The 57,671-nt window shown below is 33.6% G+C and carries 58 protein-coding genes, 1 tRNA gene and 3 pseudogenes (2 of these 62 running past the window's edge); 34 read left to right on the top strand and 28 right to left on the bottom strand.

Annotated elements, in window-relative coordinates:
• A protein-coding gene (purC, locus tag ONG78_RS01640) for a phosphoribosylaminoimidazolesuccinocarboxamide synthase (protein WP_264377528.1) crosses the window boundary here: on the top strand, positions 1-211 show its end. Its footprint begins 512 nt before the window's first position; the window shows 211 of its 723 coding nt (coding positions 513-723); its start codon lies beyond the left edge, outside the window; it ends in the stop codon at positions 209-211.
• Here purC and purM read toward each other — a convergent pair.
• The gene (purM, locus tag ONG78_RS01635; RefSeq protein WP_006014063.1) at positions 208-1,245 is read right to left on the bottom strand and encodes a phosphoribosylformylglycinamidine cyclo-ligase; all 1,038 of its coding nucleotides are present in this window, start codon (positions 1,243-1,245) and stop codon (positions 208-210) included. The genes purC and purM overlap by 4 nt on opposite strands.
• 137 nt (positions 1,246-1,382) lie before the next feature.
• On the opposite strand from purM, the gene ONG78_RS01630 reads away from it, so the two are divergent.
• The 3 genes from ONG78_RS01630 (at position 1,383) to virB9 (ending at position 3,122) form a co-directional block, all read left to right on the top strand.
• Entirely contained in the window at positions 1,383-1,658 is a 276-nt protein-coding gene (locus tag ONG78_RS01630; RefSeq protein WP_012481935.1) for a hypothetical protein, read from the top strand.
• Positions 1,643-2,008, top strand: a complete 366-nt coding sequence (locus ONG78_RS01625; RefSeq protein WP_125855783.1) for a histidine phosphotransferase family protein — start codon at positions 1,643-1,645, stop codon at positions 2,006-2,008. Before ONG78_RS01630 ends, ONG78_RS01625 begins: the two co-directional genes overlap by 16 nt.
• Before the next feature lie 328 nt (positions 2,009-2,336).
• Positions 2,337-3,122 (top strand): P-type conjugative transfer protein VirB9, encoded by a 786-nt coding sequence (gene virB9 / locus ONG78_RS01620; protein ID WP_007302273.1) that lies wholly within the window; start codon positions 2,337-2,339, stop codon positions 3,120-3,122.
• A 7-nt stretch (positions 3,123-3,129) separates the two neighbouring features.
• Here virB9 and ONG78_RS01615 read toward each other — a convergent pair whose 3' ends face one another.
• Both ONG78_RS01615 and mraY read right to left on the bottom strand, forming a co-directional pair.
• Positions 3,130-3,723, bottom strand: a complete 594-nt coding sequence (locus tag ONG78_RS01615; protein WP_007302272.1) for a ribonuclease HII — start codon at positions 3,721-3,723, stop codon at positions 3,130-3,132.
• A 5-nt stretch (positions 3,724-3,728) separates the two neighbouring features.
• Positions 3,729-4,709, bottom strand: coding sequence for a phospho-N-acetylmuramoyl-pentapeptide-transferase (gene mraY, locus ONG78_RS01610; protein WP_007302271.1), 981 nt, complete (start codon positions 4,707-4,709; stop codon positions 3,729-3,731).
• Between the two features lie 157 nt (positions 4,710-4,866).
• On the opposite strand from mraY, the gene ONG78_RS01605 reads away from it, so the two are divergent.
• The 4 genes and pseudogenes from ONG78_RS01605 to ONG78_RS01590 all read left to right on the top strand — a co-directional run.
• Entirely contained in the window at positions 4,867-5,844 is a 978-nt protein-coding gene (locus tag ONG78_RS01605; RefSeq protein WP_264377527.1) for a hypothetical protein, read from the top strand.
• Between the two features lie 68 nt (positions 5,845-5,912).
• On the top strand, positions 5,913-6,476 hold the full coding sequence (locus ONG78_RS01600; RefSeq protein ID WP_214303133.1) for a DNA-3-methyladenine glycosylase: 564 nt from the start codon (positions 5,913-5,915) through the stop codon (positions 6,474-6,476).
• A gap of 308 nt (positions 6,477-6,784) precedes the next feature.
• Positions 6,785-7,804, top strand: coding sequence for an IS110 family RNA-guided transposase (locus ONG78_RS01595; protein WP_264377526.1), 1,020 nt, complete (start codon positions 6,785-6,787; stop codon positions 7,802-7,804).
• A gap of 27 nt (positions 7,805-7,831) precedes the next feature.
• Positions 7,832-8,113, top strand: a pseudogene (locus ONG78_RS01590) (transposase); the annotation flags it as partial.
• Between the two features lie 239 nt (positions 8,114-8,352).
• Here ONG78_RS01590 and ONG78_RS01585 read toward each other — a convergent pair.
• Complete coding sequence (locus ONG78_RS01585) at positions 8,353-9,171, bottom strand: transporter associated domain-containing protein (protein ID WP_010403535.1); 819 nt, start codon at positions 9,169-9,171, stop codon at positions 8,353-8,355.
• Between the two features lie 404 nt (positions 9,172-9,575).
• On the opposite strand from ONG78_RS01585, the gene hemE reads away from it, so the two are divergent.
• The 3 genes from hemE (at position 9,576) to ONG78_RS01570 (ending at position 12,573) form a co-directional block, all read left to right on the top strand.
• Positions 9,576-10,592, top strand: a complete 1,017-nt coding sequence (gene hemE, locus ONG78_RS01580) for a uroporphyrinogen decarboxylase (RefSeq protein ID WP_264375167.1) — start codon at positions 9,576-9,578, stop codon at positions 10,590-10,592.
• Between the two features lie 421 nt (positions 10,593-11,013).
• On the top strand, positions 11,014-12,207 hold the full coding sequence (locus ONG78_RS01575) for a pyridoxal phosphate-dependent aminotransferase (protein ID WP_264377525.1): 1,194 nt from the start codon (positions 11,014-11,016) through the stop codon (positions 12,205-12,207).
• A gap of 48 nt (positions 12,208-12,255) precedes the next feature.
• Complete coding sequence (locus ONG78_RS01570) at positions 12,256-12,573, top strand: DMT family transporter (RefSeq protein WP_010403511.1); 318 nt, start codon at positions 12,256-12,258, stop codon at positions 12,571-12,573.
• 16 nt (positions 12,574-12,589) lie between these two features.
• Here the strand turns inward: ONG78_RS01570 and ONG78_RS01565 are convergent, their stop codons facing one another.
• Positions 12,590-13,102, bottom strand: coding sequence for a hypothetical protein (locus tag ONG78_RS01565; RefSeq protein ID WP_264377524.1), 513 nt, complete (start codon positions 13,100-13,102; stop codon positions 12,590-12,592).
• Positions 13,103-13,475: 373 nt separating this feature from the next.
• On the opposite strand from ONG78_RS01565, the gene ONG78_RS01560 reads away from it, so the two are divergent.
• The 6 genes from ONG78_RS01560 to rpe all read left to right on the top strand — a co-directional run bounded on the left by ONG78_RS01560 (position 13,476) and on the right by rpe (position 20,489).
• Positions 13,476-14,711, top strand: a complete 1,236-nt coding sequence (locus ONG78_RS01560) for an MFS transporter (protein ID WP_264377523.1) — start codon at positions 13,476-13,478, stop codon at positions 14,709-14,711.
• Positions 14,683-15,960: a serine hydroxymethyltransferase gene (gene glyA / locus ONG78_RS01555; RefSeq protein ID WP_264377522.1), complete on the top strand. Its 1,278-nt coding sequence runs from the start codon at positions 14,683-14,685 to the stop codon at positions 15,958-15,960. Before ONG78_RS01560 ends, glyA begins: the two co-directional genes overlap by 29 nt.
• An 88-nt stretch (positions 15,961-16,048) precedes the next feature.
• Positions 16,049-17,236: a phosphoglycerate kinase gene (locus tag ONG78_RS01550; protein WP_264377552.1), complete on the top strand. Its 1,188-nt coding sequence runs from the start codon at positions 16,049-16,051 to the stop codon at positions 17,234-17,236.
• A gap of 49 nt (positions 17,237-17,285) precedes the next feature.
• Positions 17,286-18,113: an EndoU domain-containing protein gene (locus tag ONG78_RS01545; protein WP_264377521.1), complete on the top strand. Its 828-nt coding sequence runs from the start codon at positions 17,286-17,288 to the stop codon at positions 18,111-18,113.
• A gap of 74 nt (positions 18,114-18,187) precedes the next feature.
• Entirely contained in the window at positions 18,188-19,654 is a 1,467-nt protein-coding gene (locus tag ONG78_RS01540; protein WP_264377520.1) for an N-acetylmuramoyl-L-alanine amidase, read from the top strand.
• 154 nt (positions 19,655-19,808) lie between these two features.
• Positions 19,809-20,489 (top strand): ribulose-phosphate 3-epimerase, encoded by a 681-nt coding sequence (rpe, locus tag ONG78_RS01535; RefSeq protein ID WP_264377519.1) that lies wholly within the window; start codon positions 19,809-19,811, stop codon positions 20,487-20,489.
• Positions 20,490-20,589: 100 nt separating this feature from the next.
• On the opposite strand, the gene pnp is transcribed toward rpe, so the two are convergent.
• From pnp to truB, 3 genes are read right to left on the bottom strand one after another with little or no spacing between them, the layout of a single operon-like run.
• Complete coding sequence (pnp, locus tag ONG78_RS01530) at positions 20,590-22,866, bottom strand: polyribonucleotide nucleotidyltransferase (protein ID WP_264377518.1); 2,277 nt, start codon at positions 22,864-22,866, stop codon at positions 20,590-20,592.
• Between the two features lie 14 nt (positions 22,867-22,880).
• Positions 22,881-23,153, bottom strand: a complete 273-nt coding sequence (gene rpsO / locus ONG78_RS01525) for a 30S ribosomal protein S15 (protein WP_007302237.1) — start codon at positions 23,151-23,153, stop codon at positions 22,881-22,883.
• A gap of 7 nt (positions 23,154-23,160) precedes the next feature.
• A complete protein-coding gene (gene truB / locus ONG78_RS01520) occupies positions 23,161-24,222 on the bottom strand; it encodes a tRNA pseudouridine(55) synthase TruB (protein ID WP_264377517.1) in 1,062 nt (353 codons plus the stop codon).
• A gap of 132 nt (positions 24,223-24,354) precedes the next feature.
• Here truB and ONG78_RS01515 point away from each other — a divergent pair, with 132 nt between their 5' ends.
• Positions 24,355-24,804: a collagen-like triple helix repeat-containing protein gene (locus ONG78_RS01515; RefSeq protein WP_264377516.1), complete on the top strand. Its 450-nt coding sequence runs from the start codon at positions 24,355-24,357 to the stop codon at positions 24,802-24,804.
• A gap of 61 nt (positions 24,805-24,865) precedes the next feature.
• Here the strand turns inward: ONG78_RS01515 and ribD are convergent, their stop codons facing one another.
• Both ribD and ONG78_RS01505 read right to left on the bottom strand, forming a co-directional pair.
• Positions 24,866-26,107 carry a bifunctional diaminohydroxyphosphoribosylaminopyrimidine deaminase/5-amino-6-(5-phosphoribosylamino)uracil reductase RibD gene (gene ribD, locus ONG78_RS01510; protein WP_264377515.1) on the bottom strand — a complete coding sequence of 414 codons (1,242 nt, stop codon included), beginning with the start codon at positions 26,105-26,107 and terminating at the stop codon, positions 24,866-24,868.
• Positions 26,107-27,288 carry a deoxyguanosinetriphosphate triphosphohydrolase gene (locus ONG78_RS01505; RefSeq protein WP_264377514.1) on the bottom strand — a complete coding sequence of 394 codons (1,182 nt, stop codon included), beginning with the start codon at positions 27,286-27,288 and terminating at the stop codon, positions 26,107-26,109. Before ONG78_RS01505 ends, ribD begins: the two co-directional genes overlap by 1 nt.
• Positions 27,289-27,335: 47 nt before the next feature.
• Between ONG78_RS01505 and ONG78_RS01500 the strand changes: the two genes are divergently transcribed.
• Both ONG78_RS01500 and ONG78_RS01495 read left to right on the top strand, forming a co-directional pair.
• The gene (locus tag ONG78_RS01500; RefSeq protein WP_007302232.1) at positions 27,336-27,782 is read left to right on the top strand and encodes a HesB/IscA family protein; all 447 of its coding nucleotides are present in this window, start codon (positions 27,336-27,338) and stop codon (positions 27,780-27,782) included.
• A gap of 26 nt (positions 27,783-27,808) precedes the next feature.
• Complete coding sequence (locus tag ONG78_RS01495; RefSeq protein ID WP_264375154.1) at positions 27,809-28,483, top strand: ABC transporter ATP-binding protein; 675 nt, start codon at positions 27,809-27,811, stop codon at positions 28,481-28,483.
• A 247-nt stretch (positions 28,484-28,730) separates the two neighbouring features.
• Here the strand turns inward: ONG78_RS01495 and ONG78_RS01490 are convergent, their stop codons facing one another.
• Positions 28,731-29,429 carry an alpha/beta hydrolase gene (locus tag ONG78_RS01490; RefSeq protein WP_010407025.1) on the bottom strand — a complete coding sequence of 233 codons (699 nt, stop codon included), beginning with the start codon at positions 29,427-29,429 and terminating at the stop codon, positions 28,731-28,733.
• Between the two features lie 134 nt (positions 29,430-29,563).
• Here ONG78_RS01490 and ONG78_RS01485 point away from each other — a divergent pair, with 134 nt between their 5' ends.
• From ONG78_RS01485 to ONG78_RS01475, 3 genes are all read left to right on the top strand, one after another.
• The gene (locus ONG78_RS01485; RefSeq protein WP_250120184.1) at positions 29,564-30,751 is read left to right on the top strand and encodes a cysteine desulfurase family protein; all 1,188 of its coding nucleotides are present in this window, start codon (positions 29,564-29,566) and stop codon (positions 30,749-30,751) included.
• 201 nt (positions 30,752-30,952) lie between these two features.
• Positions 30,953-31,675 carry a Bax inhibitor-1/YccA family protein gene (locus ONG78_RS01480; protein ID WP_264377513.1) on the top strand — a complete coding sequence of 241 codons (723 nt, stop codon included), beginning with the start codon at positions 30,953-30,955 and terminating at the stop codon, positions 31,673-31,675.
• Positions 31,676-32,212, top strand: a complete 537-nt coding sequence (locus tag ONG78_RS01475; protein ID WP_010407017.1) for a cytochrome c oxidase assembly protein — start codon at positions 31,676-31,678, stop codon at positions 32,210-32,212.
• A 46-nt stretch (positions 32,213-32,258) separates the two neighbouring features.
• Here ONG78_RS01475 and ONG78_RS01470 read toward each other — a convergent pair whose 3' ends face one another.
• Entirely contained in the window at positions 32,259-32,960 is a 702-nt protein-coding gene (locus ONG78_RS01470; RefSeq protein WP_214303448.1) for an ankyrin repeat domain-containing protein, read from the bottom strand.
• Between the two features lie 119 nt (positions 32,961-33,079).
• Here ONG78_RS01470 and ONG78_RS01465 point away from each other — a divergent pair, with 119 nt between their 5' ends.
• The 3 genes from ONG78_RS01465 (at position 33,080) to ONG78_RS01455 (ending at position 36,272) form a co-directional block, all read left to right on the top strand.
• Positions 33,080-34,057 carry a quinone oxidoreductase family protein gene (locus ONG78_RS01465; RefSeq protein WP_264377512.1) on the top strand — a complete coding sequence of 326 codons (978 nt, stop codon included), beginning with the start codon at positions 33,080-33,082 and terminating at the stop codon, positions 34,055-34,057.
• A gap of 286 nt (positions 34,058-34,343) precedes the next feature.
• Positions 34,344-35,216: an IS982 family transposase gene (locus tag ONG78_RS01460; RefSeq protein WP_019236992.1), complete on the top strand. Its 873-nt coding sequence runs from the start codon at positions 34,344-34,346 to the stop codon at positions 35,214-35,216.
• Between the two features lie 408 nt (positions 35,217-35,624).
• Positions 35,625-36,272 (top strand): hypothetical protein, encoded by a 648-nt coding sequence (locus ONG78_RS01455; protein WP_264377511.1) that lies wholly within the window; start codon positions 35,625-35,627, stop codon positions 36,270-36,272.
• Positions 36,273-36,351: 79 nt separating this feature from the next.
• Here the strand turns inward: ONG78_RS01455 and dapA are convergent, their stop codons facing one another.
• From dapA to elbB, 9 genes and pseudogenes are all read right to left on the bottom strand, one after another.
• Complete coding sequence (dapA, locus tag ONG78_RS01450) at positions 36,352-37,239, bottom strand: 4-hydroxy-tetrahydrodipicolinate synthase (RefSeq protein ID WP_264377510.1); 888 nt, start codon at positions 37,237-37,239, stop codon at positions 36,352-36,354.
• Positions 37,240-37,248: 9 nt separating this feature from the next.
• On the bottom strand, positions 37,249-37,731 hold the full coding sequence (ssb, locus tag ONG78_RS01445; RefSeq protein WP_006014313.1) for a single-stranded DNA-binding protein: 483 nt from the start codon (positions 37,729-37,731) through the stop codon (positions 37,249-37,251).
• Positions 37,732-37,799: 68 nt separating this feature from the next.
• Positions 37,800-37,873, bottom strand: a tRNA-Arg gene (locus ONG78_RS01440).
• 12 nt (positions 37,874-37,885) lie between these two features.
• On the bottom strand, positions 37,886-38,674 hold the full coding sequence (locus ONG78_RS01435; protein ID WP_264377509.1) for a hypothetical protein: 789 nt from the start codon (positions 38,672-38,674) through the stop codon (positions 37,886-37,888).
• Positions 38,671-39,279 carry a hypothetical protein gene (locus ONG78_RS01430; RefSeq protein WP_010406999.1) on the bottom strand — a complete coding sequence of 203 codons (609 nt, stop codon included), beginning with the start codon at positions 39,277-39,279 and terminating at the stop codon, positions 38,671-38,673. Before ONG78_RS01430 ends, ONG78_RS01435 begins: the two co-directional genes overlap by 4 nt.
• A gap of 4 nt (positions 39,280-39,283) precedes the next feature.
• Positions 39,284-40,722, bottom strand: a pseudogene (locus tag ONG78_RS07940) (hypothetical protein).
• 270 nt (positions 40,723-40,992) lie between these two features.
• The gene (ispH, locus tag ONG78_RS01415) at positions 40,993-41,919 is read right to left on the bottom strand and encodes a 4-hydroxy-3-methylbut-2-enyl diphosphate reductase (protein ID WP_213863831.1); all 927 of its coding nucleotides are present in this window, start codon (positions 41,917-41,919) and stop codon (positions 40,993-40,995) included.
• Positions 41,920-41,977: 58 nt separating this feature from the next.
• Positions 41,978-42,286, bottom strand: a complete 309-nt coding sequence (locus ONG78_RS01410; RefSeq protein WP_264377506.1) for a hypothetical protein — start codon at positions 42,284-42,286, stop codon at positions 41,978-41,980.
• A 138-nt stretch (positions 42,287-42,424) separates the two neighbouring features.
• Complete coding sequence (gene elbB / locus ONG78_RS01405; protein ID WP_264375145.1) at positions 42,425-43,123, bottom strand: isoprenoid biosynthesis glyoxalase ElbB; 699 nt, start codon at positions 43,121-43,123, stop codon at positions 42,425-42,427.
• Between the two features lie 141 nt (positions 43,124-43,264).
• Between elbB and ONG78_RS01400 the strand changes: the two genes are divergently transcribed.
• The 5 genes and pseudogenes from ONG78_RS01400 (at position 43,265) to ONG78_RS01375 (ending at position 48,192) form a co-directional block, all read left to right on the top strand.
• Complete coding sequence (locus tag ONG78_RS01400) at positions 43,265-43,657, top strand: hypothetical protein (protein ID WP_264377505.1); 393 nt, start codon at positions 43,265-43,267, stop codon at positions 43,655-43,657.
• Between the two features lie 58 nt (positions 43,658-43,715).
• Entirely contained in the window at positions 43,716-44,588 is an 873-nt protein-coding gene (locus ONG78_RS01395; protein WP_019236992.1) for an IS982 family transposase, read from the top strand.
• A gap of 52 nt (positions 44,589-44,640) precedes the next feature.
• Positions 44,641-45,231, top strand: a complete 591-nt coding sequence (locus ONG78_RS01390; RefSeq protein WP_264377504.1) for a hypothetical protein — start codon at positions 44,641-44,643, stop codon at positions 45,229-45,231.
• A 498-nt stretch (positions 45,232-45,729) separates the two neighbouring features.
• A pseudogene (locus tag ONG78_RS08080) lies at positions 45,730-46,646 on the top strand (IS5 family transposase).
• A gap of 373 nt (positions 46,647-47,019) precedes the next feature.
• The gene (locus ONG78_RS01375; RefSeq protein WP_264377503.1) at positions 47,020-48,192 is read left to right on the top strand and encodes a hypothetical protein; all 1,173 of its coding nucleotides are present in this window, start codon (positions 47,020-47,022) and stop codon (positions 48,190-48,192) included.
• 24 nt (positions 48,193-48,216) lie between these two features.
• On the opposite strand, the gene thyX is transcribed toward ONG78_RS01375, so the two are convergent.
• The 4 genes from thyX to acpP all read right to left on the bottom strand — a co-directional run bounded on the left by thyX (position 48,217) and on the right by acpP (position 52,113).
• Positions 48,217-49,059 (bottom strand): FAD-dependent thymidylate synthase, encoded by an 843-nt coding sequence (gene thyX, locus ONG78_RS01370; RefSeq protein ID WP_264377502.1) that lies wholly within the window; start codon positions 49,057-49,059, stop codon positions 48,217-48,219.
• 9 nt (positions 49,060-49,068) lie between these two features.
• A complete protein-coding gene (gene murA / locus ONG78_RS01365; protein WP_264377501.1) occupies positions 49,069-50,346 on the bottom strand; it encodes a UDP-N-acetylglucosamine 1-carboxyvinyltransferase in 1,278 nt (425 codons plus the stop codon).
• Positions 50,347-50,574: 228 nt separating this feature from the next.
• Positions 50,575-51,846, bottom strand: a complete 1,272-nt coding sequence (gene fabF, locus ONG78_RS01360) for a beta-ketoacyl-ACP synthase II (RefSeq protein ID WP_264377500.1) — start codon at positions 51,844-51,846, stop codon at positions 50,575-50,577.
• Between the two features lie 6 nt (positions 51,847-51,852).
• Positions 51,853-52,113 (bottom strand): acyl carrier protein, encoded by a 261-nt coding sequence (acpP, locus tag ONG78_RS01355; RefSeq protein ID WP_264375139.1) that lies wholly within the window; start codon positions 52,111-52,113, stop codon positions 51,853-51,855.
• 127 nt (positions 52,114-52,240) lie between these two features.
• Between acpP and ONG78_RS01350 the strand changes: the two genes are divergently transcribed.
• Positions 52,241-53,023 carry a polyprenyl synthetase family protein gene (locus tag ONG78_RS01350; RefSeq protein WP_264375138.1) on the top strand — a complete coding sequence of 261 codons (783 nt, stop codon included), beginning with the start codon at positions 52,241-52,243 and terminating at the stop codon, positions 53,021-53,023.
• Complete coding sequence (locus ONG78_RS01345; protein ID WP_264375137.1) at positions 53,016-53,885, top strand: FKBP-type peptidyl-prolyl cis-trans isomerase; 870 nt, start codon at positions 53,016-53,018, stop codon at positions 53,883-53,885. The genes ONG78_RS01350 and ONG78_RS01345 overlap by 8 nt, the downstream gene beginning before the upstream one ends.
• Positions 53,886-53,957: 72 nt before the next feature.
• Here the strand turns inward: ONG78_RS01345 and hslU are convergent, their stop codons facing one another.
• The gene (hslU, locus tag ONG78_RS01340) at positions 53,958-55,409 is read right to left on the bottom strand and encodes an ATP-dependent protease ATPase subunit HslU (protein WP_264375136.1); all 1,452 of its coding nucleotides are present in this window, start codon (positions 55,407-55,409) and stop codon (positions 53,958-53,960) included.
• Between the two features lies 1 nt (position 55,410).
• Positions 55,411-55,965 carry an ATP-dependent protease subunit HslV gene (hslV, locus tag ONG78_RS01335; protein WP_026092657.1) on the bottom strand — a complete coding sequence of 185 codons (555 nt, stop codon included), beginning with the start codon at positions 55,963-55,965 and terminating at the stop codon, positions 55,411-55,413.
• A gap of 82 nt (positions 55,966-56,047) precedes the next feature.
• Between hslV and gshA the strand changes: the two genes are divergently transcribed.
• Positions 56,048-57,202: a glutamate--cysteine ligase gene (gshA, locus tag ONG78_RS01330; protein ID WP_264375135.1), complete on the top strand. Its 1,155-nt coding sequence runs from the start codon at positions 56,048-56,050 to the stop codon at positions 57,200-57,202.
• Between the two features lie 3 nt (positions 57,203-57,205).
• Here gshA and ONG78_RS01325 read toward each other — a convergent pair whose 3' ends face one another.
• Positions 57,206-57,671, bottom strand: partial view of a hypothetical protein gene (locus ONG78_RS01325; RefSeq protein ID WP_264377499.1) — the 3' portion only. Its footprint extends 329 nt past the window's final position; the window shows 466 of its 795 coding nt (coding positions 330-795); its start codon lies off the right edge, out of view; the stop codon is at positions 57,206-57,208.

The raw sequence follows: 57,671 nt of genomic DNA, 5'->3' as shown, positions 1-57,671 counted from the left end.
ATATTTAGTTGATCTCAAGTTAGAATTTGGCAAATTGATAAACAACAGCACTAAAATCATTTTAGCCGATGAAATCAGCCCTGATAATTGTAGGCTATGGGATAAAAATACGCATAAAAAGCTAGACAAAGATGTTTTCCGTTTAAATCTAGGAAACTTAAAGGAAGCATACTCAGAAGTTGCAAAAAGACTGTCAGTAAAGTTAGACTAACTAAATACTACTCTATCAAGTGGAGGGTTACATGCCTCATCAAGTTTTCCAATAATCTCAATTTTTTCTCCACGCTTTTGGAAATGGCTTTCCACATCCTTCATATTATCGGGATCTACAATCAGTACTATACCTATGCCGCAATTAAATGTTTTTAACATTTCTCTCTTTTCTATTTTGCCTTCTTCTTTCAGCCATAAAAATATATCTGGCCATTTCCAAGAATTAATATTTATGTCTACAAATAAATTTTCTGAGAGAATTCTTGGAATATTGTCTATTAACCCGCCACCTGTTATATGCGCAATGCCTTTTACCTTTGGCATAATAGGCAACAAAGAATCAACATATATCTTTGTTGGCTTAAGTAATATTTCACCCCAAGATTTATTATTCCATGGAGATATATCATTATAATTTATACCTAAGCTTTTAAAAATATGGCGCACCAAAGAAAATCCATTTGAGTGAATTCCATTTGATTCTAAACCAACTACACAGTCACCTGCTTTCATTATACTACAATTTGGAAGAATTTGCTTTCGATCAACAACACCAACCACAAACCCTGCAAGGTCATAGTGATTGTTACCATACATTCCAGGCATTTCTGCAGTTTCTCCACCAACTAATGCTATTTTAGATTCCTTGCACCCTTCTGCAATGCCCTGGATTACAGACAATAAAACGTTTTTGTTTAAAACGCCTGTTGCAAAGTAATCAAGGAAAAATAAAGGTGTTGCTCCTTGTGCAAGTAAATCATTTACACACATTGCAACTAAGTCTATACCTATAGTATCATGCTTATTCACCTCTTGAGCTATTAATAGTTTTGTGCCCACTCCATCAGTTGAGGAAACAAGTACTGGATGGTCGTATTTCTTACTCAGCGAAGAAAAGTCAAACAATGCGGAAAATGATCCTACTTCACTAATTACTTCTTCTCCTTTAGTCTTTTCAATAATAGGTTTAACTTTTTTTATTAGTTCATTATATAGTTTAAGGTCTATTCCAGATTTAGCATAAGTATTCATAACGCCTTCATAAATCTTATAATTATTAATACTACATTAATGCTTTGACACAAAAAGCGCAACGAAACTTTCTCTTAAATTGACTACTACATGCCTACCAATATAGGGTTAACTTAAATCATTTATACTTTTATCCAATGAATAAAAACATAATGTTAATAACAGAATGCCTATCAGGACGAATTCTTCATGATTTTGCTAGTTCTATGCAAGGAATAGTGGGTGGATTGGAAGAGCTTGAAGAAAACAACCCTAATATGCAAAACGAAGCATTGTCATTGCTTAAAGAAAGCTCCGATGATTTAATATATAAATATAAAGTTATGAAGCAAGCGTATTCTCATTCATCAGATAATTGCAGCTTTGTTAAGACTAAATCCAATATAGAAAATTATTTATTAAAAAAAAAGTAAAGCTTCAGTGGAGAGTAAGTGAATGTCCTACAGAAAACTTAATTGAAAAAATAAATAAGATAATTTCCAATATGGTGATAACTATAATCAGTGCAGTGGCACAAATTGAATTAGTGTCTATTTTACTGACTAAAACAGAAGATAAAACACTACTCACTATAAAAGTAGTAAATGAACATAAATCAATAAGTACATTATTAGTGAGCAAATTAACAAAAAAAAATGATATTCGTTTGGATACAAAAGACATTATTATCTATATGACTTCTTTACTGTTAGAACAGTATAACACTAAAATCAATTGCACTTGTGAAAGTAATTCACTGAATATAGGCTTAACTATAACTTGAGGTGGCTTCATATTTCATAAAAAGGAATCGATACTATAAATTTGAATCTTGGATAAGGAAAGGAAAAATTTTGTGGAGTAACTTAGACATAAAATCTGTAGTTAATTTCTTTGCAGGGAGTGTTAAATAAACTGTGTCAAACCGAGAAGTAAAAATAAAATAGAAACAAAAAATGGAGGTTTGACACAGTTTATTTAACACTTCCCTTTTTCCTGCAGTAATGAATTATTATGAAGCTTGCATTTTCTGTCGCTTACTACTGGGATAGTTTGATAGTTGCGGTACATGTCTATCAATGATAAAATAAAGATCAGTTTATTTTGATACTATGATTAGGGTACTCTTTGTTGCACTATTATTTTTTTGTGGTGGTTATGCACTTGCAAAACAGGAACCAAGACCAATAGCTGGTGATAACCACATAAAGGTAATGAATTATAATCCACAGGCTATACATAAGTACACGGGCTTTTATGGTTATCAATCCAGCATATTGTTTGAGCCAGGGGAGGTAATAGAGAGTCTTTCAATGGGTGATGCAACCGGTTGGCAACTCCTTCCTCAAGGTAATAGATTATTTATTAAGCCTATAGATGATATTGCCGATACTAATGCAACTATAATTACCAATAAAAGAGTTTATTATTTCGAATTTCATGCTGAAGAAGCAAACGGGCTAGATGATCCAAGGTTAGCATATGAAGTAAGGTTTCTTTATCCACTGTTCAACAGTGATGAAATTTATTCAACGAGTAACGGTGATATTCTAGAGCAAGCTAGTCATACCACTATCCCTGATATAAGTGATATTGAGGTTATAAAGAAAGGCTTGAATTTTAACTATTCCATCTCGCACGTTAAAGGCAGTCAATCAATAATACCAATTAAGGTTTTTGATGACGGAAAATTTACATATCTACAATTTAATAAAATAAACTCTGATTTCCCGGCAGTTTTTATGGTTGATTCTGCAGGATATGAATCCTTGATAAATTTTCGTACAGTTGATGACTACCTGATAATTGAAAGAGTAAGCTCGGTATTTACCTTAAGAAACGGATCAAGTACAGTCTGCCTGTTTAATGAAAACATACCTTTCAAAAAAGGTAAGTGATTAAAGGCTATAGTATTCTTATAGGTGCAAAATTCTTTCTATGGTGCTTCGTAATTCCATGAAGGCCAATAGCGCTGAGGTGTTCTTTTGTTCCATATCCCTTATTTTTATACCAATTATATTGAGGATGTTTATTATGCAATTCTTCCATAAGCCGATCTCTTGTAACTTTTGCAACGATTGAAGCAGCTGCGATTGATATACTTAAGCTATCACCATTCACTATAGATTTTACTTGCCATTTTACTTCAGGTGGTTGATTACCATCAACTAGCACATAATCTAGTTCTAGATTCAAGTTTGCCAACGCACGTTTCATTGAAAGCTTTGTTGCTTGCAAAATATTGTATGAGTTTATTTCTTCTACGCTTGCCATTCCTATACCAAATTTTGCAACAGACGTTATTTTTTCGTATAGAACTTGCCTACACTTAGGGGTTAGCTTTTTTGAGTCGTTTATTCCATCAATAACCGTATCTCTATCAGTAAATATTACAGCTGCAGATATCACTGGACCGGCAAGCGGACCTCTTCCAACTTCATCTACTCCTGCTATAATTCCTGATAATGTATTTTCTAATGAAAAGTCTGGATATTTCATAATTCCTATAATAAGAAAGTTAAAGCAAAAATCGAACAAGCAATAGAAATTATCCAAAATTTTATAACTATTGTATTTTCTGACCACCCTTTCTTTTCAAAGTGATGATGTATTGGTGTCATAAGGAAAATTCTTCTTCCTGCTCCATATCTAAATTTTGTATATTTAAAATATGATACCTGAATAATCACAGATAAAGTCTCTATTACAAAGATTATTCCAATAACGGCAAAAAGCATTTCTTTTTTAATTAGAACACTAGTGAGTCCTAAAGCTGCACCGATTGATAGGCTTCCAACATCACCCATAAATATTTTTGCTGGATGTGTGTTAAACCACAAGAAACTTAAAATAGCTCCTATAAATGCAATGCAGAATAAAGTAATGTTTACATCTGTCTGAGTGATGTATGCAATTAGCCCCAAAAAAGCAAAGGAAGTAATGGCTTGAGTTGCAGCAAGGCCATCTAGGCCATCTGTAAGATTCACAGCATTAGAAGAGCCAACAATAACAAATGCAGCAAACGGAAGATATAGATAGCCAAGGTCGATTGCTACTTCTCTAAATAGAGAAATTTTTGTAAAACCTTCAGCAGATTGTAGCTTAAGTATAAACATACAGACCAGAGTAACGACAAACTGAATAAGTATTTTGGTTTTTGCACTTAAACCTCGGTGGTGATTTGTCTTCAATTTTAAATAGTCATCAATAAATCCAAGTAGAGCAAAAAATAGAGTTATAAATACCAGCAATGAAATTTCTGGTGTTAATTGAGTCCAAAGCAGGATTGGTAATAAAGCAGAAGTTAGTATTATTATTCCACCCATAGGTGGTATATTCTTTTTTGTTATTAAATGACTTTCTGGTCCATATGATCTGATTGGTTGTCCATCTTTACTTATCTTTTTTAGAAGTTTTATAAAATAGGGAAAGAGAATAAACCCAAAAATAAATGAGATAAAAAACGTCTTTGTAGCTGAGATCACCTGCCTATTCAAAATTAACTAGATATTATACCAAAAGCTTTACCTAATCTCAATTTATACCTTTTTATCAGCTTATTTTATTTGGAGTAAATTTAGTTATTGATTAGTTATAGCAAAGTTTGCATACTGATATTTAGTTAATGGTAAGAGGTGGCATATGTTAGATTATATTAAAAAGCTTTTGTGGGCTAATACAGTACCTGATAATGAGAGTCGAGTTAAAAGTTCTTACACGCATATAGTAGAGAAACCTTCTTTTGGTGATGCAGCTTCAAAGTTGAGTAAGGAAGAAAGGTCAGAAGAGCATCTTGTTCTTCTAAAAGGTAAAGGCAATAGCTCTGGTACAACTGTAACAGAAGGATCGTCTAGTATTCAGAATGCAGTATCAGGCAAGGACAAGCGTGGATATATCAAATTAGACAGTGATGAAGAATGGGATAAATTCTTTGAGTTACAGAATGATTCTGACACTAATATTACGAACAAAGAACCTTTTTCTCCGAAGAAAGGAGAATCTCACTATCATGGTAAAGAGATTGTAGGCAAGATTGCTGACCAAATTAAGGCAGAGATATCGAAGGTATATACCATAGAGTCCATAATGATAAAAGAAGGCAAAAGGGAAGGTAATATTGTTTATCCTACCGTAAGAGTTGTGCTACATGCCAATAAAGAAGGAGCAGATATAGCTAAACTTCTAGGCGGTAGTATATGTAAAGAGTATGGTGTAAGAACAATTACATTTTGTCATCCTAATCAAGAAAAAAAGAGAGGGGCATGTTGCTATATTAATAATGATAGTGATAATGAGGAAAGAGTTTATGAAATAATTAGTGGGTTATATGAAATGACTTTAAAGTGGTATGTTGATGGAAAAGAATGCAAAATTAAAGTTAACATTGACGGTAAGAACGGTGTAACTCTCCTTGAAGGGAACGGTGTTACTGCAGAGCAGTTGCGTGCAAATAAAGAAGTCAAAATAGGTAAGAGACGTGAGCCAAAATCTTTATATGAAGCGTTAGTACCGCAATTGCAACAAAAGAGCTCTGAATCAGTCAAGGTTTTACAGCAGCCTTCAACAGATGTAACAAATGTGACAACAACACCAACTTCTACTTCTCAGAGATGCTCTTGACTAAATAAATAAGAAAAAGCAAAAATAGTACAAGTTGCTTACAAATGTAAGTAACTTGTACTTCTATGATGAATAACACAATATTACCAAGAAATTTCTATGAACGGCCAACTTTAACCGTAGCTGGGGAGCTGCTAGGGAAGATGCTGAAATTTTCTAATTTTAGTGGAATAATAACTGAAGTTGAAGCGTATATAGGAATGGATGACCCAGCTTGTCATGCAGCAAGAGGCTATACTAATCGAACCTCAGTAATGTTTGGTACGCCAGGGTTTTCGTACGTATATTTTATATATGGAATGTACTATTGTCTAAATATTGTAACAGAAGCAGAAGGATTCCCAGCAGCAGTGTTAATACGAGGATTAAAGCTCACTGAACCGCTTGAAGCAAATTTAGGCGGGCCAGGCATACTGTGCAAAAAATTAAACATTACAAAAGAACATAATAAACAAGACCTTACTATAAGTCATGAATTTTGTCTCTATGAATATCACCTCAAACCAGATTATGTGTGCACTCCAAGAATCGGAATTAGTAAAGGCAAGGAGAAATTTTGGCGATTTAAAAGTTGCGTTTTAGCAGAAATGCCTAAAATCACACTCAACAATAAATATAGACCTCCTGCATAAACTAGATAAAAAGGCAAATAGCCTTTTATGTTTACCAACAATAGACTTCTTGGATAACCTAAGGATATTTTTTGATCTTCTATGGGGGAGATGGTATGAATAAGTATTGCTTGGTTGGAAGCAAGAGAAGATAATGACTTCTCAGAGTGGATAGGTGGCAGGTTGGATGTTTTTCTGAAGCACTTTCTGCCCAGGGAGTAGAAAGAAGACTTCGTGGGGGAGATTAACTGCCCCTGCCACCGAAAATCATCGTGAGGCTCACAAAATGTGATGACCTCGTATAGGAGTTTGGAACAAGAGGAAAAAATATGCGTCACATTGGAGTCGATTTACATACCAATAGTTTTACTGTTTGTTACTTACAAGAAGGGAAACCTGAGCATATTCAAACGTTTCGCTTAAAAGACTTGGATAATTTCACCAAAGATCTTCAAGAAACAGATGAAGTAGCCATAGAGGCAACAGGTAACAGCTGTTTCTTTTATGATGCAGTTTCACCTTACGTTAAACGCATAGTAATAATTGCTCCTGGGCAGTTTGAAGTTGTTCGTCGCTCTGTGAACAAAACAGATAAGCATGATGCACGAGCTATTGCTTTCTTTCTCAGCAAAGATATGTTGCCTGAGGCAAGGTGCAAAAACAAACAATGCCAGCAGTTAGCTTCTCTTCTTCAAATGAGAGATCAGTTAGTAAAGTCACGGGTATCTTTAATCAATAAAGTTCATGGTCTTTTTAATTACCATGGAATAAAAATTAAAAAAGAAGTACTTACAACTAAAGTAGGATTTGAACGTGCTACTCAAAAGCATAATTGGGATCCTTTAGAAAAAGTTGAAATTGAAGTGATTAGCTATCATTTAGAAGCTATCCGAGAAAGCCTTAAAAAGCTTGAAAAGGAAATTATAGCTTTCGCTAAACAACTTCCTGGGTTCAGCAATCTTATCAGCATAAAGGGAATAGGTCCAATTTCTGCAGCTGTTTTTATTGTAACAATCGGAGACATTAATGATTTCCGTAGACCTGAGAAACTTACTGCATATTTTGGAGTTGTACCAAGAGTTTCTCAATCTAATCAGCAATGTACAATTGGAAGAATTACCAAACGAGGGTCAAAAATAGCGCGTACTTCTTTAGTTCAATGTACTTGGATTGCTGTACGTTACAGTCCTTACTTGAAAAGCTTTTATGAACATATAAAAAAGAAGCGTGGTTCTGCTAAGGCTATAACTGCTACTGCTAGAAAATTTCTTATAACTATTTTCTACACTCTTAAAAATAACTGTGTTTTTAAAGATTTTACAAAATTTGAAATTTCTACTGGACAATAATCATAGGAGAAAAATATACTTTAGTTTTGGGAGAATAATTGGGAAAATCTGTCTAGTTATTTAAAATATTCTGGCCCTGTAAGAAAATTAATTTATACCACAAATCCTATTGAGGGACTACATAGACAGATCAGAAAATTTACTAAAACCAAGGGCTCATTTACTAGCACAAATGCCTTGTATAAACAGGTATATTGTGCTATAAAAAAGGTAAGAGAAAAATGGACTATGCTTATACATGATTGGGCTTTAACTATCTCTCAACTTGATATCTTTTTTCCTGGTAGGTTAAAAATCGAGTTGAACTAAAAATGCGATTTGACACAGTTTATTTAACACTCCCTTTTTGAAAGTTACAGATCGCTAAAAATATTTAAACAACTAATTTTTATAACTTTGTACCAATAAAACTATTCCCACCTTAATTATCAAACAGTAACGTATAGAACTACAAACTTTTGTATATTAAGAAATTGTTTAAATTGTATACCTGGCTACTATGTCCCCTACTTCCAAGATAAAGTACCTTTCACTAAAAAATATTGAATTTAATTTTTGTAATCACTTAAGTCTAGTATTATTTTGTTAATGTATCGTTCATTTGCATCCTTGATGATAAATTTTATACCATTTTTATATCTTATAACTTCATCTACAGAAGGTACCTTACCAGCAATTGAAAGAACCAAACCACTAAGTGTGGCATAATGCTCTTCAGATTCACACAACTCTATTTTTAGATTTTCCTCTATATCCTTTATAAGGGCCCTTGCCGATATTTCAAACTTATTTTGAGATAATTCAGTAATGGTGTGTTCTGAATTTACCTCATTCTCGTTATCAATATTTGGTATCAATTCTTCTATAAGATCATTTATCGAAATTAAACCATCAGTTCCGCCATATTCATCCAGTACAATAGCTAAATATGACTTGGAAGATTTCATTTTAACAAAAAGATTTGTTGCTTTCATTGAGGCTGGGACAAATATTACATTTTTTATAATATTCCTCAGATTAAAATCTTTATTCTTATTGAAAATGATATCTTTTACGTAAAAAAAGCCTATTATGTTGTCAAAGTTATTCATATAAGTTGGTATCTTAGCATGGTAAGTGTTTTTCACCTTCTTTATTACCTCATCCTTGCTCGATTCAATGTCTACTGCACATATCTCCTTACGTGGAGTCATTATATCCATGATACTACAATCACGGAATTTTAATAGACTATTAAGTATGTCAAGACCTGACAGATCACCCATTAATGACTCAGTCGCACATTTTTTTAACACAGAAGTTTTGTTGAAGAGAAAGAGAAAAATTCTGTATGCTATTTTTTCTACTAAAGTTCTTTTCTTATTCAATTTATTCCCTTTAATGGTGAAAATATCTTTAGATAAGGTCTATCAAGAAAACTGTTATTAAATGTTTAATAAGCATGTGAATAATGTCAAATTAATTTGTGAATTATTTGTTGACATAAAATACTAACAATTGATCAACAATTTTTTCAATGACATATACATAATTATATAACAATCCATGATAGTAAAGCTTTTTTCCATAAAAGAAAATTACTAACATTCTAGACATCTTACTTATACACATAAATCATAAATGAAAATCAATATTATAGAGAAGTTATTAACATATTTATCCACAAGCTAAGTAATACTAATTTTTACTGAATTTTAAGTTAATAACAATTTATTGATAGAACTATTACTACTGTTATACTTTAGTTTAAATAAAAAGTAGATAAAGTAGATTGAAAAGAAGTAAAGCAAAAATAGCAAGAATCATCAGCCAGAACGAGTCAGATGAAAAAGTTCCTATTTGGTTAATGCGTCAGGCTGGTAGGTCTCTTCCTGAGTATCGGAAGGCAGTGGAAAACATGAATAATTTCATGGAGATATGTTATAGCACAGATTTGGTAACAGAGTTAACGTTACAACCAATAAGAAGGTTCAACATGGATGCAGCGATAATTTTTTCTGATATTTTGATAATAGCTGACATTTTAGGCTGTAATGTAAATTTTATTCGAGGTGTGGGTCCAATAATAAGACCTATAGAAAGTGCTAAAGACTTGAAGAGTCTACAAGGAATTGAATCTAACACATTACCAATCCTAAATGCTATAAAAGAAGTAAGAAGCCAGTTGCCAGAAGAAAAATCGCTTATAGGCTTTGCTGGAGGGCCGTGGACGGTAGGTTCATACATCATAGAGGGCGGTGGTAGTAAAACTTTTTCCAAGGTGCTAAATTTCTGTCCATTGGCACTAGAGGAAATAATAAACAAAATAACGAAAGCGACAATTATTTATCTGATCAAACAGATAGAGTTTGGAGCAGATGTTATTCAGTTATTTGACAGCAATGCTGGTGTATTGAAGGAAAAACTGTTTGAAAGATACATCATCAAGCCAACAAAGGAAATTGTTTCGGCAATAAAGAGTAGATTTCCCAATTTTCCAATAATAGGTTTTCCGCGCTCTGCTGAAAATCTTTATACAGATTACTGCGAACAAACAGGCGTATCTGCAGTAAGTATAGATTATAATGTTCCAATAGAATGGGCGAAAGAAAATCTAAAAATTCCTCTGCAAGGGAACCTTAATCCTAGTCTTTTGGCCTACAATAAGTCAGAAGCAATTGAAGAAGCAAAGCGTATAATAGATTGTTTTAGAGGGTTACCTTTTATATTTAATCTTGGACATGGAGTGCTTCCTGATACTCCGGTTGAAAATATTGCTGCATTAGTGGACCTAGTAAGAAACTACTAAAACTCTTGTATGAAAAGCCTTTATGAGGGTGGAATGAAAACCTTACTTGACAAACCTCATTCTCTTCCTTAATATAACAATAAGAGTATTCATCCTTGTTTTTGGGCTCAACGACAAAATTCAGTAAAAAAACTCAAATATTTATTTGCAAATTACAAAAAATTATAGCGGCCGCATGTCTTTTTTATTTTTTCTACATTCAGCCAAATCGCTCTTACTTTAAGCGTTAGCACATTATTACAGTGCCAATTTACATTATTAAAACTCGCTATACAGGGATTTATTTGCCTTTTTCAATTTATTAAGCTTTTTAATATCTATATTTAAGAATACAAAAATACCAACCTTTATGTAAAATAATAAAACTTCTAGCTTTTTTGTTGTGTAGAGTTTATCATTTTTATTTAACTTTAGTGAGATTATGTCAGACCTTGCAAAGAGGATGTCTCTGATAAAACCGTCGCCTACAATTGCTGTGACCGATAAGGCAAACAGATTAAAAAGCGAAGGAAAGAAAATTTGCGTTTTAGCTGCCGGAGAGACGGATTTTGACACTCCAGATCATATAAAAAAGGCAGCTATTCAATCGATAAATGAAGGCAAAACTAAATATACTGCTGTTGATGGAACGCATGAGCTTAAAGAGGCGATAATCAATAAGTTAAAAAGGGATAACAATCTAGAATATATACTGAACCAAATTTGTGTCGGCGCAGGCGCTAAGCAGGTGTTATTCAACTTATTTATGGCAACAATTGACCCTGGAGATGAGGCTATAATACCAGCTCCTTATTGGGTTTCGTATGTTGATATGGTAAATCTTTTTGACGGACTGCCAGTTATTGTAGAGTGCAAACAAAACTTTAAGCTTACACCGGAGTTACTGGAAAGCAATATAACTAAGAAAACTAAGTGGTTAATTCTTAATTCACCAAACAATCCAGCAGGAATTGTCTATACACGTGACGAATTGAAAAGCATAGCGCAAGTATTGCTTGAATATCCACATGTGAATGTTGTTACAGATGATATTTATGAGCACATAGTGTACGACGAAAAGTTTTTTACCATTGCTCAGGTTGAGCCAAAGCTTTACGATAGGGTTTTTGTGGTCAATGGAGTATCAAAAGCCTATGCAATGACTGGCTGGAGAATAGGTTATATTGCAGGTAGGAGTGATATAGTAAAAGCTATTTCTACACTGCAGTCTCAAAGTACTTCTAACCCAAATTCAATAGCACAAGCAGCAGCAGTTGAAGCGTTAAACGGTGATCATAGTTTTTTGAAAGAAAGAACAAAAATCTTTAAGGATCGTAGAGATTTTGTAGTAAAAAAGCTAAATTCTGCTTCAGGATTGTCAGTATCTATTCCGCAGGGTGCATTCTATTTGTTTGTCTCATGTGAAGGTTTATTGGGTAAGAGTACGAAAAGTGGTAAAGTAATAAATAGTGATCTTGATTTTGCCGAATATTTATTAGAAGATCATTTAGTTGCTGTTGTTCCAGGAATTGCATTTGGTCTGAAAAATTTTATCAGAATTTCTTATGCAACCTCTCAGGAACAATTAGAAATTGGATGTGATAGTATTACTAAAGCATGCGAAATGCTAAGTTAACTTTTTAATATTCCTATATATAATATTTCAGTAAGATAGAGTTGATTTATGGCTTGGGTGTATTTGCTATTAGCTGGTTTGGTTGAAATAATATGGACCACAGCACTGAAATATAGCAATGGCTTTACTCGTGTTATACCTGTAGTAATTATTTTAGTTAGCGGTTCTGTGAGTCTTTACTGGCTATCGTTAGCAATGAAGTCTATTCCTCTTGGAACATCTTATGCAGTTTGGACTGGTATAGGCTCTATAGGTGCAGCGATAATAGGAATAATGTTTTTTAATGACCCAGTAAATTTTGGGCGTTTATTTTCCCTTGCTTTGGTAGTGCTGGGTATCATAGGATTAAAAGTATTTTCCAATTAGGAAAAGTTAAGTACGTCTATTTTACCACCTCAGGACTTTCTACTAAAGTTGCTTTGGATTTTTCAGTTCTCGAAGAGGGCATTCCTATTGATTTGGCAAGTACCTTTCTAATGTTTAATATTTCATTTTTCTCATTTTGTTGAGTTAAGTTAATGTCGTTTATTTTATTCACTAAATCTTTTCCTTCCTTTAAAATTTTTAAATCGCTTTCGTTGATATGATGTTCATTTTTAAATTCTGCAACGATTTCTTTCTTCTTTGGATGAGTATTCAGAAATTCTAATATCTGGTGTTTAGCAACAGCTTGAATAAATTTCTTATCGTGAAATATTGAATTGTTATGTAATTCTTCTAGGCTTTTATCATATTGTTTTGCTTCGTTTACAGTAAGTTTTATTATTTCTTCTGCACTACTTAAAAGTTCCCTGTATAACTTGTCGTATCTATTGCCTGTGTGTGCGGCAAATGTTTGTTCAATGTATTTTGTTGTGTAGTTTTGTAGTGTGTTGTCTGCTGTGTTTATGTTCATTCACTCACCTTGCTTTTATGTTATATTTTACACACGAAAAGGTTAATATTTAGTTAACTGCAGCGTTTCTGATACTGAATTTCATTGAAAATTATATTATTTAAGATATAGTCACTGTCATGAAATAAAAGCGTAAATAAAATGAACTTTATAAAAAAAATAAAACTTATGGTAAAGGCGAATAAAGGTAAAATTATAAAAATCCTTATCATCTGTGGTATAATTTTTTTCATATACCTTATCCATGAACCAGTTATAGATATGCTAAAAGGTCTCTTTTAAGAAAGATACTCGGATTAGAGTAGCTATTTACAAAAGTGTTGCTCCTTGCTGATAAAATACCTATAATTCCTTTTTTCAGGTAATATTAGCATTGCAGAGAAATTTTTTCATATGGTTGCTAGCATCACTATTTTATGCATACCAGTATATATTGCGTGTAATTCCAAATATAATTGCGCCTGAATTAATAACAAAATTTAACATAAGTATTACAGATGTTGGTCAATTTGGTGGGCTATATTATATAGGCTATACGCTTGCTCATATACCTGTTGGTCTTGCCCTTGATAGATTTGGGCCAAAGTTTGTTTTACCTGCGTGTATTGTCTTAACATTTGCTGGAACATTACCACTAATATGCTTTGATGAGTGGTATTACTCAATACTTGGTAGAATGATTGTTGGAGTTGGGTCATCTGCTTCGGCAATTGGGCTCTTTAAAGTTGCAAGTATGTATTTCTCACAAGAAAAATCAGCAAGGATGGCTAGTTTATCTATAATAATAGGGTTACTGGGAGCTATTTATGGTGGATTACCTCTAGACTTTTTGCTCAATAAATTTGGTTGGAATTATGTTATATACACTTTCTCAGCATTTGGTTGTTTACTTGCTCTGCTATTGCTTTTAATAACGCCAAACAGTAACATAGAGGAGAGTAGAAATGACAACATACTTCAAGATTTAAAGACTGTACTTTTCAATAAACATATCATTCTAATCAGCTTTTTTGGTGGCTTAATGGTTGGACCACTAGAAGGTTTTGCTGATGGTTGGGCGAAAGCGTTCTTATGTGAAGCATATCAAATGACGGGAGATTTGGCATCTTCACTTTCCTCTCTCATGTTCATAGGCATGGGGGCTGGATCATTCTTTCTCGCTTATTTACTGGAGAAGTATCCAGACAAACATTACGAGGTGATTATTGCGTGTTCTTTTGCAATGATCGCTAGCTTTCTTTTGCTTTTTACACAAGTTGGCGGTTTATATATTGCATTACCTACACTTCTTGTTATCGGCTTTGCATCTGGGTATCAGGTAATTACTATTTACAAGGCAATAAGTTATGTAAACAATAACTTGGTAGGCTTGGCCACAGCTGTATCAAACATGATAGTTATGGTTTTTGGCTATTTTTTTCATACTGGAATTGCAAAAATAATAGACTTATGTTGGAATGGAACGGTAATACAAGGAAATCCTGTGTATGGTACTGAGTTACTAGTAAAAGCAATATCAATTATTCCTGTATGTTTGCTTTTGGCTGTTTTTGGATTTATGTGGTTAAGGAAAAGGTCTTATGACAATTGCTTCAGAAAGGATTTGTAACTCTGAAAATAATTTAAAGTCTTTTGATAATGAAGTTTATCTCTCTATAGAGAAGGAACTGCAGCGTCAAAGATCGCAGTTGCAATTGATTGCATCGGAGAATTTTGCAAGTAAAGCAGTGATGGAAGCACAGGGTTCTTTTCTGACTAATAAATATGCAGAAGGTTATCCTGGTAAAAGATATTACTGTGGCTGTGAGTATGTAGATGAAGTTGAAAATCTGGCTATAGAAAGGCTTTGTAAGCTATTTGGTGTTAAATTTGCAAATGTTCAACCTCATTCTGGTTCTCAGGCAAATCAAGCAGTGTTTGCTTCACTGCTTGCTCCGGGTGATACAATACTTGGATTGTCACTGAACTGCGGTGGACATTTAACTCATGGTGCAGCACCAAACCTTTCTGGTAAGTGGTTTAAGTCGATTCAGTATACAGTTAATAGAGACACTTACCTGCTTGATATGGATGAGGTGGAAAGGCTAGCGCTGGAGCATAAACCAAAATTAATTATTGCTGGTGCTTCTGCTTATCCAAGAAAAATAGATTTCGAGCGCTTTCGTGAAATTGCGAATAAAGTTGGTGCATATCTGCTTGCAGATATTGCTCACTATTCAGGGCTTATTGCTGCAGGTTGTTACCCATCACCTGCCAAATATGCGCATGTTATAACTTCAACAACTCACAAGACTTTACGTGGTCCTCGTGGTGGAGTGGTAATGACAAATGATGAAGCATTACATAAAAAAATTAGGTCTGCGGTTTTTCCAGGGTTGCAAGGTGGGCCCCTTATGCATGTGATAGCTGCAAAAGCTGTTGCATTTAAGGAAGCATTAGAGCCGGAGTTTAAAACTTATAGTAAAAAAGTTGTAGAAAATGCAAAAGTGTTAGCTCAAGCGCTGCAAGAACATGGACTTGACATTATAACTGGCGGCACTGACTCTCATATAGTGCTAGTTGATTTAAGATCACGGAAATTGACTGGAAAAGACGTTGTGAATAGCCTTGAAAGAGCTGGCATTACCTGTAATAAAAATTCTGTGCCATTTGACACAGAAAAACCGACCATTACCTCAGGGCTCCGTTTTGGTACTGCTGCTGAGACAACTCGAGGACTTGAGAAAGAAGATTTTAGAGAAGTAGCTAATCTAATAAATGAAGTAATTCAGGGATTAATTGATGGAAATAGCCCTGATATTGAAAGAGCAGTAAAAAATAAAGTTGAAAGTATTTGTAGTAATTTTCCTATTTATTAATTTATTTGGCATTTAAGATCCCTTCATTTGTATACTTTGCTTTGGGTTAAACTATTATATAGTAACTTTATAGCTCTTTAATTTTATGATAAATGTACCTAGCATAGAGAGTTGTGATTTTCACAATAAAAATGTTCTACTCAGGGTCGACTTCAATGTTCCTATAAAAAATGAAAGAATTTGTGATACCACTCGTATTTTGAGAGCTCTACCTACCATTCAATATTTAGCAAATGCAGGTGCAAAAGTTATTATTATCTCACATTTTGGGCGTCCAAAAGCAAAAGACAGTAACCTATCGCTAAAAAACGTAGTCGAAACTTTATCGCAGCTGCTGAGTAAAGAAGTGAAATTTATTGATGATTGTATTGGTGAGAGAGTACAAAGAGCAATAAATGCGATAGATAGAGGAGATATAATATTACTAGAGAATCTGAGGTTTTATAAAGAAGAAGAGCAGAATGATTCAAATTTTGCTAAACAATTAGCATCTCTAGCAGATATATATATAAATGATGCGTTTTCTTGCTCTCACAGAGCTCACGCTTCTATTTCACGCATTACGGAATTTTTACCTTCTTATGCAGGATTTTGCTTGCAAGATGAGCTAAAGTATCTTGAGCAAGCTATATCGTTTGACGCTAAACCTATTACTGCGATAGTTGGTGGAGCTAAAATATCAACTAAAATAAAAATGCTTATAAAGCTAGCAGAAAAGGTTGATTACCTTATTCTGGGCGGCGCAATTGCTAATAATTTTTTGTTATTTAATAAAGTTAATATAGGCAAGTCTTTTTTTCAAAATGGCGTTGATGATCTTCTGCACGATATTGTTGAGACAGCAAATAAAAACAACTGCAAAATAGTTGTGCCAGAAGACGTTTTGGTTGCAGTAAATTCTGATTATAGCACTAGTATTTTAAGAAAAACCGAATCCGTTTTGGATGATGATATAATTTTAGATATCGGACCTCAAACTTTAAGCACAATAAGCGGTATAATAGCAAGCAGTAAAACTCTGCTGTGGAACGGACCTATTGGTGTTTTTGAACATTCAGCTTTTGCAAATGGTACAGTAGAGGTGATGAGAGTAGTAAGTGATTTGACACACGAAGGAAAATTAACCAGTGTAATAGGAGGAGGAGATAGTCTATCTGCAATAAATACTGCAGGTCTTGCCGATAAAGATTTTACATATATTTCAACTGGTGGGGGAGCGTTTTTAAGTTGGCTAAGTGGTGATGAGATGCCAGGACTGCGATCAACATTAGATTAAAACTTTTTTAAGTTGTTGCTTATACCCTAGCTTCTTTATGAATATTATTATGTCGAAAATAGCTAAGTTAATCTTGTGCTTAATAGTACCAGTAATAGGATTTGTTTTTTACATTAAGGAGCATTATCTCAATGATGCAAATTCACAAATTGGCTTTGAGCCGTTTTTCAAAACAGATTCTTCAGATCCAGACTATATTCCACCACTTCCAGAGCTGACTGATTTTGATAGAGGAGTATTAAGGGTTTGTGGAGATTGGGGAACATACCCTGATGAAGAAGATTTTAGAATTTTGCTCGATTGTCCGCAGCATCAAGAAGTGGTGAAAAGGATATACGATAAGCTTGATCATCAAGTGGCTACACCAAATGCAGGCTTGGGGTTATTTAAAGATGAATTGACTAAGATTTGGTTTACAAATAGCGGAGTTGAGAAAGAAACTATAGGATTTGGACATATTTTTTGTGGTGAACCAGATAGATTGGGACTTGGTGGTATGCATTTTGTAGGTAGATATGTTGAAGCTCAAGAAAATAAGTGGGCGGGTGCAATTTGGGGTAATAAATCTCTGTGCAATAAATTAGATATTAAGCCACCTGTTTACACGTTTGGAATGAAATACTTAGGTAAGGGTGGAGAAGTAAAAGTTAAGTGCCCAAATGGGTATGCACATAACCTTCATGCTGATGATATTTTAGTTTCTGCAACTAAGGCGTTTAAGGAATTGGGAGAAGATGGAATGTGTCTGTATAAAATGGAAGATGCCAATTATCAATCAGTGTTTGTGAGAAAGAATGACGCTATACTTACGTTCTATCCTGACTTAACACCAAAATGTAATGATAAAAGTACTAATTGTAGCTGTAGCAAGCCTTGATTAGCTGAAAAAAAGTAAACATTTTATGCGTATTATGTTAATTTAGTTATATTGTGGGCAATTTGTAAAGCTGCATGAGACTTATAGTAAAAAAATGTTTGTCTGTTTTATTTCTGTTGCTGCTTGTAGCGCCTCTTGTATATGGACAGCAATCTTGCTTAATTGATATCGAGAACGATTTTCAAGATTTGAAAACATCATTAAAAAATCCAATATTTTTAGATCCTGCGTCAAATTCAAATTATGATGATAGGGAAGGCAAAAAAGTGTTGATGGTGGTGGTGCATCATACCGAATCACCAACATTAAAAAGCACAAAATGCGCATTAAATTCTTCAGGTATATCAGTACAGCTTATTGTTGATAGGGATGGTAGCATTACTCTGATGGTTCCACTCGAAAAACGAGCGTGGCATGCTGGTATAAGTTATGCGAAAGTTCAAGTAGATAATGTGATTGAAGAGCTACGAAAACTGAATGATTATTCTATAGGTATAGAGATTGTAAACACAGGGCTTGAGCCTTTTCCAGAAGAGCAAATGAAATCTGTCAAAGATCTGATTTTGTACCTCATGAAGCGCTTTAAGATTAGAAAAGATATGATATTTAGTCACGCTGAAATAGGTACTATAGTATATAACTCAGCCATTGAAGGCTACGCAATGCGTAAACCTGACCCACATAAGTTGTTTGATTGGGAGTTATTGGAGAGAAATGGCATTGGACTGCATATAGGTGATAGAATCAGTTCTCAAGACGCAAGACAAAAAGTAGAAGAGGTTTTATATAAGGTAGGCGATAAGAGTGAAAGTATTTTGAAATTAAAAAAAAGGTTGAACAATTTTTTTTATAAAATACTGCCTTGGAATGATAAAGAAGGTAACGCTGACAATAATGCTGATTACTCAAATGAGTTTGATGAGAATTTTGCGTGGGTTATTAATCAGTTTTCAATGCATCATTTGCCGAAAGAGATTAGAAAAGACTTGCCTCTAAAATTAGAACAGGAAGATATTTTGCCTGAATTTTTAAGCGAATATGGCAATTGTATTTTCAACAGATTCACATCTTTTAATAATAAAATTGAATCAAGTTTACAACCACCATTTTTGAATGAAGAGGATTACAAGCGTTTATTATCTTCTCTTGCAGAATATGAAAATAATATTTCTTCTAGTGCATTTGCTACGCTCATGTACAAGATTAAGCTATATTACGACTCTTATCTAAGGTATAATATAAGATCCTCGCTTTATATTCCATTTAAGCTTAATTCATTTGAGAAGCTAGATGTTTTAAAGAATGAAATATTGTCTTTTAAGTCTATAAGCCCTGAAAAGGCTATAGAAGTCTCGAATTTAATTAATGGGTTTAGGTCGAAAATTTTACCTGATTTCCAAAATTTTGAAAAACAATGGTTCCAAGAATTTAAGGACACTTGGAAACAAAAGTTTATACCGAATATGGAAAAGCAAATGTCTTGGACTGCGCTGCATGAAACTGTGTTGGAATATTTAGAAGAGGCAAAGAAAGAAGTCTAACAAGTATTAAGATGGCCAGATGAATGGGCAGAGAAAAATAAAGGCACATGTATCTGGAAGGATACAAAAATTTCTAAATGAGGATTAATATAGTATTGGGATGACAGAGTTTAAAAAATAAGTTACTTTTTTTATTTTTGGTAAAAAGTAGTCTATGGGTATTAAAATTGCACCTTCTATACTTTCAGCAGACTTTGCAAAATTAGGAGAGGAAGTAAAAAGAATTAGCGACTTGAATGTAGATTATATACACATAGACGTTATGGATGGAAATTTTGTTCCAAATGTTACAATAGGTCCGAATGTTATCTCTGCGATACGTAAATATAGCAATCTTCCTTTTGATGTACACTTAATGATTAAATCTCCTGGTAACCATATTGAAAGTTTTATAAATGCTGGTGCTGATATTATCACTATACATGCAGAAGCAGAGATACATCTTGAGAGGCTAGTAAGAAAGATAAAATCATACAAAGACATAAATCATACAAAAAAAACAATACAAGTTGGAGTTTCAATTGTTCCTTCAACTTCTCCAAGCGTGCTTGAATATATAATACATGAGCTAGATATTGTACTAATTATGACAGTCAATCCTGGATTTGGAGGACAGGAGTTTATTCATTCGCAGTTGAGTAAGATATCTACCGTGAGGAAAATGATACAGGACCGTAATCTTAAAACACAAGTTTCAGTAGATGGTGGAGTTAACTTTTCTAACGCAGCTGATATAATAAAAGCAGGTGCAAATATATTAGTTGCTGGATCAGCAATATTTAAAGCTGAAGACATGAAAAAGGCTATAAACGATCTTAAAAATCTTTCGTTATAACCCTACAGATAACACAAACCATTTTTGTTATCTTGTCAGTTTTAAAAATTCCTATTATCCCAGTGCTTCGACACTGAGATAATAGAAAGTAAGTTCAACCTCAATAGAAACCTGATGATGAGTCATTATTACCAAATTTTGGTCTGTTTCTATTACTAAAACCAGAACGAGGACGAGTAGGTCTATTACTATGATAATTATCTCCAGGTTTTTTATTAAACGAGTTGTTATAATAATTATCCCTATTATTTAAACCATCTCTCCTTTCTTCATTGTAAAGCTTACCTTCAAAAAATTCACCTGTTTCTTGATCAACACGACGTCTTGATAATTTTGGACATCCACCTTTTTCAAAATCAATTATCAAAGCTTTGAAGGTATCACCCTGTTTAAGTATATCCTCAATGGACTCTACATGTTGATTAGCTACCTCGCTTATATGCATTTTTCCTTTTCTTCCATTAAGAAGTTCTAGCTCTACAATAGACTTCTCTATCTTTACAACTTTAGCATCAATTATAGAACCTTGTTCTAGCTCTGTTATTGAATCAATCATCATATTCTTTGCAGCTTCAGCTTCAGTACTACTAATGGCAAAAACAGAAACTTTACCGTCATCCCCTATTTCAATTTTTGCATTACTTCTTTCACATACACTGCGTATATTTTTTCCTTTAGCACCAATAGCTGCAGAAATTTTATCTTTATCTATATAAAACGATAACACTCTTGGTACATGATCTTTTATATCCTTACGATGTTCTGAAATTACTGCATTCATTTTTTCTAAGATATGTAATCTTCCGACTTTTGCTTGTTCTAAAGATTTTTCAACAATTTCAAAGCTTATACCAGGAATTTTCATATCCATCTGCAGTGCTGTAATCCCTTCGCTAGTTCCTGCTACTTTGAAGTCCATATCACCGAGATAGTCTTCATCGCCCAGTATATCAGAAAGTATTATATGCTCATTTTTGTCTTTGATGAGACCCATAGCAATTCCTGCAACGGGAGCCTTTATTGGCACACCTGTATCCATTAATGCAATGGAAGTTCCACAAACTGTTGCCATAGAAGAAGAACCATCAGATTCCATAATCTCAGATACTACCCTTATTGTATAAGGAAATTCAGATTTATCAGGTAAAACAGGATGAATTGCTTTCCAAGCAAGTTTACCATGACCAATTTCTCTCCTTCCTGGTGCGCGTACAGCAGAAGCCTCTCCAACAGCAAATGGAGGAAAATTATAATGCAACATAAAATGCTCACGTCTATCCCCTTCAATGTCATCCACAATTTGCTCATCTTGTGTAGTACCAAGAGCAGTAACAACTAGTGCCTGAGTGCTACCCCTTGTAAATAGCGCAGAACCGTGAGTCTTGGGTAGAATGTCAGCCTCAATTTCTATCTGGCGTATTTCATCATACTTACGGCTGTCTATCCTCACACTTTTCCTTCTAATCATTTCACGCACTAAAGATCTTTCAAAGCTTTTTACTGCATAAGTAATTAACTTTTCGTCTTTTCCAGCCTCTTTAAGAGTATTCAATATATTATTCCTGACTACTTCTAGAGCTTGAACTCGCTCTTGTTTTACTGTTTTTGAATATGCTTCTTCAAAGTCTTTTCGATATTTTTCAAGTTCTTGAGTTATATCTGATATATCAACAGGAGCAAAGCTTTCAGGTTTATTGCCTACTGTATCAGCAAATTCTTTTATAAGCTTAATAACAGGTTGAAGATGTTCATGGCCGAATTTTATTGCACTCAAAACATTTTCTTCAGAGAGCTCTTTGACTTCCGATTCGACCATTAAGATCGAATTTTCATCACCAGACAAAAACAGATCCAAGTTGCTTGCTTTCATCTCTTGAACGGAAGGATTGAGTATATAATTGTTATTTTCATCACAACCGACCATGACTCCAGCTATAGTAAAGTGGAAAGGAACACCAGAAATTGCAAGAGCTGCGACGGTACCTATCAATGCTGGTACTTCAGGAGAATTGACCGTATCGTAAGTTAACAGATTACATACTACACTAATTTCATCATGAAAACCTTCAGGAAATAACGGCCTTATACTTCTATCTATTACTCTTGAAATTAAAGTTTCTCTATCAGATGGTTTTCCTTCTCTTTTAAAAAAACCACCAGGAATCTTACCCATGGCATAACTTTTTGCAATAAACTGCACATTTAAAGGGAGAAAATCAACACTTTCTTCCTTCTTTTTTCGTACAACAGTGACTAAGATAGAAGTATCTCCATAATTTACAACTACTGAACCATCAGCTTGACGTGCTATTTTCCCAGTTTCTAAAGATAAGGTACGCCCCTCCCAATCTATAGATTTTTTTATAATTTCAAACATACAAAATTCCTCGATTATTTTCTAATGCCTAACTTCTCTATTAACTCTTGATAGGCTTCATTACCAAATTTACGTTTTATATAATTTAAGTGCTTGCGCCTTCTACCTATCAATATAAGTAAACCGCGCTTAGAATTATGGTCATGCTTATGCGCTTTAAAATGCTCAGTTAAATTACTGATCCTCTCGGTTAAAATTGCACACTGTACAAAAGATGAACCTGTATCATCTTCTTTAATTGCATATGTACTAATCAAACTTTTTTTCTTTTGGGATGTTATTGACATCTAAACCTCATTTCAAAATATTAAAAACACGAATAGGCTTCACATAACCATGAGTAAAACTGCAAATTGCAATAGGTACATTACCCACTATCGTACAAAAAATATCATAATTCTTTAAACCACGCAAGTTATTTAATATAATTCCTTGACCTTTTCTGATTTTCTCCGCCTCCTCTAGGGAAATTTCAATTTTGAACATCGATTTTAAAACCGATTCAATGGGGATGATGAAACTTTTTGTATTACCTCCATCATCTTCTGCCATCCCACCTCCCTCTGTCATCCCAGTGTCAAGCACTGGGATCAAGCCTATTTCATCACGAACATTGTTTTTGACATATGCTCCTAGAATCTTTTGTCCATTACATGATTTGTAAGTATTTGTATCCAGTGTCAAGCACTGGGGAGAGTAAGTTGTTGTGTTTTTTTTAGTAAGTTGCTCAATTGTCACTGATTCATCTTCCTTAAAATCACCTACCATCGTTCTTCTTAATTGTGTAATATGTCCAAAACAATTTAATTCAATTCCAAGATCTCTTGCAATTGATCTTACATATACGCCGCTACCGCAGATCATAGAAAAATCGGCAATATTATTTATGGTATCCAAAAATATCATCTTTAGTTCATGTATTTTGACTTGTCGAGGTTTTATATTTACCTTTTGCCCACTTCTTGCTAATTTATATGCTCTTGCTCCCTTGATTTTCACTGCTGAAAATTGAGGAGGAGTTTGTGTTATCTCACCAATAAAATCCTTAATCGCATAGTTTATTTGGTTATATTCGGGTTTTATATCGCTAGTTCTAATGATATCACCACCCAAATCATCCGTAGTTGTTTGCTTTCCCCATTTGATTGTGAAATTGTATGCCTTTAAGTCACAAGATAAATACGGTATAGTTTTTGTTGCTTCACCAAGAGCGATCGGCAATACACCTGAAGACAAAGGGTCAAGTGTTCCCAGATGGCCGGCTTTTTTTATTCCAAAAATCCTTTTAATTTGAGTTACAGCTTTTGCAGAACTCATTCCTGTTGGTTTATCAAGATTCAGCCAGCCATTTACCATGTATCAATCTTACATAATTAGTAACAATTTAGAAAGTAGATAAAATATTAAGTTGTTAATACAAATGCTGACTAGTGTGCATTCTTAATATATAATTAACTTTTTATAAACCTTAATTAGGAGGAAGTGATTATGATTACAAGTATATGGAAACTAAAAAACATAGCACCTATAACAAAAATGAGTATTGAAGGTACAGTTGCAACTGCATCTTTGGCAGCAGCAATAACAACAGTATTGATTGCTACTAAAGTAATTGCTGGACCTACGTCTTTAGCGCTTATTGCTAGCCCTGCTGGAATTGCAGTTCTATTTATTGCCGCTGTATATTTTGCCGCAGCAGCTTATGCTTCATATCAGCAAATGAGTGCAATAGAAAATGCTAAGGGTGAAAAGGGTGAAAGAGGCGAACAAGGACCTCAGGGTGAGAAAGGTGACCAAGGTGAAAAAGGCGATAAGGGTGACCAAGGACCTCAAGGTACAGTACTTTCTGACAACGATTTCAAAGAAAAAGTTAAAGCTCTCTTAGAAGATCCTGATGTTACTAAAACACTTGATAACAAATACGCACTTAAGATTTAATACTAGCTAAATAGCACAAGAGGTAGAGATGATTCTGCCTCTTTTTTTCATTTGAGAAGAGTTACGGTAATCTATCCCACACCTCAACTACATCCTCACTGAACTCTATTATCTCTACTTTTTTGAATTTATGGCAGTTATTGATGGATTCAATCTCTAAATTCCCTACAAAAGGAGTGGCATCATTACCTAAAATTTTACCACTGCGGCAGATTATCAACCTGTCGATTAAATTGTGCTTTAATAATTCTGTAATCAACACTCCTCCACCTTCAACTAATAACCTTGTTATACCAATTTCTGAAACAAGTTTTGATACCATGTCTTTTAAGCAGACTTTGCCGATAACATCATGTTCCGATGTCATTCCAGCGCGTGACCAGTTTTCATTATGCAATTGCTTGAAGTTTTCTGGATCCCAGTGGCTGGGCACTGGGATGACAGGAGAAGGCATTGGAATGACAGGAGAGTGTGTTGGGGTAACATCTGGAATAACAGGAGGTTTGTGATTTGAATTGACTATCAAATAATTAATGTTTTTTATTTTTTTCTCTATTTCTCTGTTTGTAATCACCCAAGTTGTTATTTTGTCTGCAGTCTTTGCAATATTATGCTCTTCCTGCAATTTTGCTTGGCTATCGATAATTAGCCTTATTGGCGACCTTTCTTCGAGTCCTGGTAATCTGCAAGTTAAGAGTGGATCGTCATTGATAAGGGTACTACTGCCAATCATAATTGCATCATATTTTGCTCTGAGCTCATGTACCCAATTTCTCGTATCTTCACTTGTTATCCATTTGCTATCTCCTGTAAATGTTGCGATTTTTCCGTCAAGAGTTGTTGCGATTTTGCAAGCTATAAATGGTCTATGAAATTCTTTAGTGGTGAAAAAACCGACATTCAATACTTCTGCCTCTTTTTGCATAATACCTTGCTCAACTTCAATTCCTGCTTCTTTCAGAGCTTTAATTCCTCCACCTGAAACTCTACTATCTGGATCAATTGCTGCAATTACTACTCTTTTTATTCCTGATTTTATGATTTCTGCAGTGCAAGGTTCTGTAACTCCAAAGTGGCAGCATGGTTCAAGAGTGACGTACATAGTTGCATCATGAGTTAAATCTTTAGCATTTTGCAAAGCAACTACTTCTGCATGTGGACGTCCACCGATTCCTGTGTAGCCTTCACCGATCACCATACCGTTTTTTACAATGATACATCCAACAGCGGGATTTGGTGCAACACTTCCAAGACTTTTTTCTGCAAGTTTTAATGCGATCGACATGAAATAATCATCAGTCATTAGAAAGAAGTCATTTCGTATGAGGTATCAAAAATTCTTCTGTGCTCGTGTATGGCAAATCTATCTGTCATACCTGAGATATAATCACATATTATTACTGAACGCTGAGATTCACAAGCAAGCTTGTTCCACTCTGTGGGTAATAACCTTGGGTTTTCATAAAAACATTGAAAAAGCTCCTGTACTATACGTTTTGCTTTGTTCATTGTTCTGGTCAGTTTATAACTTCTGTATATTTTTTCCATGTTAAATTTTTTCATCTCTTTTGTGGCATTTGCAATTTCTGGTGAAAATGTGACTAGCATATTATTTAAGCTCCTTACATCTTCTACGCTTTTTATTTTGTAGTCTTTAATATTTCTTTCAGTCTGAAAAACGACATCATTTATCATAATTCCTATAGTTCTACTCAGTGATTCATGTATGAGTTTGCTTTGAGCCAATTCTGAATATTCGCTTTTTACTTCTTTGAACATTTTGCCAATTAAAGGAACATCGAGCAAATCTTCGGTTATTACTAAATTTGCCCTGAGTGCATCATCAAGATCATGCACACTGTAAGCGATGTCATCCGCAATTGAAGCAACTTGTGCTTCAATGCTTGAAAATTCCTCAAGTTTTAGATCATATTTTTCATTATATTTTAATAATAGCTGATTATTTGTAGAAGACTCTGCGTTTTGACCAAGCAAGGGACCGTTATGTTTTGCAACCCCTTCAATCACCTCCCAACTTAGATTCATACCATCAAAATCAGCATGTTTTTGTTCAAGATAAGTTAAAATCCTTATAGCTTGAACATTATGATCAAACTCATACTTCTCCTTATCAACTTGAACTAGAGCATTCTCACCTGTGTGACCAAATGGAGGATGACCAAGGTCATGTGCAAGCGCTATGCATTCGGTGATGTCCTCATCTAATCTGAGCCTGCGTGCGATGGATCTTGCAATTTGTGCAACTTCAAGGCTATGAGTTAGCCGAGTACGATAGTAATCATGCTCATAATTGATAAAAACTTGTGTTTTGTACCCCAATTTCCTAAACGCATTAGAGTGAATAATGCGGTCCCTATCACGCTGAAAGCAGCTGCGATTTTCATCTTCTGGCTCTTTAAAATTTCTTCCTTTTGTTTTATTTGGAAAGCACGCGTAACTTAATAGAAAATTATTGTTTGACATGTAAAATTTCTACTATAATAGGTTATCAATAATGAACGGTGGTTGTTATGTCAACAGATTACAATATTAGCTTAACTGACAATGCATTAAGGAAAATCCACTCCCTTGTAGAACAGGAAGGAGATGAGAGTTCTATTTTGCGGGTTGCAGTTTCAGGTGGTGGATGCTCTGGCTTCAAGTATAATTTTCTTATGGATCAAATAAATAAGAAGATGTCTTTGGATGACGATTTTGACGATGATGAAGACGACGATTTTGACGATGACGAAGATAGCGAGGATTATAGAAGCCACTCCAGTTTTAGTGAAAAAGGTAAAGATATAGTAATTAATGATGAGAATGGAAACCCTGTATTAATGGTTGATAATTGTTCAGCGAAATTTTTAAATAACTCAACTATAGATTATACTGAAGATCTAAGTGGTTCTGGTTTTCAAATCAAGAATGCTCTCGCTAAGTCTCGATGTGGGTGTGGTAACAGTTTCTCGGTCTAATTCTCCCTCCTGGATCTTTTTATAATATGGGTGGTGGTGTAACACTAGAGCTAGCTTCTGTAAGTAAGAGCTTCAAAAAAAGTCCTGCTATTGTAGAAGATATCAATCTGAGTCTTATAAGAGGGCAAGTAGTTGCATTGATCGGCAGTTCAGGATCAGGAAAAACAACTATATTGCAAATTGCAGGCCTATTGGATAAGCCAACTTTAGGTGTAGTGACAATAGATGGAGTAAATTGTACGCAAGCCAGCAATAAATATAAAACTCATGTAAGAAGAAATTTTCTTAGCTTTGTTTATCAATTTCACTATTTATTACAAGAGTTATCAGTGTTGGAAAACGTTATGCTTCCTCAGCTTATTGCAAGAAGAAGCAAAGCTGAAGCAAAAAAAAAATCGCAAGCAATATTAGAAAAATTTGGTCTGGAAAATAAAGCAAGTAGTATGGTATCTGAAATTTCTGGTGGAGAAAGGCAGAGGGTTGCAATTGCAAGAAGCATTGTAAACTCTCCAAAGCTTTTACTTGCAGATGAGCCAACGGGAAATTTAGACCCAACAAATTCTTTGAATGTATTTTTGCTGTTACATTCATATGTAAAGGAAAATAACAGCTCTATGCTTATAGTAACACACAACTATATCCTTGCAGAAAAAGCAGATCACATTTTTCAGTTAAAAAACCGATCATTAGTAAAGCTGTAAATGGAAGAAACAAGTACAATACAAAGCTACCTATAACTTGTACTTATTTAACCAATGGTCATTAACGGAGTATAATTCGCATGAAATGCTTTCATTATTTTTTATACACGGACTCTTTAACTTACGCTGTTTACTTAGAAAGCATCCTGACAGCATAAACATTGCTAAAACGAGAAATAATAATTGCCTAAACATAACAAGACTTTTTTTATTTATATTAATACGTTCATTTCTCTCATTTGTAAAGTTAGGCATATTCTTTTACCCTTATCTCTTTTTTAACTTTTTTGGAGGAAGTGACTGCACTGTTTAAGCGTAGTTTTATATAATTATCTATAATTTGAGCTACTTCCTCTTCTTTATCCCTTAAAAAGTGGTTAGTATCGTCTACTATATGGTATTCCATATGGTTATTTTTTACCGAATTTATTAACCTTTGTGCTAATTCTGTTACATCGCTTTCTTCTGAAATTGTATCATTATTACTTTGTATTATAAGTCCAGGAACTGGGCAAGGAGAGAGAAAAGAGAAATCGTACTTAGTTGCTGGAAGAGAAAGGGCAACAAAACTTACTATCTCTGGACGGCGCATTGTCAATTGCATAGCTACCCATGCTCCAAAAGAAAAACCAACTATCCAAATTGGAACATTGTTAGAGTTATGCTCCTGAAGCCAATCAATAGCTACTGCAGCATCAGTTAATTCTCCTATACCCTTATCAAAAGTTCCGGTAGATTTTCCGACACCACGAAAATTAATTGTCAATGCAGAAAAGTTATTATCGATAAAAGATTCATATATAGTATGTATAATCTTACTATCCATACTACCACCATATTGAGGGTGATGATGTAAAATTAGCACAACTGGTGCATTAGTATCTTTGCTTTGATGGTATCTACCTTCTATCTTTTTTGTTGAATTATTTAAAAAGACTTCTACCATGATAACTCCTAATAAAAACCTGTTTTGACAGGTGTTGATAATGTAAATTGTTTATTAATTATGTATTAATTTCCCTGTTTTTGCAATAAATTTTTATCGTGTTAAAGTTAACATACATAATTGGTTGATGGTAAGTGACAAATAAGCCTGTGAGTTTATTCTCTCTGGAAGACAGTAGTTGCGTGTATGCTGATTATAATGCAACTGCTCCAGTGAGTAAAAATGTAAAAAAAAGTATACTTGAGATTTTGTCGAAACAAACACTAAATCCATCATCGCTGCATAAAAGAGGACAAGAAGCGAGGAAGATTCTTAAAGAGGTAAGAGACAACGTACGTGATGCTCTTAGCATTCCAGATGATAAAGAAATAGTTTTTACGTCTGGTGCAACTGAAGCAAACAACCTCGTCATGAGAGGAATGAAAGGCTATCTGCATGTAATTTCAGCTATAGAGCATCCTTCAATTCTTAATTCTGCATGTAATCCACATATAATACCCGTTAATCAAGAGGGTATTATTGACTTTTTAGAGCTAGAGAAAATTCTAAGCGAACTTGAAGGGAATAAAGTAATAATTTCAGTGATGATGGCTAATAACGAAACTGGAGTTATCCAGCCTGTTAAGGAAATAGCTAAAATGGCACATAAATTCGGGGCAATCTGTCACACTGACGCTGCTCAAAGTGTTGGGAAAATCAAAGTAAATATGGAAGATTTAGGAGTGGATTTACTTACTTTATCTGCTCACAAATTTGGTGGTATAGCAGGTAGTGGAGTTTTAATATTTGACAAAAAGCTTGTAATAGAACCTACTATAATAGGTGGTGGGCAAGAAAAAGGATTGCGTGGTGGTACAGAAAACATTATTGCAATAGTAGGTCTTTCTGCTGCATTGCAAAACATTCCAGATCTTCTATCAAAGATGGATGAAGTAGAGAAGCTGCGTGATCAATTGGAGTATGGGTTATTAAGTCTTGTCAGTGATATCAAGATCTTTGGCAGAAATTCTAAAAGATTGCCAAATACAAGTTTCATTTATATGCCGAGAGTGAAGAATGATCTGCAGCTCATGTGCTTTGACTTAAATAATATTGCAGTCAGCAATGGTTCTGCATGTTCTTCTGGAAAAGTTGGGCCTTCTCATGTTTTGCTTGCAATGGGAGCAACAAAAGAGCAAGCAGAATGTTCAATTAGAATCAGTATAGGTCCGGAGGTTAAACCGCGAGACATAGAAAAAATAGTGGATTGTTGGTATAGTATCTATAAGAAGAATGCTTTAGTAAATGCAAAAACTACTTTCACCATTCCCCTTAAATCATGATAGAGGGAATGGTGAAAGTAATTTCTATTGCCAGAGGTTGTTATAATAGTTAAATGCTGCTGAAAACCGATTTGCTTATAGTTATGGAAGAAATTCTCTAATTGCATACCACACCATTCAATTGTAGTATGTCATTTTATACTTGATAAAAACGCTGTATTGTATTATAATATATCATCAAGAGATAATAAGGAGTTACATATGTCTTATATGAAAAACGAACAGGATATTCGCTCTCAGGGCGTTTATTATAGTGCTGGACTCAGGAGTTACCTAACTAAAGTATACAATTATATGGCTTTAGCTTTAGGTGTTACAGGGCTTGTTGCGTTTTTAACAGTGTTTTCTGGTCTTTCTCAAGTGATCTATTCTAATCCTGTTCTATCGCTTGTGGTAATGCTATCTCCAGTTGCATTGGTGTTTTATATGTCTTTTAGGCTTCAAAACCTAAGTGCTCAGTCGACACTTACTATATTTTTCTCGTTCTCAGTTTTAATGGGAATTTCTTTATCTCATATTTTTGTAGTTTACACTGCAGGAAATATAGCAAGAGCATTTTTCATTACATCGATCATGTTTGGTTCTATGGCTTTATATGGTAATACTACAAAAAAAGATCTTACCAGCATGGGTTCTTTTTTGATTATGGGAATCTGGGGGTTAATCATTGCATCTATAGTTAATCTGTTTCTTGGAAGCAGTCCTCTCTATTTTGCAATATCGTTTGTATCAGTGATAGTGTTTACTTTAATGACCGCATACGATGCTCAGAGAATCAAAGATGTTTATTATAGATATAATGATGGCTCAGAAGTTGCAACTACTAAGCTGGCAATACTTGGTGCAACTAATCTTTACTTTGACTTCATCAATATATTCCTCAATTTACTCAGGTTACTTAACTTGTTCAACAATAAGGATTAGATGATTTCCTTTTTAAGGGGAAACAATAAAAGTTCTATAGTTTTCCTCCTAATATCTTTAGTGGTATTGATGCTGTGTCTTGCATATGCTTCAGTACCGTTGTATAGCATCTTTTGTAAAGCTACTGGATATGGTGGCACAACGAGAAAAGTAACTAATGCAACAATAAATGCAACTGACCAAAAAATCAGGGTTCACCTTAATGCTGATATAATATCAGGTCTGCCTTGGGAATTTAAATCAGAAACTAACTACATCGATACAAATATAGGGCAACAAAGTTTAGTATTTTATTATGCAAAAAATTTATCTGATCAGCCTTCTTTTGGAATGGCAGTGTATAATGTCACACCTTTTAAAGCAGGTAAATATTTCAATAAAGTTGCATGCTTTTGTTTTGAAGAGCAAATGTTGCTACCAAAACAAAAAGCAGCTATGCCTGTATCCTTTTACGTAGACCCTGAAATAATGCGTGACAATAGTACAAAAGATTTAAGTGAAATAACACTATCATATACGTTTTTTAAGCTTAAATAACAAACCTTTGACTATTGTTGATTTAAATAATAGTTATGCAACAGATCTATTTAATTGGGCAGAAGCACTTATTTGTTTTTTGCACACTAAGTACTTGTATTGCGGTTTTTGGTATTGCGAATTCCCATTCTTCACTATTTGCTTTACAGGCATTCCAGTACTCAGTTAACTCTTTATTACTTTTTATAGAGTCTGGCATTTTACTGTGAGGTTTTTTTTCTAATGTATGCTCAATTAGAATTTTACAGCAATCCTTGGATTTCGTTGACTTATCTCTACCATATAATTTAGCAACATAGTCTAAAGCGGTATTTCCACCATAGTTTTCATTTGGGTTATCATTTACTCCCGCTTTTATGAGAGCTTTTAATATATCTGGAGAACGAGCCAAAACGCAGGCATGTAAATATCCTTTTTCATTTTGCACATTAGCTCCTGCTTTTATTAAAACTTGCGCTAAATTTGTTAAAGTGTATAATTTATAATTAATGGCAATAGAAAAAAGACTATCTATTGGAAAGCCATCATAATCTTTCAAGTCAAATTGGTGATTAATATCAAATCCTTTTTTTTCCCAAGAAGTATATAAATATTTACAATAATCTCTTTTTTTATCTGATTTTTGTATTCTATATTCTAACCTTTCTTTTATTTTTTTTATTACATTGTTAACATCCAAATCATTATCTTCATCCACTTTGCACAACACATTGAATAAAACACCATAAAGCCAAATTTCTCTGTTCATGATAATTTGTGCATCAAAACTATTAATAATACGCTTATGTAGTGTATAAACTCTAAATAACATTTTGCAAAATATTAATTGCTAGATAACATAATTAAAGTTTTTGTCTTACATTTATCATGGTTAGAGCTATACAAATTAAAAAAACTGGGGGGCCAGAAGTATTAGAATTTGTAGATAAGAATATAGGTGAGCCAAAAGGCGAGGAAGTCTTAATAAGTCATACAACTATCGGCTTAAATCGTTATGATTTAGAACACAGAAAAGGTACACGCAAAATTAAAGATCTGCCATCAGTGCTTGGAGTGGAAGCAGTTGGGGTTATTGAAAAACTTGGTAAAAAAATCAGTGATGGATTCAAAGTTGGAGACAGAGTTGGATATTGCACAGCTCCTCCAGGGGCATATTGTGAAAAGCGCATTGTACACCAGAAATATTTGATAAAAATTCCGAATGACATATCTGATGAGGTTGCTGCTGCAGTGTTGTTTAAAGGTATGGCAGCTCACTATTTAGTTAATCAATCTTATAAAATCAGGCCTGGTGCTTTTGTCCTGGTTCATGGAGCTAATGGTGGTTTGGGGCAAATAATATGCCAATGGGCAAAGGATAAAAAAGGTATAGTGATAGGTTCTATAAGCTCTGACGAAAAAATGAAGATAGCTTTACAAAATGGCTGCACATACGCAATAAACTACAATGATAAAGATTTCGTTTCTAAAATCATGGAGATTACGAAAAATAGAGGAGTAGGTGCAGTGTATGACCCTATAGGTTACGCTACAAGCAAGCTCTCTTTTGAATCTTTGGGTAAGTTTGGCATATATGTTTCCTATGGGCAGATATCAGGTAATGCTCCTATTAATTTCTCTTTACTTAGTTCGCGTTCGTTATTTGCAGCTGGAACTTCGATATATCACTATAAGCATGATAAATTTACATTAGTGCTTACTGCAATGGAAATATTCGAGATGATAAGAAAAAAACTTTTAATCGTACGAATTAATAAAAAATATAAATTTGATGAAATAATAGGGGCTCATCGTGACATGGAAAATAGAAAAATAAGTGGGCTAAATATCATCAAAGTTTCTTAAAATAAATTAGTAACCTAAAATAATTATTCATTAAGTCATATCAACAAGAATTTCATATGGTTAATTCTCTTTTTGGGAAAGTTAAAAGCATACAGCTGAACTGACTGAGATTTTTACCGGACTAGTTTGAAAAACTTGTCATTCTGCTACTCGTTAGTGGCGTGGTAATGCGATGTTTTATCTATAGATATTATGTTCACAGTAGTTTCAACGCTAACTATGGATTAGAAGAGAATAAGAAAAGAGGGTAAACTCCAGTATTTTAGAGATAATAGGAGGTTACCCAGTGAATAAGAATGTAACAGAATTATTCTGTTTTGTAGATGATTATTGTAAAATAATAGACAAAAATTTTGCAGGTAGATTATTATCCAATGGTAAAAAACCTACAAGAGTGCCAGAAATAACGCATTCCGAAATTATAACAATAATTCTGTTATATCAGCAATCTAGATATGAAAACTTTAAATCATTTTACATATGTTACTTACAGTTGCTGCATAAGTCAGACTTTTCTAGACTACCTTCTTATGATAGATTTATTGCGCTAAAACCTCGAGTTTTATGGTATTTAGCAATGCTGCTACAATGGTTATGTGAGCAGGCAAAAAATACAGGTATTTCCTACATTGATTCAACTCCTATCACGGTCTGTCATGCAAAAAGAATATCTAAAAATAAAGTTTTTACTGGAATTGCAAAATTAAGCAAAAGCACTTATGGCTGGTTTTTTGGTTTTAAATTACATGTAGTAATCAATGAAATAGGCGAAATTCAAGGTGTTACGCTAACCAAAGGTAACGTTGATGATAGAAAGCCAGTTCCGGATCTGACTAAAAAACTAACGGGTTTATTATTTGGAGATAAAGGTTATATCCAAAAAGGTCTGTTTCTACAATTACTTGATAGAAATTTAAAGCTTGTTACCAAGATAAAAAAAGGGATGAAAAACGCATTAATCTCTCTAAATGAGAAGATTTTTCTGAGGAAAAGATCTATTATTGAAACAGTTTTTGGTTACCTAAAAAATAGATTAGAAATTGAACACACTCGCCACCGATCTCCTTTTAACTTTCTGGTTCATATTTTTTCTACACTCATTTCATACTCTTTACAACGTAAAAAACCTTCCATTTCCAATTCTTTCTTTGTCGGCTAATCCATAGTTAGCGTTTTCAAAAGAAGCTGAGTAAATAAGTTATATTTCAAATTAGATTTGGTGTCACATCTAACATTATAAGTATTATCACTTTAATAGTATATGGAGCTGTTATTTTTCTTTTAAATGAATGCTTTTTTCTGTTTTACAATAGTTTTAGAGTTGAGGTTATAGTACTTAGAAAGTTTACATTGCTTTATGAATTGTCTCTGTTGTTCTGATATATCCAGTAATCATAAGTTCTCCTTTAATGGCATTTTGTTCTCATGTTTTATATACCATTACACTCTGGGACCATACATATAAGGCTAAAGTTTGCTGAAAGTCAATTAAAATTCCTTAATAAGTTGACTATATAAATTAAAAATGCTAGTATTATATTATTAATTTTAAATGGGAGTAAATATTATGGGCTATACAAGAATACAACTAAAACAGGCAATGCAAGCAAAAAGTAACCTAGAAAAGAAAATTGGATCAAAACTAGAACTAGCAGCAGGCACAATAGTGATACTAACAATAGCACTAGGAATGGGCGCTGTTACTGGGGCTCTTGCAGGTTTAGCTCTAAGTTATGTTAACTTGCCACCTCTCATTGCAGGTGGAATCATTGGTTCTGCAATGTTATTAGTAGGCTTAATCAAGGCTTGTTTTTTCTCAAAAACTACAAATCTCAACGATATACCAGAAGGCATGTCCAAAGAACATGAACAAATTTTGAGAGAATATAGCAACAGCGCTGAATATAAAATTAAAAATTATGCACATACTATCAGTAGTATTGGTGTTTTTTTTGGAGTTGGAGCAGGACTAGTTGCTCTTGGTTTTACATCACCAGCAGCTATAGGTGCTTTAACTTTTGTAGTGAGTGTGATTGCTTGTATTCCTTTAAGTTTCTTAATTGATAAAGCAATTGAGTGCTTTTTTCCAGAAGGAAATAGACAGCCAGGTAGTTCCGTTGATGGGGAGATATACAAAGGAAATAAACAGCCAGGTAGCTCAGTTGATAGTGATGTGAAAATTGTTGATGGGGGTGTGTGCAGGAGAGTATTTTAAGAGACGATAGATAGAAGTTTTTGAAGAGGATTTAGCCCATTTTTTTGTGTTAAGTATAATTGAATTATCAGCTCAATTCCTAATCCTGCATAGCTAGTTGATTTTTCCATCCAAGAATCATTTTATTAGCTTGCCTCAATGTTTCAATAGAAGGCAAGTCTTCTGTGCTTAGTGGTAGACGAACAGTTTTGTGTTCTATAAGACCAATGTCATGCAAGAGTGCTTTAGTAGGTATTGGATTGCTGGCAGTAAATAGAGTTTTGCAAGCTTGTTGCCAACTGTCTGCCTGAGGGTTCTCGCCACTCATGCATTGCTTAACATATTCATGTACTACACGTGGCCAAACATTGGCAGCAACAGAAACCAGACCAGCCGCACCCTTAGCAGCCATATCGGGTATCATATTATCATCTCCGCAAAAGACCTCAATATTTGGTGCAACTTTCTTATACTGAGTTAAAGTATCAACGGTGCCACTTGAATCTTTGATAGCCCAAGATTTTTCGTGGCTGGATAAGTTGCGTACAGTTTCAGCGTGAAGACTCACTCCTGCTCTTGATGGAATATTGTAAAGCATGGCTGGCACATGTGCTTTTTCAAGCAGCTTTTCAAACCATAAAGTTTGCCCCATGATTCCAGGCTTTGTATAAATTGGAGTTATCATTAGATAACCGTGAATAGGCATACCCTTGCAAAAATCAAGCCATTCAAGAGTCTGATATAGATTCACTCCTGGTACACCAATTATAATTTTCGTATTTAATTTTAGCTCACACACAAATTCAACTAATGTGCGCTTTTCAGAATCAGTAAGTGATAAGCTTTCACCTGTGCTACCTAGCAACACTACACCATTTTCAGCTTCAGCTTGCATTGTTAGTAAACGCTGCAAGCTTTGGTAATCTATACTATCTCCACTGCAATTAAAGGGAGTAACACAAGCAGTCCATAAAAATGTAGATTTCAATTGAAGTTATTAAAATGGTATTTCATCATCGATTAGTTCGTCTTTTATATCGTTGTCAAAACTTCCGTGTTTATCTTTTTGTTCTGTTTCATTTTGTTTGTATTCACTTGGCTTGTAATCAGAGTTTGACATACTGTTTCGTGAATCTAAAAGGGTAAGGGCACTATTAAAGTTATATAGCACCACCTCTGTCGTATACCTTTCACTACCATTTTGGTCAGTCCATTTTCTAGTTCTCAGAGAACCTTCAACGTAAACTTTACTACCTTTCCGTGCAAAGTCTTTAACAATTTTTACTAGTCCTTCACTAAAAATTACAATATTATGCCATTCTGTCTTTTCAGAGCGCGTACCAGAAAATTTGTCAGTCCAACTTTCAGACGTGGCTATTGAAAAACTTGCCATCTCTTTTCCATTTTGTGTAGTCCTAATTTCAGGATCTTTTCCTAAATTACCAACTAATATGACTTTATTTATAGTACCACTAGACATAATTATGCTTTAAAATAAATCTCTTTATTATCTTATGTGAGAGTATTATTGTCAAATTTAATTAAAAACGCGCTTGGAGGGATTCGAACCCACGACCTTTGCCTCCGGAGGGCAACGCTCTATCCAACTGAGCTACAAGCGCAGATGTATTAGATTATTTAATAGATAAACTATCTAAATCAAATTTTTGTTCTGGATAAAGCGTAAACATAATACCTCCATGTCCAAAATGTACATTTTTAGAATTGCTTATCCGTTCTTTTGTTATCTTTTGGTTTACAGCCCATGAAAAAGTTACATAATTTTCAGTTACTGAGTGCACTTTTAAATCCTTAGTATTTATAAACAACTTTCCATTTACCCATATTTTCCATGTATCGGGGGAAAAGTATAAAATTGAATCTAAACTGACTACTTTACAATTGAAATTTTCTTCCTCTGTAACTCCTGAAGACTGTAAGTTAAACTTTTCCATCTCACTAACTATTCTATTAACCTGCTCTTCATCAAAAAAAATGCTTTTTATGCTACCATATTGCGATAAAGTACTCTCTGCTGCCTCTTTTATTATATCGTCTCGATCTATATAATAATTGTTGATAAAAAAACACTCCTTCGCACGCAAATTTGCTATATCAATGAAGTCATTTATTTCTTGATTTCCAACTTTTAAAATACTTTTTAAGTACTTCTTTTCTATAATCATTCCATCATTAGAATGATGACAGACCATTTCATCATTGCCTTGTCTTTCTATATATACACATAAATTTTCACTATTTAACCCTAATATTTTATGCCCAATAAAATCTTCATTACTAATATGCTGTTGGCAAGAATATTTTTTACAAATCCCTATATTTTCTACAAGATCTTCGCAATTGCAATATGCACTAAAATTAAAAAATAGCAGCGTAAAAATAAAAAACAACTTTATATTCATCTACTTAATATGGTATACCAATCAAAAACTATACTAGCTCTCACTATCTCTATCATATTACCACTTAAAATCTGGTTTATAACTTTAGCATCTATATTTCTCTGCTTATTCAAGGTAAGAGATCTGATCATAACATAACCAGGAAGATTTGGAATAGACTGTAGAAATAAAAAAATATGCTTATCGCTAATTGAGCTTAAACTTAGAACCACTTCACTTCTTATTACTTTTGTATGTTCACTTTTATTGTGGAGTTCAGCTTCTTCAGGTATAGAAATTGATATTTCAGGTTCTAACATGTAGTGTTTTTTATATAGCTTGTTAAGCTCAAAATTTAAATTTGTAATGTATCTGCTACTATGTAAATTTGAAGAAGAAATTCTTTTCCATAAATCTAGGTTTTTATTTAGAACGACTTCTTTCTTTTGAATTTCAATGATCTGTAAATTAATAGAGCGTATTTCCTCAGCTGCAGTTTGATTTTTATTATAAACCTTTTTGTTATAGATAATAAAACACGTTGATAACCCTATTAATACAATAGATAACAATAAGTAATATATGCACTGAATTGTAGCTTTTCTTTTTAGTTGAGAGATAGTCATCAATCTACATTGCCTCTCCTATTTCAACATCAATAGATAGATTTTTCTCTTTAGTAGTAGGTAAGCTAGAAATACTAATATCATGAGTACGGAAATTATCGTTTAAATTTTTCTGTAGTTTCTCGTATTGATAAGAAATGTCTTTACCAGATTGAAAATTAAACCTTAAAGTTGTGGTAATATAACTTTTTGCCTCATTATAATTCCACTCAAATAATTGAAGCTCTACATCTGGTACTTTTAGCTTTTCTACATACTTAACTTGTGTGAGAGGAGAGTACTCTATTTTTGATAAAATATTATTGATATTAATAAAATCGTAAACTTCATCTATCTTTTTTACATTATAGCTTTGGCTAAGTTTTATTAGTTTGTTATTTAAAGCACTCCGCTTTGCAGATAAATTATCAGCAATATTAAAATTCGAATACAAATTCCGCAAACAAAAGGTGTTAATTACAATTAAAGTCAAAAGGAGGTATAGAAAAATCCGAGGAGAGTTTAAATAAAGGTAATTGAATAGATAAAATTCTTTAGTTTCTTTTGTATTAAAAACATCTGTTGGCTTATTCTTAAAGCTATGGAACAAAATTGTAGTATCACAAAAGCTATCTTTTTCGCATATAGCTAATCTGCTCCCAATAGTTTACCTAGCTCATATGGAGTCAATATGTTCACACTATTCTCTGAAAAATTTATAACTGATAAACTAGATTTAATAGCTTCTGATACTATGATGCAAAGGTCGATAGGGTCATTTTTTTCAAATCCAAACTTAGTTAAAGATTGAATTGTATTTTTCACTTCCTGATATATTTCACCAGCAATGATTCCTGGTAAATTATCATTAGTAAATGGTATTAAACGTGTAAATATCATTTTGTTCTCTTTAAGAACCACTTGTCTATAGCCACCTGTTTTAGTTGCAGCAACTATAATTTTCCAGTTACTAGGATCTTTGTGTAGAATCTTTTTTGCTATACTGACTAGTTCTATAGGAAACATTAATATTCCTTTAAAGTTAGAGCCTATTTCAACAAACACGTCCAACCAATATTCTATTAAATGATTTGCTTTTGATGAAACAAATAGATACCACCAGTTTTGATTAAATTTATTCGGCTTTTCGACCAAGAGAATAGAATTTATATCGTTATTATGAGCAAAATGCTCTACTTTTGTTTTTGCTGATAGATAAGCACTAATCCTATTTACTCTTGGGATAGACTGTAGCAAATAGTTCTGATCAGTGTGATTGAGAACCAGATATAAGGGTGCTTTTTTATCTGATGAGAGACATGAAATTAAGTCAGAAACAACTTTATTATTTTTGTCCTTAGCAAAATATCTTTTATTTAAAGTATCATTTTTAAAATATAGTAACATTGTGCCTTCTTTTCCTATAGAAAGCATAAACTTACTTTTGGGTTTTGACCCAAACATATTAACAAAGTGTATACTCATCTAGAATTAAAAAGGTAATTTATTGAAATTCATTAAACATTAGATGACAATATTACTTATATTATAAGTTTTTGATAAAATTAGTAGTAATATTAACCCTTTTGTATGATGAAGGTTTTTTATATTTGTGCTAGACACAACTTAACCTGACAAACGAGGATTAATTATATCTCAGCTTGATATTTTATTCTCCAACAGACTGAAAATTGAATTGAGCTAAAGACTTGATTTGACGCACGTTGTTGCACATTACCATTTAGTATACTTGAACTGAACATTTTCAGTGAATCCATCTGGCATGACTGAAACTTTTGTATTCATATTTATTTTTAAGTAATTTACTAGCTCATCAACTAATATATCAGGAGCAGAAGCACCTGCAGTAATTCCTATTTTTTCTGCGCCCTGCAACCAATTTTTGTTCATACATTTATAATTATCAATCAAATAGGCTCTTTTTCCTCTGGAAATACACAGGTCTAATAAACGGTTTGAATTTGAACTATTTTTGCTTCCTACAATTAACACTACGTCTGTAATTTTAGCCAATTTTTTAACAGCGTTCTGCCTATTTTGTGTTGCATAGCATATATCTTTTAAGTCGGGGCCTGTAATGCTTGGAAATCTGAGCTTCAGTGTAGCAATAATTTCTTTGGTATCGTCAATACTTAACGTGGTTTGTGTTACATAAGATAAATTATCTGGATCTTTGATTTGTAAATTGTATACGTCTTGCATAGTTTGCACTAGAGATATAGGATTACTTACTCTTCCTATAATTCCTTTAACTTCTGGATGATTTTCATGTCCAATTAGAATTAATTCTTTACCACTATCCTCATACCTTTTTGCCTCTTTATGTACTTTGCTAACTAATGGACATGTTGCATCAATCACTTGAACACCCTTTCTTTTTGCCTCATCCTCTATACTTTTCGACACTCCATGTGCGCTAAAGATCAATATTCCTCTATTGTCTTTAATGTCTTCTATGCTGCTTACAAAAACCACTCCTTGTTTCTTGAAGTCCTCTACTATATACTTATTATGAACGATTTCGTGTAGTACATAAACTTGGCGTTCATTTTTGTATTTCTCTAAAGTGATTGCTAATATGTCTACAGCTCTTTTAACCCCTGCACAGAAACCGCGTGGTTCAGCTAAGATAATCTCCATTTTTTAAGTAAGTATGTAAACATTGCTAAAAAGTAAGCTCCGCTCACTATGTTTCATATCATGACTGCTTTACTATAATTTCAAATTTATCATTACCAAGATTCTTATTAATATACCAGGAACCGTCATCTTTAATTACAAATTCAGGACCCTTGAGGTCTCTTGTTATTGTCCTTCCATCTTGGCCATCCATAGCAATATGGATATCGAATGTAACGATGTCTAGATTTACCATGGCTTTTTTCCCACTGTATGAATTTAGACTAAACTTGCCCAACATGACATCATTAATACTCACTTCTCCTGCATAAGTATCACACTGACCATCTATACAACACTCACTTTCAATATAAAAAAGATCTAACATATTTAAATCTATAAAAAAAAAGAACTAAATTTATATACTAAATACAATTCATCATTAATAAGCAACTATAGATTACTTTGGCTACAGCAATAATGTAAATGGAAGTATAACATAATTAATTGTATAAGAAACTACATTTTAGAGAAATGGTTGTTTAGTTTTTTTATTAATTTTTTTCACCATACTGTCAATCATGTGTTTTATTCCTTGATATACAGAGTATATACTTTCGTCATTACGCATATAAGCAGAGCAGGAAAATACATTATGTTTTTCATCTTCTATTGATAACTCTGTATCGCATTTTATATGTTCGCCGCCGAGTTTCTCTATTAACTGTTCTTTATCGTCTCCTATAGTTACCTTAATCTTACTTTCTTCTTTACTTATCTTGCTACTTAAAATTGAAGCAATAACGGCTGGAGATATACATATAGTTCCTATTGGCTTTTTTGCAACAAAGAACTCTGAGACTAATCTTTCAAACTCAGGCATTACTGTTTTATTTTCAGCTAAGTCAGATAAATTTTTCGCAACTCCATATCCACCAGGTACAATTAGCATATCAAAATTTTCAGCTTTAGCTTCTCTTAAATCATCTATCTCACCTCTTGCAATTCTTGCTGCTTCTACAAGTACATTTCTTTTTTCTTTTACTGCCTCTTTTGTTTTGTGATCCATAACTTGTGTAATGTCAACGTCAGGAGCAAAACATGTGACTTCGACTTCCTGCTGATCAAGCACAAGCAAACTTAAAACCGCTTCTCTCACCTCTGTGCCGTCGAGGTGGCCGCATCCTGATAAAACCACAGCGGCTCTTAATTTTTTCTCACCCATAAAATACCTTGATTTCATATAATCTAGGTATTGTAATACAAATTCCATATTTGGAAAGGAGTAATTATTTTATGTCAATTATAATATAATTAATAATTAGTATATATAATTAGGCATATTTATAATTGATAGGAATTGAATATGGTACAAGGTGGTACAACAAATCCAACCAATTCGGACGAGTTCATTGAAAATGTAGTAAAATACATTAGTGAAAGAAAAGATTTGTTGGAAGCATTGAAGTCTCTATTACAAGCAAATGAATTTGTAAAAAGCGGTGAAATTTTTGACGAATCATCTATCAAGGATGTATCTGAATTGCTGATAAAAGATAAAGATCTTTTGAAGAACGCAATAGATATTGTAAAGGAGTATCTTGAGAAAGACGATAATCAATTAAAAATGCTTCTTGCGCAAGTAAGTAAAGTAAAAAGCATGGAGGAAAAGCTTGAAGCTTTAGGTAACCAACTGTTAGCTCAGGGGGTAATAAGTGGAGCAGCAGTTACAACACTAACAACGCTAACTATGGATTAGAAGAGAATAAGAAAAGAGGGTAAACTCCAGTATTTTAGAGATAATAGGAGGTTACCCAGTGAATAAGAATGTAACAGAATTATTCTGTTTTGTAGATGATTATTGTAAAATAATAGACAAAAATTTTGCAGGTAGATTATTATCCAATGGTAAAAAACCTACAAGAGTGCCAGAAATAACGCATTCCGAAATTATAACAATAATTCTGTTATATCAGCAATCTAGATATGAAAACTTTAAATCATTTTACATATGTTACTTACAGTTGCTGCATAAGTCAGACTTTTCTAGACTACCTTCTTATGATAGATTTATTGCGCTAAAACCTCGAGTTTTATGGTATTTAGCAATGCTGCTACAATGGTTATGTGAGCAGGCAAAAAATACAGGTATTTCCTACATTGATTCAACTCCTATCACGGTCTGTCATGCAAAAAGAATATCTAAAAATAAAGTTTTTACTGGAATTGCAAAATTAAGCAAAAGCACTTATGGCTGGTTTTTTGGTTTTAAATTACATGTAGTAATCAATGAAATAGGCGAAATTCAAGGTGTTACGCTAACCAAAGGTAACGTTGATGATAGAAAGCCAGTTCCGGATCTGACTAAAAAACTAACGGGTTTATTATTTGGAGATAAAGGTTATATCCAAAAAGGTCTGTTTCTACAATTACTTGATAGAAATTTAAAGCTTGTTACCAAGATAAAAAAAGGGATGAAAAACGCATTAATCTCTCTAAATGAGAAGATTTTTCTGAGGAAAAGATCTATTATTGAAACAGTTTTTGGTTACCTAAAAAATAGATTAGAAATTGAACACACTCGCCACCGATCTCCTTTTAACTTTCTGGTTCATATTTTTTCTACACTCATTTCATACTCTTTACAACGTAAAAAACCTTCCATTTCCAATTCTTTCTTTGTCGGCTAATCCATAGTTAGCGTTAACAGGTGCACTAGCAGGTACATTAGCAATAGGAGGAGTGACCGGTGCATTAATTGTTGGTGGAGCAGCATTTGTAGGATTTATGGCACTAGTTGCTATAGCTGCTATTGGTTATGCTATATATCAGCATAGAGGTGAGATAAAAGAAGGTGCGGTTGAAGCAGGAAAAGCAGTGAAAAGTTTTGTGAAAGATGTGATCGATAAATTACCTACAATTCAAGCAAGAGAGAATAATTTTGATAGATTACGTAGTGAATTGCTTGCAGCTATTGCAGACAATACTAAGTTAAAAGCAGGGCAAAGCATTGAAGACGCTAATAATCAGAACAAGATAGTAGAAATGCTTCGAAATCAAGAGCAACTAGCAGCCATAGGACAGTTAATAGGGGAAAATAAGGCTGTTCTTTTGAGCAATCTCATGAGCAAGGGTACTAGTACTCATGAGGAAGATATGGAGAAACTTGTAGGTTTTATGAGTGAATTTCAATCTGCAATTATGGCAATTGGTAATAATAAAATAGAGGAGGTGGAAAAAAAGGTTAATGAGAAAGTTGCAGCAATGAAGCCAAGTTCTAAAGTGAAGGAGTCAAATTCTGAACAAGTTGATGGAAACAAGATTGCAAAATAGAATTGATGCATTTGGGGAGCGTTTTGATGTAAAAATGTATCTGTCTATCTTATTTTGCCACCCTGCTAAGCGGACACAAAAAATTACTTCCGCATATTTTAAATCTCATTATAATTACAAATAGAGATATTTTAAGAGCTCAAAATCTATCTTTAGTCTGCAGACTTTTTAATCAAACTTATTAAAAATGTATTCTTCAGTGTATATCTGTCGTATGTGCACTGCATTTTTTTCTAATCTTTTTTACAGGGGGATTTTATGTCCAGAATTCCAGATATTTGACCTTTACTTTAGCTAATAAAAACCAACTGGTACCTGCGGTTTTTATAGCTACGTTTCTCAAACAAGTTTCAAATGAATAGATTTCTTGCATAACTGGAATTCAAAAGTTGATGTCATTCTAGCGCGTGACGCTAGAATCCAGTCCTTTTGTGCAAAAAACGTTGTAAAGTAACTTAGTTGGATCCCAGTGGGCTTTTTAATTGTTGAAGAAAAAATATGCCACAGAAAATGAAAGTCAGTAACCAAAACGAATATAACAAATTCCTTGAAAAAAGGGGGAATATTTTTCGTTACATCGATGAAGCTATCGAAAATTGGTATGAAAATAGTCCAAAAATGCAGGGCGGCAACTATATTTATAGTGATAAAGTTGTGATTTTGGTGCATATAATCGTTAATCTTTTTAGAATTGGCTTAAGACAAACGGTAGGGTTTGTAAAAGGATATCTGCAACAAATAGGAAAAAATTTGCAGCTATTCACAAGCATCAAAAAAAACTTAATATTAAGATAAATGATTGCAGGATTGATAAAAGCAACATGGAAAATATTGAAATTATCATAGATAGCACAAATTTACAGTAACACTCCTGGCCACAGTAAGGAAAACAGTGCAGATAGAAAGTACCGAAGCTACGAGCAAGTAAGAAAGTTACATGTTATGTTAAGTGTGAATAGTAAAAAAGCTATAGATGCAAGATACAGTAATGGCGTCTACTCTGACCACTTGCGATTTGCTTGAAGAAGTTAATTTTCAGCACAAAATAAAAGCATTATATGCAGATAGGGCATACGATAGGCAAAAACTTTATAAATTGTGTAAGAAATACGATATAAAGACAAAAGTTCTACCAAAAAAGGATGCAGCAGAACATTCAAAAATAGATTATATGTCTGACAGAAATGCTGCTATTAGGTTAATAAAATTATATGGACAAGATGGTGTAAAAGAGTGGAAAAAGGAAGCAATTTATGGAAAAAGATCTTACATAGAAGGATTTTTCTCAAGGTTGAAGCAAGTATTTGTTTAGGAATAAATCTGAAGTAAATCGTGAAAAAGAATTACTAATTAAGTGCTATTTGCTCAACAAATTCACTGGTATTGGTATGGCTAAATTTGAAATCATTACATAAATTTGTCGTAAACCATCACTGCTTAAGGTGCTATGAAACAAAGCCATCCCAGTGTCAGCTACTCTGATGACACCAAAGGGGCACTTGGATAGAGGCTACTTGAATAACACCATCATAAGGTGAAACTAGATTCCAGTGTCAAGCACTGGAATGACATAATCTGCTATGCAATTTACTTTCAAAAATAAACGTTCCAGAATTTCCTTCTGCTGTCATGACATCTCATTGAAGATCAAGATTTTGAATGATTTTAATGAGATGTTCTATAAAAGTGATGAGTTTGTATAATAAATATTATTATTAATATATTAATTGACTAATGGTATAAATTATTCTATTATTAAGATATATAGTTAATATCTTAATAAACAATATGCCAAAATATGTTAATCGCATTGCTCAATCTATTGTATTAAAAGTCTATACTGATAAGGAACATCCTAGAGTTAAAGTGTTTTGTAAAACTGAAGATAGAGAAGATGGACAAGTTGAAACAAGACTCTCAAAACAGGAAATTGCGGAGTTTTTAAATCAATTTGCCAATAAAGGAAAGCACCAAATTTCTATCAGTAAAAATGTAGAACAAGGTATAATTAAAGATATAGAAGGTATACGTAGAGAAAATGGTAGATATGTATACAAAGCACCGGATTTATCAGCTGAAGAACAATATAATAAATTATTTGAAAGTGAGAAAGCTATTCAATTTAATTTGAATACTTTTATGTCAGATAGTATATCTAAAATTGTACAATTAAAAGATAGATTTGAAGAAATTTTAGATTTTGATACCAAAAAAGGGCTATGTCACTCATTAAGTTACTTTATTACTTTTGTAAAATTAGAGAATAGGCAAGATTTTGTTGCATTTCTCGAGTCTGATAATATTATATCTGAACAAGATTTTATGAATTATATTGATGGAAAAAAAGAACAAACGAAAAAGTTATTAATGATGCAATTTTTATCGCAATTCTTACCTATTCTTGATATTCAGAGCATTGAAAAGCGAGAAGGAGATCAATTTTATTATGATGACATAATATATAAGGAATTAAATAATAATTTATCTTCAACAGAACTATGGATCTATACTGAGCAAGAACAAATCAAATGTGCGTTAAATGATGTGAAGATAGGATGCTACTTAGAATTTAGTTATTTTTGCTATGCTTGTAATGAAGAAGATGTCATTGAGGATGAGGGGCATTCTATGTTGGTGTATAAAGCAGAGAATGATAAATACATATTTTTTGACTCTAATAAAGGAGCGGTTGGCTTTTGTCCTGATACAGGAGCTGCTAATTTTACATTAGAGGAAGTTTGTAGGGTAATGGAACTTGCTGTAAACTATTATTCATATGATATGTATATTAAAAATTTTGCAGATTATTGCGAAGTTCATATTGGACTTAGAAATGCAACACTGATTTCAAAGAAAGCTGAAAAACTTTATGAAACAACAGAAAGAACAAATTCAAAAATAATTGATATATCAGTTGATAAAGGTATGAATAAATTGTTGCTCACACCTGCAAGTCTGTGAAAGGACATAACTCGATCTTTTTGGCTATTTACCAAGTATAGACATCAGCTCATTCCATTCTCTTTTACCAATGCCACTTTCTTCTCTCGTAACATTTTCTCCTTTTATTAGCTTGCGAATTATTTCAAGACCAGTTTTTGAAATGCAGGCTGATTTTAGCGAGTATTCAACAAAAGCATTATAGGCCAGCGGGACCCATTTCTTTACTATGTCCAACATAACTTCTGCATAGACTCTAATTTCATATTGGGCGTGCTTATCAGCTCTAAGCCTTAAAAAGTGAAGAAGGTTGTGTAAATCTATTTTCCAATAAAACTGAGTATAGTAATTAAGTGTTAGATTAGTTCGGGCAATTTCTCTTGCAAGGCCCTGTTCAATAAATTTCTCATAATGAGAATATACTAAATTAGAATCATTTATTAGAGAATCTATTATTTCTTTTGAAGTACTTGAGTCAAAAGCTTCACCGCTGCCTTGTTTATTATTATCAGATTGTTTTGCAACCTGTTCTGGTATATAAAATTCATTATCAAGTATCGAATACCTTCCGGAATATTCATTCACATTTGCAGTTCTGTGTCTTATCCACTGTCTTGCAATAAAAATTGGAAGTTTCACGTGAAACTTAATTTCACACATTTCAAATGGAGTTGTATGATGATGCCTCATCAAATACTTTATAAGCGCCTCATCTTGATTTATCTGTTTCGTTCCCTTTCCATAAGAAACGCGAGCAGCTTGAACTATGGCGCTATCAGAGCCCATATAATCAATTACTCGAACAAATCCATGATCTAATACTTTATGTTCTTCGTATAGAATGTCCTCTATTTCTTTTACTGTAGTTCGCTTAGTTGTCTCATTCATAATATATCCTCAAGATGAAACGAAAATATCAGCCCCGCATGAATTGAGTTTTTCGTGCATTGCCTCATATCCTCTCCATAAATGATGTGAGTTATTTATTGTAGTTTCTCCTTTAGCTACCAAAGAAGCGAGAATTAAAGCTGCTGTTGACCTTAAGTCATTAGCATGCAGATTAGCTCCAGATAGGTTCTTTGTTCCACTTATAGTAGCTTTACTTTTTTCGATGCTGATATTAGCGCCTAATTTTCTTAGCTCATTTGCATGTGCAAATCTACTTTCAAAAACGTTCTCTTCAATGATTGATATTCCACCTGCAATTGACATAGCAGACATTAGTTGTGGTTGCATATCACTGGGAAAGTTGGGATATGGATTTGTTGCAACGTGAGCAGATTTAATAGAGCTATTTTTTCTAGAAATAATAATACCATCATCATGTAACTCAACTCTGGCTCCTATAGTCTTCAATTCATTTGCAATACATTCTATATCAGACAAACTTACTCCTTCTAACTTTAGCTCGCCGTCGGTAATGATAGCAGCCAAAGCATAAGTACCGGCCTCTATGCGATCTGGTATTATTTTATGCTCACACCCATTTAATGCTTCAACACCTTCTATTGTGATTTTTGTATTATTAACTTCAATATTGGCACCCATAATCTTCAGAAACTCTATTAAATCAAGAACTTCCGGCTCGATTGCAGCATTGTTTATTATTGTTACTCCCTCTGCAAGTGTTGCTGCCATTATTATATTTTCTGTTGCACCAACACTTACTTTTTCAAATGTTATTTCTTTGCCTTGCAATTTCCCCTTTGTTGTTGCAGTTATATTACAGCTATCAATTTCAATTTTAGCTCCCATTGCTTCAAGTGCCTTAATATGAATGTCAACAGGACGTTTTCCAATATTACATCCACCAGGAAATACTGTTGAAACTCTACCAAATCTGCTGAGCATTGGACCTAGCATTAAAAAAGATGCTCGCAGTCTGCTTGCAATTTCATGTGATATTAAATAGTTATTGATATTGCTACAGTCAATTTCCAAAGTGTGATTTGCTTTATAGTCTTTATTGCATATAAAATTTACTTCTGCACCAAGACTCTTAAGCAGCTCAGACATCAAATGCACGTCAATTAAATCAGGTACGTTATGCAAAGTTATTGAAGAATTACTAAACAAGCTTGCCGCCATTATTGGCAAGACGGCATTCTTTGAACCATTAATCTTGATTTTTCCAATCAAGGGCTTATGGTTACTTCTTACTAATATTTTATGCATTTAATCAAGCGATAGAACTTATCAAGTAAGTATAATAGGTTAGCGGTAAAAGGCAAAATTTTGCTTTTTCTTCTTCTGTCATTCGAGTAGCTGACACTAGGATCCATTTCTTCATCATCATCAAAATGTTATATTTCAACATTACTTTTATGCTGACCAATTTAACTGGATTCTAGTTTCAGCTACTCGAATAACATTTTCGTAGTCGATTCAAAATAGCATAATTAACTACACCTTTCCAAAGATGAGAGACGCGTTGGTACCACCAAAACCAAATGAATTAGAAAGCGCATATTGAATTTTATGCTCTTGAGCTTTAAATGGTACAAAATTTAAATCACACCCTTCTGAAGGTTTGTGTAGGTTTAAAGTTGGTGGAACAATTCCATTGTTTAATGCAAGGATACTAAATATTGCTTCAACACTTCCTGCGGCACCAAGTAAATGTCCTATAGAAGATTTAGTCGAGGAAACAGGTATTTTATACGCATAGTCACCGAATAACTGCTTCATTGCTATTACTTCTATTTTATCTCCAAGCGGTGTCGATGTACCATGTGCATTGATATATCCAATTTGACTTGGGCTGATTTGTGCATTCTTTAAAGCAAGCTCCATTGCCTTAAATGCGCCTCTTCCTTCTGGATGAGGTGCTGTGATATGATGTGCATCTCCTGTTAGTCCATATCCAGTGAGTTCCGCATATATTTTTGTTTTTCTTTTTTTTGCATGTTCATACTCTTCCAGCACTAATATACCTGCTCCTTCGCCCATGACAAATCCATCACGTTCTTCATCCCATGGCCTTGAGGATTCTTCAGGATTATCATTGAATTTAGTTGATAACGCCTTCATCGATGCAAAACCTGCAATTCCAACTCTGCATAACGCACTTTCTGCTCCGCCTGCAATCATAATGTCAGCTTCACCGAGTTTTATAGCTCTTGCTGAGTTTATAATCGCATGCGCACCTGTTGCACATGCAGTTACCGCTGAGTCATTTGGACCTATAAATTCGTATTTAATAGAAATATGACCAGATATCAAATTTATTAGACTTGCAGGAACAAAAAATGGGCTAACACGTCTAGGCCCCTTCTCCTGCATGGTAATTACATTTTCCTGAATTGATGGAAGACCACCTATACCAGAACCAATAGCTACACCTATTCGCTCTTTATTAATATTTTTATTTTCCAAAATTAGTGAATCATCTACTGCCTGAATAGCTGCTGCAACGCCGTAGTGAATAAAGCGATCTGTTCTTTTTAGATCTTTCTCAGAAATATAATCTAATGGATTGAAATAGTTCTCAATATCATCAGATTGCATTGGAACTTGCCCTGCAACTCTGCAAGCAAGATCAGAAGAATCAAACCTATTTGTATTGATTGCTTTGATGCCAGATTTACCTTCTTTCAGCTTTGACCAGGTGTTATTAACATCTGCTGCTAGTGGAGTAATTAAGCCAACACCGGTAACTACTACTCTTCTGCTCATTCAACATCAATTGTTTGCTTTGTTTACTACATATTCAACTATCTGTTCCATAGTTTCCATTTTTTGTGCATCTTCATCAGGAATCTCTATACCAAATTCTTCTTCAGCTGCCATGATTATTTCAACTGCATCTAAACTATCTGTGCCATGGTCTGAAAGCTTTGAAGAACTACCAAATCTCTCTACATCCTTACTGATGTGCTCTAGTATAATCTTCTTTACTTTTTCTTCTATATCTTCCCTAGTGCTTTTTGCCAATTCGCTCATTTCTTACTAAAAAATAACCTATTCTCTGATGTTATAAGAAATTTTGATGTTTGCAATAGCTTTTATGATTATATAAACTATTAAAAACTTCCTATATCTTAGCACTCGATAGTTAATAAATTTAAAAATGCTAGACGAAACAACAAAAAATTTGCTTGTTGTAGAAGTGAATAAGCTCTTACCTGAAAATAGCGAGAATAAATTTATATCAGCTATGCGTTATGTGCTTCTTGCTCCTGCAAAACATATACGTTCTTTTTTAGTTATAGCATCTTCGTCGATATTCAACATAAAGGTTGAAAAAGCAATAACAGCAGCAGCAGCAATTGAATTTATTCATGCTTACTCTCTAATTCACGATGATCTACCATGCATGGATAATAGTGACACTCGAAGAGGCCAGCTGAGCTGCCACAAAAAATTTGGTGAAGCAATAGCAGTACTGGCCGGAGATGCATTACTTACCCTGGCTTTTGAGGTATTATCTTCGTTAAATTGTGAGATCATCAAAGTGCTCTCTCAAGCGATAGGAGTTAGGGGAATGGTGGGAGGACAGATTTTGGATATAGATGCAGATTTGAATAAAATAAAGGAAATTCATTTGATGAAAACTGCAAAACTATTTGCAGCTTCATGCGAAATAGGGGCTATAATAGGCAATGCTACAACCAAGGAGCGGAGAGCGTTATATAACTATGGAATAAATCTGGGGCTTATTTTTCAAGCTAAGGATGATATTGAAGATTATGAGCAAGATAAAACAAACAATTTAATGTCCGTGCTTGGCAAAAATGAAATGGAAAACTATATAGATAGTCTCTTTAAACAGGCCTCAGATAATTTAAGTACGCTTTCAGGGAATACTAATGATTTATATGATTTATTGAATCAAGTAAAAAAAGATGGTTAAAAAAATTATATTACAAATATTTATCTTTCTAGTAATGGTTCTCACTTTAGCTTCTGTTTTTATAATCACTATTGTTTATATAAATAAAGATAAACCGGAAAAAGAGGACAAGCTTTACGAGATAAATGCCACACATGATGGTTTAACACAGACGATAGCACGTTATCTAGTAAAGCCCATACTTGAATCAGCACTTGATCGCTATATTGAAAAGCATGGGCTAGCAGAATATTTAGAAGAAATAACACAGCAAAAGGAAGAAGAGACGATAAAATTTTATGAAATTACTGAAGGCAGCGGCAGTAAGGCTTTCTGTGGCCAAGAAGTCCTGCTACAAATGTACAAAATATCCAACAATCTGGCAGCATTACCAAGTCAAGTCTCTGATATTACTCTGAGAATAGGTGAAAAAGAAGTGAGTTTAGGGGTAATAGGTATGAAAGAAGGTGGAGAGCGTGTAGTTACTATTGCCGCTGATGACAACAAAATGAGTTTTAACTCTTATTACATCAAACTGATTGAAGTAAAAGATAAATATCCTGATTCAGTAAATAACCTAATGATTTTTAATGACTTAATTAACAAAACTAGAAAACAAGTAAAGTGTGGTGATGAGATATCGGCTCAATATAGCATAAAGAGATATAATGGTGAGTATATAGTCAAAGATCAAACAGTGCAGTTTAAAGTTGGTGACAGAAAAATGCCGCTTGCTATAGAACTTGGAGTTGTGGGAATGAGAGCTGGTAATAAAAGAACAGTTCTTTCTCCACCTGATCTTTTAACTGATGTGTTAACAAAAGGCATAGATTGTGATATTGCAATAATTGATTTAAGCTTGAATTCTACTATTGAAAAATAGCTTAAAGAATTACGAAGTAAGAAAAAATAAAACTTCTTGAGTGCTATATATTACTTAAAGAAAAAGTTTCTTCTAAAGTATAAACTTAGATAAATCAAGCTGCTTTGAAATTGATTCAAGCTTATCTCTTACGTGCTTGCTATCTATAACAAATTTCTCATTATTTTTTTCAGAAGCGATAAAACTTATTTCATCTAAAAGCTTTTCCATGACAGTATGAAGTCTTCTTGCACCTATATTTTCTACTTCTCTATTAACTGTAAAAGCTATTTCAGCTATAGTTTCTATACCATCATCAGTAAACTCAAGTGTTACATTTTCCGTTTTCATTAAAGCTATGTACTGTTTTAACAAACTAGATTCTGGTTCCTTTAATATTTTTATTAAATCCTCTTGAGTAAGTGCCTTAAGTTCCACTCTAATTGGCAATCTACCCTGTAATTCTGGTAAAAGATCGGATGGTTTAGACAAATGAAAAGCACCAGATGCAATAAATAATATATAGTCTGTTTTTACGGTGCCATACTTAGTTGAAACAGTTGTTCCTTCAAGTAGTGGTAACAGATCACGTTGCACTCCTTCTCTGTTGACTTCACCTTTTATTTCTGTACGTGCTGCAATTTTATCTATTTCATCCAAAAACACTATACCTTCATTGCTAACAAGATCAATCGCTTCTTTGATTATCTTGTCTTCATCCATTAACCTTTCGCTTTCTTCATTAATCAATATTTCACGCGCTTCTTTCACTTTAACTGTAATAGTTTTTGTTTTTTTGTTCCCATTAAACATCTTACCCACTATTTCTGTTACGTTCATCACGCCAATTTGCCCACCTGGCATACCAGGTATATCAAAAGTGGGTAGCATACCCTTGCTCTCCCTGACGTTAATAGAAACTTCTCCATCTTCAAATTCCTTATTTCTCAGTCTTTCTCTGAAAACTTTTTTGCTTTCCTCGGTTGCATCTTCACCAACCATGGAGTTGACTATTATCTTTTCAGCCAAACCTAAAGCTTTTTTAGTTAAGGCTTTACGTGCTTTTTCCTTAACTAAAACTATTGCTGCATCAACTAAATCACGTATTATCGAGTCAACATCACGTCCAACATATCCTATTTCAGTAAATTTCGTTGCTTCAACTTTTATAAAAGGTGCACCAGCAAGCTTTGCTAAACGGCGAGCTATTTCAGTTTTACCAACTCCCGTATGGCCTATCATGAGTATATTCTTAGGTATAATCTCTTCACGTAGTGGAAGTGGGACTTTATTTCGACGCCAACGATTTCTGAGTGCAATAGCAACAGCGCGCTTTGCGTCATTCTGTCCGATTATAAATCTATCCAACTCTTTAACTATCTTCTGTGGTGGTAGATCATCTAATAAAGCTTGTGAGCTTTGGATGCTGCTACTTTCTGTACCTTCATTTTCATAGAGGCCGTTTTTTTTATTGCAGTCATCATTATTATCAGATTGACCTACTACAGGTTGACCAGAAGAATTGGTACACAAAGTTCTTGACATATTACTCCTTTATTTTTTCAATAATTAGATTATGGTTTGTATAAACACATATATCGGCAGCTATCTTCATAGCCTTTTTTGCAATCTCCTCTATTGATATTCCTTCAACGTCAATCAAAGCTTTTGCTGCAGATAAAGCAAAATTTCCTCCAGAGCCAATGGCTGCAATGCCATCTTCAGGTTCAAGAACATCACCCGTTCCTGTAATGACCAATGAAATGGACTTGTCTGCCACGATCATCATAGCTTCTAATTTTCTTAGATATTTATCCATTCTCCAGTCTTTTGCAAGTTCAACACATGCCCTCATTAACTGTCCTGGGTGCTTATCAAGTTTAGATTCTAGCCTTTCGAAGAGAGTAAATGCATCAGCTGTTGCTCCAGCAAAACCGGCAATTACGGAATCACCAGAAAGACGCCTAACTTTTTTTGCTCCAGATTTTATAACGGTATGGCCTAGCGAGACTTGCCCATCACCTATTACTACTACATTTTTGTCTCTTCTAATTGACAGTATAGTAGTACCATACATTTTACTGCTGTCATGATGAATCATTTTTTTGTTATTTTAATTCGTTATATTATATTAAGATTATAACTTATAATATAGTACTTTTCTTATAACATTTAAAGTGTAGATGCAAAACATAATTCATCCAAATCTGGAAAAAGATATAAATAATTGGTTCGAAACAAAATTTAATGGTTTTACATTACCATTTTATAGCTCCATAGATCTTAGGAATTCAGGCTACAAAATTGCCCCAGTGGACGCTAATTTATTTCCTGCAGGGTTCAACAATCTAAGTGAGACATCAAGAGCAACAGCAGCAAAACTAATAAAAAGTTATTTTGAAACAAAACAATATAAAAAGACTCTTATAATACCGGAGAATTACACACGAAATAAAATGTATATAGAAAACGTATTTGTTATAGAGAAAGTACTGCAACTCGCAGGTTTTGAAACTAGAATTGGCCTCTTTCATAATGAAACGTACAATTTAATAGAACAGTATGAAACTGTTGTGAAAGAAAACTCTTTGCTGAAGACAACTTCAGGATTTGTGCCTGATGTGATTATACTGAACCGTGATATGACGAGCCACATTCCAGACACGCTAGAAAACGTAAAACAAGAGATAGTGCCAAGTCCATTATATGGCTGGCACAGTAGGCAGAAATTTCAATATTTTGAAATCTATCAAAAATTAGTGTCCGAATTTTGTGGCGAATTTAAAATGGACCCATGGCTTATTTCTGTGCTTACAGAAAGCTGTAATGGAGTTGACTTTAATGATGATTCATCACTAGGAGCAGTAGCGACTAAAGTTGACCAAATATTATCTCTAGTGCAAAAAAAATATGAGGAATATGAAATAAAAACACAACCTTACGTTTTTATCAAAGCAAGCAATGGCACATATGGAATGGGCATTATAACAGCAACAAGTGGAAAGGAAATATTAAATCTCAATAAAAAAAAGCGTCATAAAATGAAAAAGATAAAAGAAGGAATAGCAATCAATAGTGTTATTATACAAGAAGGTGTACCAACTATTGACATATTTAAAAGTAGTTCTGCAGAACCGCTAATATACTATATAGGAGATACTCCAACATGTTACTTATACCGATGTAATAGCAGGAAAGATGTATATTCTAGCTTGAATTCCACTGACTGTGAATTTTATGACATCAGCCAAGAAAATAAAACTCTGCCACTTTGGAACATTGTTAGCAAATTAGCAGTATTAGCATTGGCAGTAGAAATAAAATCTTTTCATCTCTAATTATTAAATTTCTACAATGCTGCCATTATGTTGAGTATGGTGAGCGTCATCAAGTCCAGTAGAAGGATCAGTACCATTATTAGGTTGATTGACAAACTTATCGATGTTTGATACTAGATATGCTATGCTTAGTATCAAACTGACCATAACAGTTAAGTTGAAATTATAGATTATGCCACCACCCAAGTCTATTGGTATGGTTGGAAGTTCCATTCTTTTTAATATGAAGCTTAACAAGCCCAATGACAAAGCGAATGTGCTAAAAATAACTTCTTTGCCATATTTAGCAGACTTTTCAGAATCCTTATTATCTAGATACTTCTTCCATGTATAATAACAGTTTATGCATTCTGAAAAGAGAAATAGAACTGCTGATGTTAAGCTAATATAACTTATTACATCCTTGTTGTTTCTAGCTAAGAAATGAATGATTTTTGTCTGCATCAATATTCCTATGACACAGTTTGCC

It is taken from the genome of Wolbachia endosymbiont (group B) of Philonthus cognatus (genome assembly GCF_947179345.1).
In the GTDB taxonomy this organism is placed as follows: domain Bacteria; phylum Pseudomonadota; class Alphaproteobacteria; order Rickettsiales; family Anaplasmataceae; genus Wolbachia.
Note: the sequence above shows the minus strand (reverse complement) of the source record. Positions and strands in the feature narration are given on the sequence as shown.

Bases quoted from the DNA above. Each gene is read 5' to 3' on its own strand.
- hslV (WP_026092657.1), bottom strand. From the start codon at position 55,965: ATGATTCATCATGACAGCAGTAAAATGTATGGTACTACTATACTGTCA.
- gshA (WP_264375135.1), top strand. From the start codon at position 56,048: ATGCAAAACATAATTCATCCAAATCTGGAAAAAGATATAAATAATTGG.
- hslU (WP_264375136.1), bottom strand. From the start codon at position 55,409: ATGTCAAGAACTTTGTGTACCAATTCTTCTGGTCAACCTGTAGTAGGT.
- ONG78_RS01410 (WP_264377506.1), bottom strand. From the start codon at position 42,286: ATGTTAGATCTTTTTTATATTGAAAGTGAGTGTTGTATAGATGGTCAG.
- ssb (WP_006014313.1), bottom strand. From the start codon at position 37,731: ATGTCTAGTGGTACTATAAATAAAGTCATATTAGTTGGTAATTTAGGA.
- rpe (WP_264377519.1), top strand. From the start codon at position 19,809: ATGGGTATTAAAATTGCACCTTCTATACTTTCAGCAGACTTTGCAAAA.
- ONG78_RS01515 (WP_264377516.1), top strand. From the start codon at position 24,355: ATGATTACAAGTATATGGAAACTAAAAAACATAGCACCTATAACAAAA.
- ONG78_RS01505 (WP_264377514.1), bottom strand. From the start codon at position 27,288: ATGTCAAACAATAATTTTCTATTAAGTTACGCGTGCTTTCCAAATAAA.
- pnp (WP_264377518.1), bottom strand. From the start codon at position 22,866: ATGTTTGAAATTATAAAAAAATCTATAGATTGGGAGGGGCGTACCTTA.
- ONG78_RS01470 (WP_214303448.1), bottom strand. From the start codon at position 32,960: ATGAACAGAGAAATTTGGCTTTATGGTGTTTTATTCAATGTGTTGTGC.
- ONG78_RS01575 (WP_264377525.1), top strand. From the start codon at position 11,014: ATGTCAGACCTTGCAAAGAGGATGTCTCTGATAAAACCGTCGCCTACA.
- ONG78_RS01495 (WP_264375154.1), top strand. From the start codon at position 27,809: ATGGGTGGTGGTGTAACACTAGAGCTAGCTTCTGTAAGTAAGAGCTTC.
- ONG78_RS01540 (WP_264377520.1), top strand. From the start codon at position 18,188: ATGAGACTTATAGTAAAAAAATGTTTGTCTGTTTTATTTCTGTTGCTG.
- ONG78_RS01595 (WP_264377526.1), top strand. From the start codon at position 6,785: ATGCGTCACATTGGAGTCGATTTACATACCAATAGTTTTACTGTTTGT.
- ONG78_RS01565 (WP_264377524.1), bottom strand. From the start codon at position 13,102: ATGAACATAAACACAGCAGACAACACACTACAAAACTACACAACAAAA.
- murA (WP_264377501.1), bottom strand. From the start codon at position 50,346: ATGCATAAAATATTAGTAAGAAGTAACCATAAGCCCTTGATTGGAAAA.
- ONG78_RS01435 (WP_264377509.1), bottom strand. From the start codon at position 38,674: ATGAATATAAAGTTGTTTTTTATTTTTACGCTGCTATTTTTTAATTTT.
- ONG78_RS01465 (WP_264377512.1), top strand. From the start codon at position 33,080: ATGGTTAGAGCTATACAAATTAAAAAAACTGGGGGGCCAGAAGTATTA.
- ONG78_RS01500 (WP_007302232.1), top strand. From the start codon at position 27,336: ATGTCAACAGATTACAATATTAGCTTAACTGACAATGCATTAAGGAAA.
- ribD (WP_264377515.1), bottom strand. From the start codon at position 26,107: ATGACTGATGATTATTTCATGTCGATCGCATTAAAACTTGCAGAAAAA.
- ONG78_RS01475 (WP_010407017.1), top strand. From the start codon at position 31,676: ATGATTTCCTTTTTAAGGGGAAACAATAAAAGTTCTATAGTTTTCCTC.
- ONG78_RS01490 (WP_010407025.1), bottom strand. From the start codon at position 29,429: ATGGTAGAAGTCTTTTTAAATAATTCAACAAAAAAGATAGAAGGTAGA.
- fabF (WP_264377500.1), bottom strand. From the start codon at position 51,846: ATGAGCAGAAGAGTAGTAGTTACCGGTGTTGGCTTAATTACTCCACTA.
- thyX (WP_264377502.1), bottom strand. From the start codon at position 49,059: ATGAATGAGACAACTAAGCGAACTACAGTAAAAGAAATAGAGGACATT.
- ONG78_RS01480 (WP_264377513.1), top strand. From the start codon at position 30,953: ATGTCTTATATGAAAAACGAACAGGATATTCGCTCTCAGGGCGTTTAT.
- ONG78_RS01400 (WP_264377505.1), top strand. From the start codon at position 43,265: ATGGTACAAGGTGGTACAACAAATCCAACCAATTCGGACGAGTTCATT.
- elbB (WP_264375145.1), bottom strand. From the start codon at position 43,123: ATGGGTGAGAAAAAATTAAGAGCCGCTGTGGTTTTATCAGGATGCGGC.
- ONG78_RS01350 (WP_264375138.1), top strand. From the start codon at position 52,241: ATGCTAGACGAAACAACAAAAAATTTGCTTGTTGTAGAAGTGAATAAG.
- ONG78_RS01630 (WP_012481935.1), top strand. From the start codon at position 1,383: ATGAATAAAAACATAATGTTAATAACAGAATGCCTATCAGGACGAATT.
- purM (WP_006014063.1), bottom strand. From the start codon at position 1,245: ATGAATACTTATGCTAAATCTGGAATAGACCTTAAACTATATAATGAA.
- glyA (WP_264377522.1), top strand. From the start codon at position 14,683: ATGACAATTGCTTCAGAAAGGATTTGTAACTCTGAAAATAATTTAAAG.
- ONG78_RS01430 (WP_010406999.1), bottom strand. From the start codon at position 39,279: ATGACTATCTCTCAACTAAAAAGAAAAGCTACAATTCAGTGCATATAT.
- ONG78_RS01545 (WP_264377521.1), top strand. From the start codon at position 17,286: ATGTCGAAAATAGCTAAGTTAATCTTGTGCTTAATAGTACCAGTAATA.
- truB (WP_264377517.1), bottom strand. From the start codon at position 24,222: ATGGTAAATGGCTGGCTGAATCTTGATAAACCAACAGGAATGAGTTCT.
- ONG78_RS01345 (WP_264375137.1), top strand. From the start codon at position 53,016: ATGGTTAAAAAAATTATATTACAAATATTTATCTTTCTAGTAATGGTT.
- virB9 (WP_007302273.1), top strand. From the start codon at position 2,337: ATGATTAGGGTACTCTTTGTTGCACTATTATTTTTTTGTGGTGGTTAT.
- ispH (WP_213863831.1), bottom strand. From the start codon at position 41,919: ATGGAGATTATCTTAGCTGAACCACGCGGTTTCTGTGCAGGGGTTAAA.
- acpP (WP_264375139.1), bottom strand. From the start codon at position 52,113: ATGAGCGAATTGGCAAAAAGCACTAGGGAAGATATAGAAGAAAAAGTA.
- ONG78_RS01615 (WP_007302272.1), bottom strand. From the start codon at position 3,723: ATGAAATATCCAGACTTTTCATTAGAAAATACATTATCAGGAATTATA.
- ONG78_RS01605 (WP_264377527.1), top strand. From the start codon at position 4,867: ATGTTAGATTATATTAAAAAGCTTTTGTGGGCTAATACAGTACCTGAT.
- ONG78_RS01600 (WP_214303133.1), top strand. From the start codon at position 5,913: ATGAATAACACAATATTACCAAGAAATTTCTATGAACGGCCAACTTTA.
- rpsO (WP_007302237.1), bottom strand. From the start codon at position 23,153: ATGTCAATAACATCCCAAAAGAAAAAAAGTTTGATTAGTACATATGCA.
- ONG78_RS01375 (WP_264377503.1), top strand. From the start codon at position 47,020: ATGCCAAAATATGTTAATCGCATTGCTCAATCTATTGTATTAAAAGTC.
- ONG78_RS01455 (WP_264377511.1), top strand. From the start codon at position 35,625: ATGGGCTATACAAGAATACAACTAAAACAGGCAATGCAAGCAAAAAGT.
- ONG78_RS01570 (WP_010403511.1), top strand. From the start codon at position 12,256: ATGGCTTGGGTGTATTTGCTATTAGCTGGTTTGGTTGAAATAATATGG.